Origin of the sequence: Kitasatospora sp. SUK 42 (assembly GCF_015776785.2) — a bacterium.
Taxonomy (GTDB): domain Bacteria; phylum Actinomycetota; class Actinomycetes; order Streptomycetales; family Streptomycetaceae; genus Kitasatospora.
Genome location: NZ_LFMD02000003.1, coordinates 738,094 through 793,287, shown reverse-complemented (window position 1 = coordinate 793,287; position 55,194 = coordinate 738,094). Strand labels below are relative to the sequence as shown.

At 73.5% G+C, this 55,194-nt stretch carries 56 protein-coding genes and 1 riboswitch (1 of these 57 only partly in view); of the genes, 26 read left to right on the top strand and 30 right to left on the bottom strand.

Annotated elements, in window-relative coordinates:
* Positions 1-29 precede the first annotated feature (29 nt).
* From RZ50_RS13245 to RZ50_RS13235, 3 genes are all read right to left on the bottom strand, one after another.
* Positions 30-917: a metallophosphoesterase gene (locus tag RZ50_RS13245; protein WP_308271621.1), complete on the bottom strand. Its 888-nt coding sequence runs from the start codon at positions 915-917 to the stop codon at positions 30-32.
* A gap of 114 nt (positions 918-1,031) precedes the next feature.
* Positions 1,032-1,295, bottom strand: coding sequence for a DUF4190 domain-containing protein (locus tag RZ50_RS13240; RefSeq protein WP_196952585.1), 264 nt, complete (start codon positions 1,293-1,295; stop codon positions 1,032-1,034).
* Between the two features lie 53 nt (positions 1,296-1,348).
* Complete coding sequence (locus RZ50_RS13235) at positions 1,349-1,504, bottom strand: hypothetical protein (protein WP_196952612.1); 156 nt, start codon at positions 1,502-1,504, stop codon at positions 1,349-1,351.
* Positions 1,505-1,621: 117 nt separating this feature from the next.
* On the opposite strand from RZ50_RS13235, the gene RZ50_RS13230 reads away from it, so the two are divergent.
* From RZ50_RS13230 to RZ50_RS13205, 6 genes are all read left to right on the top strand, one after another.
* Entirely contained in the window at positions 1,622-2,251 is a 630-nt protein-coding gene (locus RZ50_RS13230; protein WP_196952584.1) for a TetR family transcriptional regulator, read from the top strand.
* A gap of 141 nt (positions 2,252-2,392) precedes the next feature.
* Positions 2,393-3,325 (top strand): serine protease, encoded by a 933-nt coding sequence (locus tag RZ50_RS13225; RefSeq protein WP_196952583.1) that lies wholly within the window; start codon positions 2,393-2,395, stop codon positions 3,323-3,325.
* 271 nt (positions 3,326-3,596) lie between these two features.
* Positions 3,597-5,078 (top strand): S28 family serine protease, encoded by a 1,482-nt coding sequence (locus RZ50_RS13220; protein ID WP_196952582.1) that lies wholly within the window; start codon positions 3,597-3,599, stop codon positions 5,076-5,078.
* A gap of 123 nt (positions 5,079-5,201) precedes the next feature.
* Entirely contained in the window at positions 5,202-5,900 is a 699-nt protein-coding gene (locus tag RZ50_RS13215; RefSeq protein ID WP_196952581.1) for a TetR/AcrR family transcriptional regulator, read from the top strand.
* Positions 5,884-7,518 (top strand): acyl-CoA dehydrogenase family protein, encoded by a 1,635-nt coding sequence (locus RZ50_RS13210; protein WP_196952580.1) that lies wholly within the window; start codon positions 5,884-5,886, stop codon positions 7,516-7,518. The genes RZ50_RS13215 and RZ50_RS13210 overlap by 17 nt, the downstream gene beginning before the upstream one ends.
* Positions 7,519-7,601: 83 nt before the next feature.
* Positions 7,602-8,459, top strand: coding sequence for an amidohydrolase family protein (locus tag RZ50_RS13205; RefSeq protein ID WP_308271620.1), 858 nt, complete (start codon positions 7,602-7,604; stop codon positions 8,457-8,459).
* A gap of 82 nt (positions 8,460-8,541) precedes the next feature.
* On the opposite strand, the gene RZ50_RS13200 is transcribed toward RZ50_RS13205, so the two are convergent.
* Entirely contained in the window at positions 8,542-9,405 is an 864-nt protein-coding gene (locus tag RZ50_RS13200) for an inositol monophosphatase family protein (RefSeq protein ID WP_254802473.1), read from the bottom strand.
* Between the two features lie 120 nt (positions 9,406-9,525).
* Here RZ50_RS13200 and RZ50_RS13195 point away from each other — a divergent pair, with 120 nt between their 5' ends.
* Positions 9,526-10,515: an Lrp/AsnC family transcriptional regulator gene (locus RZ50_RS13195; RefSeq protein ID WP_196952579.1), complete on the top strand. Its 990-nt coding sequence runs from the start codon at positions 9,526-9,528 to the stop codon at positions 10,513-10,515.
* Positions 10,516-10,633: 118 nt separating this feature from the next.
* Positions 10,634-11,077, top strand: coding sequence for a hypothetical protein (locus RZ50_RS13190; RefSeq protein WP_196952578.1), 444 nt, complete (start codon positions 10,634-10,636; stop codon positions 11,075-11,077).
* Here the strand turns inward: RZ50_RS13190 and RZ50_RS13185 are convergent.
* The 3 genes from RZ50_RS13185 to RZ50_RS13175 form a co-directional block, all read right to left on the bottom strand.
* Positions 11,074-11,898 (bottom strand): helix-turn-helix domain-containing protein, encoded by an 825-nt coding sequence (locus RZ50_RS13185; RefSeq protein WP_196952577.1) that lies wholly within the window; start codon positions 11,896-11,898, stop codon positions 11,074-11,076. The genes RZ50_RS13190 and RZ50_RS13185 overlap by 4 nt on opposite strands.
* 79 nt (positions 11,899-11,977) lie before the next feature.
* Positions 11,978-12,460, bottom strand: a complete 483-nt coding sequence (locus tag RZ50_RS13180) for a DUF2269 family protein (RefSeq protein ID WP_196952576.1) — start codon at positions 12,458-12,460, stop codon at positions 11,978-11,980.
* A gap of 140 nt (positions 12,461-12,600) precedes the next feature.
* Positions 12,601-13,308, bottom strand: a complete 708-nt coding sequence (locus tag RZ50_RS13175; RefSeq protein WP_196952575.1) for a 4'-phosphopantetheinyl transferase superfamily protein — start codon at positions 13,306-13,308, stop codon at positions 12,601-12,603.
* Positions 13,309-13,541: 233 nt separating this feature from the next.
* Here RZ50_RS13175 and RZ50_RS13170 point away from each other — a divergent pair, with 233 nt between their 5' ends.
* Positions 13,542-15,218, top strand: coding sequence for a choice-of-anchor A family protein (locus tag RZ50_RS13170; protein WP_196952574.1), 1,677 nt, complete (start codon positions 13,542-13,544; stop codon positions 15,216-15,218).
* 73 nt (positions 15,219-15,291) lie between these two features.
* Here the strand turns inward: RZ50_RS13170 and RZ50_RS13165 are convergent, their stop codons facing one another.
* The 5 genes from RZ50_RS13165 to RZ50_RS13145 all read right to left on the bottom strand — a co-directional run bounded on the left by RZ50_RS13165 (position 15,292) and on the right by RZ50_RS13145 (position 19,543).
* Entirely contained in the window at positions 15,292-15,789 is a 498-nt protein-coding gene (locus RZ50_RS13165) for a hypothetical protein (protein WP_308271619.1), read from the bottom strand.
* Positions 15,790-15,951: 162 nt separating this feature from the next.
* Positions 15,952-16,716: a glucose 1-dehydrogenase gene (locus RZ50_RS13160; protein ID WP_196952573.1), complete on the bottom strand. Its 765-nt coding sequence runs from the start codon at positions 16,714-16,716 to the stop codon at positions 15,952-15,954.
* On the bottom strand, positions 16,713-17,348 hold the full coding sequence (locus tag RZ50_RS13155) for a TetR/AcrR family transcriptional regulator (RefSeq protein ID WP_196952572.1): 636 nt from the start codon (positions 17,346-17,348) through the stop codon (positions 16,713-16,715). Before RZ50_RS13155 ends, RZ50_RS13160 begins: the two co-directional genes overlap by 4 nt.
* 90 nt (positions 17,349-17,438) lie before the next feature.
* On the bottom strand, positions 17,439-18,671 hold the full coding sequence (gene kynU / locus RZ50_RS13150) for a kynureninase (protein ID WP_196952571.1): 1,233 nt from the start codon (positions 18,669-18,671) through the stop codon (positions 17,439-17,441).
* Between the two features lie 41 nt (positions 18,672-18,712).
* On the bottom strand, positions 18,713-19,543 hold the full coding sequence (locus RZ50_RS13145) for a tryptophan 2,3-dioxygenase (protein ID WP_196952570.1): 831 nt from the start codon (positions 19,541-19,543) through the stop codon (positions 18,713-18,715).
* Positions 19,544-19,795: 252 nt separating this feature from the next.
* Here RZ50_RS13145 and RZ50_RS13140 point away from each other — a divergent pair, with 252 nt between their 5' ends.
* Both RZ50_RS13140 and RZ50_RS13135 read left to right on the top strand, forming a co-directional pair.
* Positions 19,796-20,227, top strand: coding sequence for an Lrp/AsnC family transcriptional regulator (locus RZ50_RS13140; protein WP_196952569.1), 432 nt, complete (start codon positions 19,796-19,798; stop codon positions 20,225-20,227).
* A gap of 51 nt (positions 20,228-20,278) precedes the next feature.
* Entirely contained in the window at positions 20,279-20,818 is a 540-nt protein-coding gene (locus RZ50_RS13135; RefSeq protein ID WP_196952568.1) for an NADPH-dependent FMN reductase, read from the top strand.
* 15 nt (positions 20,819-20,833) lie between these two features.
* On the opposite strand, the gene RZ50_RS13130 is transcribed toward RZ50_RS13135, so the two are convergent.
* Complete coding sequence (locus RZ50_RS13130; RefSeq protein ID WP_196952567.1) at positions 20,834-21,466, bottom strand: MarC family protein; 633 nt, start codon at positions 21,464-21,466, stop codon at positions 20,834-20,836.
* 202 nt (positions 21,467-21,668) lie between these two features.
* Here RZ50_RS13130 and RZ50_RS13125 point away from each other — a divergent pair, with 202 nt between their 5' ends.
* The 3 genes from RZ50_RS13125 to RZ50_RS13115 all read left to right on the top strand — a co-directional run bounded on the left by RZ50_RS13125 (position 21,669) and on the right by RZ50_RS13115 (position 25,224).
* Positions 21,669-22,229, top strand: coding sequence for a DoxX family protein (locus RZ50_RS13125; RefSeq protein WP_196952566.1), 561 nt, complete (start codon positions 21,669-21,671; stop codon positions 22,227-22,229).
* A 196-nt stretch (positions 22,230-22,425) separates the two neighbouring features.
* Positions 22,426-23,082 (top strand): hypothetical protein, encoded by a 657-nt coding sequence (locus RZ50_RS13120; protein WP_254802472.1) that lies wholly within the window; start codon positions 22,426-22,428, stop codon positions 23,080-23,082.
* A 315-nt stretch (positions 23,083-23,397) separates the two neighbouring features.
* Positions 23,398-25,224: a glycosyl hydrolase family 18 protein gene (locus RZ50_RS13115; RefSeq protein WP_196952565.1), complete on the top strand. Its 1,827-nt coding sequence runs from the start codon at positions 23,398-23,400 to the stop codon at positions 25,222-25,224.
* A gap of 128 nt (positions 25,225-25,352) precedes the next feature.
* On the opposite strand, the gene RZ50_RS13110 is transcribed toward RZ50_RS13115, so the two are convergent.
* The gene (locus RZ50_RS13110) at positions 25,353-25,937 is read right to left on the bottom strand and encodes a MarR family winged helix-turn-helix transcriptional regulator (protein WP_196952564.1); all 585 of its coding nucleotides are present in this window, start codon (positions 25,935-25,937) and stop codon (positions 25,353-25,355) included.
* A 143-nt stretch (positions 25,938-26,080) separates the two neighbouring features.
* Here RZ50_RS13110 and RZ50_RS13105 point away from each other — a divergent pair, with 143 nt between their 5' ends.
* The 4 genes from RZ50_RS13105 (at position 26,081) to RZ50_RS13090 (ending at position 30,821) form a co-directional block, all read left to right on the top strand.
* Positions 26,081-27,385: an MFS transporter gene (locus tag RZ50_RS13105; RefSeq protein WP_308271618.1), complete on the top strand. Its 1,305-nt coding sequence runs from the start codon at positions 26,081-26,083 to the stop codon at positions 27,383-27,385.
* 187 nt (positions 27,386-27,572) lie between these two features.
* Positions 27,573-29,186, top strand: coding sequence for a phospholipid carrier-dependent glycosyltransferase (locus tag RZ50_RS13100; protein ID WP_196952562.1), 1,614 nt, complete (start codon positions 27,573-27,575; stop codon positions 29,184-29,186).
* A 71-nt stretch (positions 29,187-29,257) separates the two neighbouring features.
* On the top strand, positions 29,258-30,043 hold the full coding sequence (locus RZ50_RS13095) for an ABC transporter permease (RefSeq protein ID WP_254802471.1): 786 nt from the start codon (positions 29,258-29,260) through the stop codon (positions 30,041-30,043).
* A gap of 193 nt (positions 30,044-30,236) precedes the next feature.
* On the top strand, positions 30,237-30,821 hold the full coding sequence (locus RZ50_RS13090) for a TMEM165/GDT1 family protein (protein WP_196952560.1): 585 nt from the start codon (positions 30,237-30,239) through the stop codon (positions 30,819-30,821).
* 90 nt (positions 30,822-30,911) lie between these two features.
* On the opposite strand, the gene RZ50_RS13085 is transcribed toward RZ50_RS13090, so the two are convergent.
* Entirely contained in the window at positions 30,912-32,048 is a 1,137-nt protein-coding gene (locus tag RZ50_RS13085) for a peptidoglycan-binding protein (protein WP_217680527.1), read from the bottom strand.
* 308 nt (positions 32,049-32,356) lie between these two features.
* Here RZ50_RS13085 and RZ50_RS13080 point away from each other — a divergent pair, with 308 nt between their 5' ends.
* On the top strand, positions 32,357-34,429 hold the full coding sequence (locus RZ50_RS13080) for an MFS transporter (protein WP_196947008.1): 2,073 nt from the start codon (positions 32,357-32,359) through the stop codon (positions 34,427-34,429).
* A 120-nt stretch (positions 34,430-34,549) separates the two neighbouring features.
* Here RZ50_RS13080 and RZ50_RS13075 read toward each other — a convergent pair whose 3' ends face one another.
* Positions 34,550-34,726: a hypothetical protein gene (locus RZ50_RS13075; protein WP_196947009.1), complete on the bottom strand. Its 177-nt coding sequence runs from the start codon at positions 34,724-34,726 to the stop codon at positions 34,550-34,552.
* 207 nt (positions 34,727-34,933) lie between these two features.
* Between RZ50_RS13075 and RZ50_RS13070 the strand changes: the two genes are divergently transcribed.
* Positions 34,934-35,257, top strand: coding sequence for an antibiotic biosynthesis monooxygenase (locus RZ50_RS13070; RefSeq protein WP_196947010.1), 324 nt, complete (start codon positions 34,934-34,936; stop codon positions 35,255-35,257).
* A gap of 75 nt (positions 35,258-35,332) precedes the next feature.
* Here RZ50_RS13070 and RZ50_RS13065 read toward each other — a convergent pair whose 3' ends face one another.
* Positions 35,333-36,211, bottom strand: a complete 879-nt coding sequence (locus RZ50_RS13065) for a LysR family transcriptional regulator (RefSeq protein ID WP_196947011.1) — start codon at positions 36,209-36,211, stop codon at positions 35,333-35,335.
* A gap of 178 nt (positions 36,212-36,389) precedes the next feature.
* On the opposite strand from RZ50_RS13065, the gene RZ50_RS13060 reads away from it, so the two are divergent.
* On the top strand, positions 36,390-36,968 hold the full coding sequence (locus RZ50_RS13060; protein WP_196947012.1) for a GNAT family N-acetyltransferase: 579 nt from the start codon (positions 36,390-36,392) through the stop codon (positions 36,966-36,968).
* Positions 36,969-37,089: 121 nt separating this feature from the next.
* Positions 37,090-37,527: an SRPBCC domain-containing protein gene (locus RZ50_RS13055; protein ID WP_196947013.1), complete on the top strand. Its 438-nt coding sequence runs from the start codon at positions 37,090-37,092 to the stop codon at positions 37,525-37,527.
* 77 nt (positions 37,528-37,604) lie between these two features.
* On the opposite strand, the gene galE is transcribed toward RZ50_RS13055, so the two are convergent.
* The 8 genes from galE to RZ50_RS13015 form a co-directional block, all read right to left on the bottom strand.
* Positions 37,605-38,600, bottom strand: a complete 996-nt coding sequence (gene galE / locus RZ50_RS13050) for a UDP-glucose 4-epimerase GalE (RefSeq protein ID WP_308271616.1) — start codon at positions 38,598-38,600, stop codon at positions 37,605-37,607.
* A gap of 243 nt (positions 38,601-38,843) precedes the next feature.
* Positions 38,844-39,635, bottom strand: a complete 792-nt coding sequence (locus RZ50_RS13045) for a hypothetical protein (protein WP_196947015.1) — start codon at positions 39,633-39,635, stop codon at positions 38,844-38,846.
* Between the two features lie 435 nt (positions 39,636-40,070).
* A complete protein-coding gene (locus RZ50_RS13040; RefSeq protein WP_196947016.1) occupies positions 40,071-40,910 on the bottom strand; it encodes an ECF transporter S component in 840 nt (279 codons plus the stop codon).
* Entirely contained in the window at positions 40,907-42,523 is a 1,617-nt protein-coding gene (locus RZ50_RS13035; RefSeq protein ID WP_196947017.1) for an ABC transporter ATP-binding protein, read from the bottom strand. The genes RZ50_RS13040 and RZ50_RS13035 overlap by 4 nt, the downstream gene beginning before the upstream one ends.
* A complete protein-coding gene (locus RZ50_RS13030) occupies positions 42,520-43,626 on the bottom strand; it encodes an energy-coupling factor transporter transmembrane component T (protein ID WP_308271615.1) in 1,107 nt (368 codons plus the stop codon). Before RZ50_RS13030 ends, RZ50_RS13035 begins: the two co-directional genes overlap by 4 nt.
* A gap of 20 nt (positions 43,627-43,646) precedes the next feature.
* Positions 43,647-44,399, bottom strand: coding sequence for an SCO2322 family protein (locus tag RZ50_RS13025; RefSeq protein ID WP_308271614.1), 753 nt, complete (start codon positions 44,397-44,399; stop codon positions 43,647-43,649).
* Positions 44,400-44,422: 23 nt separating this feature from the next.
* A complete protein-coding gene (locus tag RZ50_RS13020; protein WP_196947018.1) occupies positions 44,423-45,658 on the bottom strand; it encodes a prenyltransferase/squalene oxidase repeat-containing protein in 1,236 nt (411 codons plus the stop codon).
* Positions 45,659-45,762: 104 nt separating this feature from the next.
* A riboswitch (cobalamin riboswitch) is annotated at positions 45,763-45,841 on the bottom strand.
* Between the two features lie 123 nt (positions 45,842-45,964).
* Complete coding sequence (locus tag RZ50_RS13015; protein WP_254802469.1) at positions 45,965-46,585, bottom strand: TetR family transcriptional regulator; 621 nt, start codon at positions 46,583-46,585, stop codon at positions 45,965-45,967.
* Positions 46,586-46,829: 244 nt separating this feature from the next.
* Between RZ50_RS13015 and RZ50_RS13010 the strand changes: the two genes are divergently transcribed.
* The 3 genes from RZ50_RS13010 to RZ50_RS13000 all read left to right on the top strand — a co-directional run bounded on the left by RZ50_RS13010 (position 46,830) and on the right by RZ50_RS13000 (position 50,030).
* Positions 46,830-48,140, top strand: a complete 1,311-nt coding sequence (locus tag RZ50_RS13010; RefSeq protein ID WP_196947020.1) for a glycosyltransferase family 4 protein — start codon at positions 46,830-46,832, stop codon at positions 48,138-48,140.
* Between the two features lie 97 nt (positions 48,141-48,237).
* On the top strand, positions 48,238-48,972 hold the full coding sequence (locus tag RZ50_RS13005) for a class I SAM-dependent methyltransferase (RefSeq protein WP_196947021.1): 735 nt from the start codon (positions 48,238-48,240) through the stop codon (positions 48,970-48,972).
* Positions 48,969-50,030: a prenyltransferase gene (locus tag RZ50_RS13000; protein WP_196947022.1), complete on the top strand. Its 1,062-nt coding sequence runs from the start codon at positions 48,969-48,971 to the stop codon at positions 50,028-50,030. The genes RZ50_RS13005 and RZ50_RS13000 overlap by 4 nt, the downstream gene beginning before the upstream one ends.
* Before the next feature lie 67 nt (positions 50,031-50,097).
* On the opposite strand, the gene RZ50_RS12995 is transcribed toward RZ50_RS13000, so the two are convergent.
* From RZ50_RS12995 to RZ50_RS12975, 5 genes are all read right to left on the bottom strand, one after another.
* The gene (locus RZ50_RS12995; protein WP_196947023.1) at positions 50,098-51,033 is read right to left on the bottom strand and encodes a hypothetical protein; all 936 of its coding nucleotides are present in this window, start codon (positions 51,031-51,033) and stop codon (positions 50,098-50,100) included.
* Positions 51,034-51,265: 232 nt separating this feature from the next.
* Complete coding sequence (locus RZ50_RS12990) at positions 51,266-52,276, bottom strand: N-acetylmuramoyl-L-alanine amidase (RefSeq protein WP_196947024.1); 1,011 nt, start codon at positions 52,274-52,276, stop codon at positions 51,266-51,268.
* A gap of 7 nt (positions 52,277-52,283) precedes the next feature.
* Positions 52,284-53,540 (bottom strand): hypothetical protein, encoded by a 1,257-nt coding sequence (locus RZ50_RS12985; RefSeq protein ID WP_217680526.1) that lies wholly within the window; start codon positions 53,538-53,540, stop codon positions 52,284-52,286.
* 142 nt (positions 53,541-53,682) lie between these two features.
* Entirely contained in the window at positions 53,683-54,354 is a 672-nt protein-coding gene (locus RZ50_RS12980) for a class I SAM-dependent methyltransferase (RefSeq protein ID WP_196950425.1), read from the bottom strand.
* A 112-nt stretch (positions 54,355-54,466) separates the two neighbouring features.
* On the bottom strand, positions 54,467-54,763 hold the full coding sequence (locus RZ50_RS12975) for a hypothetical protein (RefSeq protein WP_217680525.1): 297 nt from the start codon (positions 54,761-54,763) through the stop codon (positions 54,467-54,469).
* On the opposite strand from RZ50_RS12975, the gene RZ50_RS12970 reads away from it, so the two are divergent.
* A protein-coding gene (locus RZ50_RS12970) for an alcohol dehydrogenase catalytic domain-containing protein (RefSeq protein ID WP_196950424.1) crosses the window boundary here: on the top strand, positions 54,762-55,194 show its beginning. The gene runs 677 nt beyond the window's last position; only the first 433 of its 1,110 coding nucleotides appear in the window; it begins with the start codon at positions 54,762-54,764; the stop codon falls past the right edge of the window. The genes RZ50_RS12975 and RZ50_RS12970 overlap by 2 nt on opposite strands.

Genomic DNA, 55,194 nt, shown 5'->3' with positions numbered 1-55,194 from the left:
GTGTGGAGAGGGGAAGGGGGTGGGGCCGGTCAGCCCGCGGCCTGCGGGAGCACCTCCCGCAGGAGCGGGTCCGGCAGCCCGCGCTTGCGCCACTCGCGCGGGTAGCCGAGCGAGACCTCCTCGAACGGGACGCCGTCGTAGCTGGTCTTGCGCGGGATGTGCAGGTGGCCGTAGATCATCGCGGCGGTGTTGAAGCGGCGGTGCCAGTCGGCGGTGAGCTCGGTGCCGCACCACTGGGCGAACTCGGGGTACCAGAGGACCTCGGTGGGGTGGCGGACCAGCGGGTAGTGGTTGACCAGGACCAGCGGGACGTCCGGGTCGCAGGCCGCGAGCCGCTCCTCGGTCAGCCGGACGCGCTCGCGGCACCAGGAGTCGAGGTCCGGGAACGGCTCCGGGTGGATCATCCGCTCGTCCGCACAGACGATGCCGCTCGCGTAGGCGGCCGCCAGGGACTCCTCCTTGGTGGTCGTGCCCGGCGCACGGAAGGAGTAGTCGTACAGGAGAAAGAGTGGAGCGATGCGGACGGGGCCGCCGGCCCCCTGCCAGACCGGGTACGGGTCCTCGGGGGTGATGACGCCGAGGTTGCGGCACAGCTCCACCAGGTGGTCGTAGCGGGCCACGCCGCGGAGCTGGACCGGGTCGTCGGGGTGGGTCCACAGCTCGTGGTTGCCGGGCGCCCACACCACGCGGGCGAAGCGTTCGGAGAGCAGGCCGAGCGCCCACTCGATGCTGGTGGTGAGCTCGGCGACGTCCCCGGCGACGAGCAGCCAGTCGTCGGGGTGGGTGGGTTCGAGCTTCTGCACCAGCTCGCGGTTCTCCTGGTAGGAGATGTGCAGGTCGCTCACCGCGAGCAGCCGGCCGCCCGTTCCGGTGGCCGGAGGCGCCTGCTGTGCGTCGCTGCGGATCTCGGTACCCACTCCTGCCCCCTGTGCTCACCTGGCCGATGTGGCCACCCTACGTGGCGGGGCGGGGCCGCGGGCCGGGTTGACGGCATCAGCCGTTCGGTAGGAGGTACGGGAGTTGACCTCGGTTCAGGAGCCGATGTCGATGAGCACGCCGTGGGAGGTGGCGGTGGTGACGGCGAGGATTGCCAGCGAGGCGATGCCGAGTGCCAGGCCGAGGAAGGCGCGGCCTCGGCGGCCGGTGCCGCGGACCAGGGCGAGCGTGGCGAGGGTGATGGCGATCGGGCCCAGGACGATGTTGAAGAGCAGCAGGCCCGGGAGGCCGAGGAGGAAGGAGGCGACGGCCATGTTGTCGGCCTCGGCGGTGTCCTGACGTTCGGTGACGGTGCTCATGGCGGTGGGGTCCTCTCGATGGGAGGGACGGGCGGGTCGGCCTGCGGCTGCGGTCAGCGGTGCCGCAGGCGGGCGATGCCCTCGCGGGCGCCGAAGGCGAGCAGCCAGGCGGTGATGGCCGCGGCGGCGGTCAGGAAGACCGGGAGGGAGGTGTGCGCGGCGGCGCCGATCAGGACACCCATGGCGACGAGGGCGGAGAGGAGGATCACGGCCGGCTCCTTCGCGTTTGAGACTGCGTCGATTTCGGTTGACAAATGTTCACCGAGTTCGGTGCTCACTGTACGCCCGGCTGGCCAAGTTCGGCAAACGACTGTTTACTGAATGGCGTGAGTCACACCGTAGGGGCCAGACAGGCCCAGAAGCAGCAGAGTCGGCGGGCCTTGCTGGACGCGGGCCTGCACCTGCTGGCCGATCAGAACCTGGCCAGCCTGGGCGTCCGCGAGGTCACCCGGGAGGCCGGGCTGTCCCCGGCCGCCTTCTACCGGCACTTCCCGGACCTCGCCGCGCTCGGTGTCGCGCTGGTCGAGGAGTCGCTGGCCAGCCTGCACGTCATGATCCGCTCGGTGCTCGCCGAGGCCGGCGACGCCGAGGAGCTGATCGACCGTGCGGTGGACGTGATCCGGCGGCACGTCCGCGAGCACCGGCCGCACGTGCGCTTCCTGGCGCGCGAGCGGCACGGCGGGGTCCGGCGGGTGCGCGAGGCGATCGACGCCGAACTCGGCCGATTCGCCGCCGAGGTGGGCGCCGCCCTGGCGCTCCAGCCGGTCTCGCGGGGGTGGAGCGAGCAGGACCTGCGGATGCTCGCCGAGTTGTACGTGGACCACATGGTGTCGACGGCCTCCGCCTTCCTGGAGGCCCAGGAGGCCGACCCGGACCGGGAGCGGCGGATCGCCGCCACGGCACGGCTTCAGCTGCGCCTGATCAGCCTCGGTCGGCGCCACTGGCGGGGGAACTGAGCGCTCGCGACGCTAGCGGGCGCGGCGGAGGGTGGGGGTGTGCCGTCGCGAGCAGGGGTGTTCTCTTGGGCTGGTTTTGACTCTTGACAGTGGGTCATGTCCGCGACAGCTTTGGTGGACCCCCACACCGAGAGGTCTCTCATGAAGAAGCCGCTCATAGGCATGCTCGCCACGCTCCTGGTCGCCGGGGCCACCGCCCTCGCCGGCGCCCTCCCGGCCCAGGCCGCCGCCCCGACGGCCCCCGCCGGGGCCCGGGGCGTCCAGGCCCGAAGCGTCCAGGCCCAGCCCGTCGACGCCCAGGCCGCCGACAACCCCTCGGCCCTCAAGGCGGCCCCCCGAGTCACCGTCAACTTCGCCGGGACGGTGGCGCTCAGCAACTGCTCCGGCTCGCTGGTGCGGGTGCCCGGCTCGGCCGCTAGCGACCCGGCCCTCGTCCTCTCCAACGGCCACTGCCTGGAGTCCGGCATGCCCGGCCCCGGCGAGGTGGTGCTCAACCAGCCCTCCAGCCGCACCTTCACCCTGCTGAGCGCCAGTGGCAGCGGCCTCGCCACGCTGCGCGCCACCAAGGTGGTCTACGGCGCCATGACCGACACCGATGTGTCGATCTACCAGCTGAACACCAGCTACGCCTCGATCAAGTCCCGGTACGGGATATCCCCGCTGACCATCTCCGACACCCACCCCACCCAGGGCGCGGACATCCGGGTCGTCTCCGGTTACTGGAAGAAGATCTACTCCTGCTCGATCGACGGCTTCGCCTATCAGTTGAACGAGGCCGACTGGACCTTCAAGGACTCGGTCCGCTACACCTCCGGCTGCAACGTGATCGGCGGAACCTCCGGCTCGCCGGTGGTCGACACCTCGACCGGTCTGCTGGTCGCCGTGAACAACACCATCAACGAGAACGGCGAGTCCTGCACCCTCGACAACCCGTGCGAGGTCGACCAGAACGGCACGGTCACGGTGCACCAGGGCATCGGCTACGCCCAGGAGACCTACGGCATCCCCGCCTGCTTCGCCCCCGGCAACCGCTTCGACCTCACCCTGCCGGGCTGCACCCTGGCCCGCCCGTAACGCCGAGCCGGTGACGCCGAGCCCGTAACGCCGAGCCGGTGACGCAGGGCCGGTGACGCCGGGCCCGTGACGCCGGGCCCGTAACGCGCACCCGTCAGTCGACGGAACCGAGTCCGACCCCCCCCCACTGACCAGCGCCCTTCCCCGATGGGCCACCCGCGACCAGGCGAGTGGCCCATTCGGTCGTCCACCGGGCGGCCTCCGCACCACCCGCACCACAGAGCCGTGCCGACGAGTCGGCCGTCATGTCCGTTGACCAGATGGAGAGTTGATGACCACCAAGCTGAGAAGGCTGCTGGTTTCCGTCCTGCTGATACCGATGTTCGCGATCGGCGGCCTGGCCGTCCCGGCGTCGGCTGCACCCGCTCCGGCCGGGGCCTCCCACGGCCGGAGCCCCGCGGACGACCCGAACGCCGACATCAAGGACCGTCTGGCCGCGATCCCCGGGGTGACCATCACCGAGGAGAAGCCGACCACCACCGGCCACCGCTACTTCCTCGCCACCTACACCCAGCCGATCGACCACTTCCGCCCCTGGCTGGGCACCTTCCAGCAGCGCTTCAGCCTGCTGCACCGCGGCTACGACCGCCCGACCGTCTTCTACACCAACGGCTACACCCTGGGCACCACTCCGTCCCGCACCGAGCCGGCCCGGCTGGTGGACGGCAACCAGGTGTCCATCGAGTACCGGTTCTTCACCCCGTCGCGCCCCGACCCGGCCGACTGGTCCAAGGCCGGCATCCGCCAGGGGGCCGCCGACTCGCACGCCCTGGTGACCGCGCTCAAGCGGATCTACCAGCAGGAGTGGCTCTCCACCGGCGCCAGCAAGGGCGGCATGTCCTCGACCTTCTACCGCCGCTTCTACCCGGACGACGTGGCGGGCACGATCGCCTACGTCGCGCCGAACAACACCGACCGCTACGACTACTCGGCCTACACCGAGTTCTTCCGCACCGTCGGCACCCCCGAGTGCCGGGCCCGGCTGAACGCCGCCCAGCGCGAGCTGCTGGTGCGCCGCGACCGCCTGGAGCCCCGCTTCATCGCGGACAACAAGGCGGCCGGTTCGACCTTCAACACCCTCGGCACCCCGGACCGCGCCTACGAGGCAGGCGCGCTCGACGTGATCTGGGCGTTCTGGCAGTACAGCCTGGAGTCGGACTGCGCCAAGGTCCCGGTGGCCGCCACCGCGACCGACGACGAGCTGTACGCCTGGTACGACTCGCAGTCCGGCATCACCGGCAACAGCGACCAGTCGCTGGCGAAGTACACCGCGTACTACTACCAGGCCGCCACCGAGCTGGGCGCGCCGTACTTCGACGTCTCGTACCTGCGGGACCAGCTGCACTACGACTACCTGGAGCTCTACTCGGCCCGCTCCTACGTGCCGAAGGAGATCCCGACCGTCTTCAACCGGTCCGCGATGCCCGAGATCGACCGCTGGGTGAAGCGCGAGGGCGAGCGGCTCATGTACGTCTACGGCGGCAACGACCCGTGGGGCGCCAAGCCGTTCCACCTCGGCCGGGGCAGTGAGGACAGCTACGTCTACACCGTGCCCGGCGGCAACCACGGCTCCAACATCGGCAAGCTGCCCGCCGAGCAGTCGGCGGAGGCCACCGCCAAGGTGCTGGAGTGGGCCGGCCTGGGAGACCAGGGCACCGCCCGCTCGCTCGCCAAGTCGCAGCAGTCGATCCCGCCCTTCGGCCCGCTCGACGCCGAGGGTCAGCGGCTGGAGCAGGAGCGCCGCCCGCTGTAGCACCCGGCAGCAACCCACGATGAGGAGGCCGCCCCGCCCGGGGCGGCCTCCGCGCGTTCGGAGCGGCGAGGCCGGCGGCGCCACCCCCTCCCCGAAGCGGTGAATCAGTGCTTCAATGCTTCCATGGCCTACCGACGCACCGCCGCCGTACAAGCCCGCCTGGACGCCCAGCGCGAGGCGGTGCTGGAGTCGGCGGTCGGCCTGCTCGCCGAGCGCGGCTACGGCGGCTGCACCATGGCCGCCGTGGCGGACCGTGCCGGGATCGCCACCGGCAGCCTCTACCAGCACTTCGCCAACAAGGCCGAGCTCTCGGTGCAGCTGTTCCGCCGGGTGGTCACCCATGAGATCGACGCGGTGAACGCCGCCGTCGCCCGCCGGGAGACCCCGCAGCAGCGGATCGCGGCCGTGGTCGAGACCTTCGCCGCCCGCGCCCTGCGCGCGCCCCGGCTGGCGTACGCGCTGCTGGTCGAGCCGGCCGACGCGGTCGTGGACGGCGAACGCCTGGTGTTCCGGCGGGCGTTCCGGGACGTGATCGCCACCGAGATCGCCGCCGCCGTGGCGAAGGGCGAACTCCCCGAGCAGGACCCGGTGCTGACCGCCGCCGCCCTGGTCGGCGCGGTCGGCGAGGCCCTGGCCGGACCGCTCGCGGCCGCGCCCGGAAGCAACGTCCACGGAAGCAGCGCACCCGGAAGCGGCGCACCCGGAAGCAGTGCACCCGGGAGCAGCGCACCCGAAAGCGAGGGGGCCACCGCTGCGGTGGTCCCCGCCCTGGTCTCCTTCACCCTGCGTGCCCTGGGAGGACGCGATGACAGCGACGCATGAGGTCACCAACCAGGTGCCCCTGCCGTACGGACACGACACCGCCGCCGACCCCGCCCTGCTCGCCGCCCTGCACCGGGCCGACGCCGGCTGGGCCGAGCCCGAACTGCGTGAACTCGGCCGACTGGCCGGGTCCGAGCAGGCCGCCGAGTGGGGCCGGCTCGCCAACGAGCACCCGCCCGTGCTGCGCACCCACGACCGCTTCGGCCACCGGATCGACGAGGTCGAGTTCCACCCGTACTGGCACGAGCTCATGCGCACCGCCGTCTCGCACGGCCTGCACGCCGCGCCCTGGCGGGACGACCGGCCCGGCGCCCACTCCGCCCGCGCCGCCAAGTTCTTCGTCTGGGGCCAGGTCGAGGCCGGCCACACCTGCCCGATCTCGATGACCTACGCCGCCGTCCCGGCGCTGCGCGCGAACCCCGCCCTGGCCGGGGAGCTGGAGCCGTTGCTGGCCTCGACGGAGTACGACTACGGGCTGCGCGAGCCGCGCACCAAGCGCGGGCTGATCGCCGGCATGTCGATGACCGAGAAGCAGGGCGGCTCGGACGTCCGCACCAACACCACCTCCGCGAGCCCGCAGCCGGACGGCACCTACCGGCTCACCGGCCACAAGTGGTTCACCTCGGCCCCGATGTCCGACCTCTTCCTGACGCTCGCCCAGGCCCCCGGCGGGCTCAGCTGTTTCGTGCTGCCGCGCGTCCTCCCGGACGGCGGCCGCAACCGGCTGCACCTGATGCGGCTCAAGGACAAGCTCGGCAACAAGTCCAACGCCTCCGCCGAGCTGGAGTACGACGGCGCGGTCGGCTGGCTGGTCGGCGAGGAGGGCCGCGGGGTGCAGACCATCATCGAGATGGTCAACATGACCCGCCTCGACTGCACCATCGGCGCCGCCTCCGGCATGCGCTACGGCACCACCCGGGCGGTCCACCACGCCCTGCACCGGCGGGCGTTCGGCAAGGCGCTGGTCGACCAGCCGCTGATGCGCAACGTGCTGGCCGACCTGACGGTGGAGTCCGAGGCCGCCACCCTCGTCGCGATGCGCCTCGCCCAGACCACCGACCGCGCCCTGGCCGGTGACGAGACCGAGGCGCTGGTGCGGCGGCTGGGCCTGGCGGTGGCCAAGTACTGGGTGTGCAAGCGCGGTCCGGCGCACGCCGCCGAGGCGCTGGAGTGCCTGGGCGGCAACGGCTACGTCGAGGAGTCCGGGATGCCCCGGCTCTACCGCGAGGCGCCGCTGGTGTCGATCTGGGAGGGCTCCGGCAACGTCGCGGCCCTGGACGCGCTGCGCGCCATGGCCAAGCGCCCGGACACCGTCGAGGCCTTCCTCGGCGAACTCGACGCCGCCGCCGGCGCGGACCGCCGACTGGACGCGGCCGTCGCCGAACTGCGCAAGCAGCTCGGCGACGTGACCGACCTGGAGTACCGCACCCGCCGGCTGGTCGAGTCGATGGCGCTGGCCTTCCAGGGCTCGCTGCTGGTCCGGTACGGCAGCCCGGCGGTGGCCGACGCCTTCTGCGCCACCCGCCTGGGCGGGGACCACGGCGCCGCCTTCGGCACCCTGCCCTCCGGCGTCGACACCGCCGCGATCATCGACCGAGCCCGCCCGGTGCCCGTGTGAACGCCCAGGACGCCCAGGACGCCCAGGATGTTCAAGACGCCCAAGACACCCCGGACGCTCAAAACGCTCAGGAGACGGCGGACGTGAGGAGCTTCTGGCAGGCCCTGGGCCTGCCGGGGCTGATCGACGTGCACACCCACTTCATGCCGCAGAACGTCCTCGACAAGGTGTGGGCGTACTTCGACGCGGCCGGCCCGCTGGTGAACCGCCCCTGGCCGATCACCTACCGGGAGGCCGAGGAGCAACGCGTGCGGCGGCTGCGGGAGTTCGGCGTCCGCGCGTTCACCTCGATGCTCTACCCGCACAAGCCCGGCATGGCCGCCTGGCTGAACGCCTGGGCCGCCGACTTCGCCGCCCGCACCCCGGACTGCCTGCACACCGCGACCTTCTTCCCCGAGCCCGGCGCGGCCGGTTACGTGGCGCGGGCGGTCGAGGACGGCGCCCGGGTGTTCAAGGCGCACCTCCAGGTCGGCGGCTACGACCCGACGGACCGGGCACTGGACGAGGTCTGGGGGTTGCTCGCCGAGACCGGCACCCCGGTCGTCACCCACTGCGGATCCGGGCCGGTGCCGGGCGAGTTCACCGGTCCCGGCCCGATCGGCGAGGTGCTCAAGCGGCACCCCGGCCTGGTCCTGGTGGTCGCCCACCTCGGCATGTCCGAGTACGGAGACTTCCTCGACCTGGCCGAGCGCCACCCGGCCGTCCGGCTGGACACCACCATGGCGTTCACCGACTTCGCCGAGGCCGACGCGCCGTTCCCGCGCGAGGAGCTGCCGCGGCTGCGCGGGCTGCGGGAGCGGGTGCTGCTCGGCAGCGACTTCCCCAACATCCCCTACCGGTACGTCCACCAGCTGGAGGCGCTGGCCGGGCTGGGGCTGGGGGAGGAGTGGCTGCGGGCGGTCTGTCACGACAACGCGGCGGCCTTGTTCAACCTCACCTGACGTCAACCTCACCTGACGTCAACCTCACCTGACGTCACCCTCACCTGAGTTCAGCCCCAACTGATTTCAACCCCAGCCGGGTTCAACCCCGGCTGACCGCCCGCAGGACCTCCACCGCGTCCGCGTGCAGCCCGGGTGCGGCGGCGAGGAAGCTGTCGGAGGCGGCCGTCCAGGCCGCCCCGGCGGCGTCCGTCACCGCCGCGCCCGCCTCGCTCGCGATCAGCGCGCCGGGCAGCAGGTTGCCCGCGTCCGGGCCGTACTCCCAGAACAGCGCCAGGTGCCCGGAGCCGACCTGGGCCACCTGTAGTGCGGTCGGGCCGAGGTTGCGCACCGCCAAGGCCGCGCCCGCCATCGCGGACAGCGACTCGCCGGCCCGGCGCAGCGCCACCGGGTCGGAGGCCACCAGCGGCGGTTGGCTGGTGGCGGCGACGGCGGCCCTCAACTCGCGCTCCGGCGGCGCGATCGGCCGCCCGTCCAGTCGGGCCCCGCCGCCCAGCACCGCCCGGTAGGTGCGGCCCGCGCCGAACAGCTCCGGGGCGTGCACCACGGCCAGCACGGCCGCGCCGTCCCGCACCAGTGCCGCCGTCACCGCCCAGTGCGGCTGCCCGAGCAGGTACTGCACCGCGCCGTCGGTCGCGTCGCACATCCACCACTCGCCCTCGGCGGGCACCGAGCCGTCCAGCTCCTCCGGTACCCACCCGGCCTGCGGGTACAGCGCGGTCAGTCGTTCGCGCAGTTCGGCGGCGGCCGGGCCGTCCAGCTCGGTGAAACGCGCCAGCGCCTCCTCGGCGGTCCGGGCCGGGACGGGATCGACCGGACGCCGGGCCGCCAGCCCCGCGCCGACCGCGCGCACCGCGGCCTCCACCCCCTCCGCCAGCGCCCACAGCTCCGTCACGTCCATCACGTGCATCACGTCCATCACGTCCGTCGTGTTCATCGTGCTCATCGCGGTGACTCCCTCTCGGCTCCCGGGCCGGAACGCCGTCCGGCCGCGCACGACAAGGAGTACCGTCGGCGCTGCCGAACAGGACGCACAAGCATCGCCAAGTGACGGAGATCGGACACCATGGATCTTGCGACGACCGATCCGGACACCGTCCTGGACACCCTCGACCGCCGCCTGGTCTGCGCGCTGCAGGTGGACGGACGGGCCGAGCCCGGCCGGATCGCCGAGGTGCTGGGCGTCTCCGCCCGGACGGTCACCCGCCGTCTCGGCCGGATGCGGGAGGCCGGGGTGCTACGGGTGGTCCGGATGCCCGACGTCGAGGACGCCGCCGTGGGCGCCCTGCTGCTGCGGGTCCGGGTGCTGAGCGGCCGGGCGGACGCCATCGCCCGGGCGATGGCCGATCGCCCCGACGTGCCCTTCGTCGACGTGATGCTCGGCGGGCACGAGGTCGGCGCCGTCATGCTGAGCGACACCGGGGCCCGCGACCGCCTGCTGTACGGGCAGTTGCCCGCGACCGGAGCCGTCACCGAGACCACCACCCACGCCGTGCTGCACGCCTTCTCCGACGCCGGGCAGTGGCAGGCCGGCTACCTGACCGGGCCGGAGGCCGCCGCGCTCGCCCGGCCCGTCGTCCCGCGCCGCGCCGCACCCCCGCCGCTGGACGGCCTCGACCGCGCGCTGCTGGACCGGCTGGAGGAGGACGCCCGGCAGTCCCACGCCGTGCTGGCCGGAGCGGTCGGCGCGCCCGAGTCGACGGTGCGGCGCCGCCTGCACCGGCTGGACGAGGCCGGACTGCTGCGCACCCACGCCACCGTGGACCCGAGGCTGCTCGGCATGGCCGTGGACGCCAACCTCTGGCTGGACGTGCCGCCCGGCCGGCTCGCGGAGGTCGGTGCCGCGCTGGCCCGCCACCCGCAGGTGCACGGGGTGTTCGCCACCAGCGGCCCGACCAACCTGCTGGCCACGCTGTTCTGCCCGGACCACGACGGCCTCTACCGCTTCCTGACCGACACCCTCGGCCCGCTCGGGGTCGCCCGCGCCGAGACCACGATCACCGCCCGCGCGGTGAAGCGGGCGGGCGTGCTGCTCCGGCAGCCGCGCAGGCCGTGAGCCGAAGGCCCTTACCTGCGAGGTAATCGACGCCGGCCGACCGGCCGGGCAGGGTGGAGGCACCCGGTCGGCGCCGCGGCCGCCGGGATCCCCGACCCCGTCAGGAGGCCGATCCGCCATGTCCGCCGGTACGCGTCACGCCAGCACCCGCACGCCCGTCGCCTCCACACTGTCGCCGTGGAGCGTGCGCGGCGCCCTCGGCCTGGACGCCCTCGTGACCGGTGGCAACGGCCTGGCCTATGTGGTTTTCCCCGGCCCGCTCGGCGAACTGCTCGGCATCGGCCGCACCGCCCTGCTGGGCCTCGGACTCTTCCTCGTCGGCTACGCCCTGGCGGTCGGCGTGCTGGCCGCTCGCCGGAGCCCGCACCGGTTGGCCGTCCTGACCGTGGCCGGCCTCAACATCGTCTGGACGGTGCTCAGCCTGGTCGCGCTCACCGTCGGGCCGGAGCCGACCGTGGCGGGCACCGTCTGGATCCCGGCCCAGGCCGCCGTGGTGGCCCTGTTCGCCGTCCTGCAGCTCACCGCCCTGCGCCGGAACGGCAACCGGACCGAGGTTCCCTAGCCTTCCGGGCCCACCACGGACTGCAGGAAGCGGACCGTCTCGGCGTCGGCCGGCAGGAAGGTCTCCATCGCCAGCTCGGAGACGGTCACGTCCAGCGGGGTGTTGAAGGTCGCGATGGTGGACAGGAAGGAGAGCACCCGCCCGTCGTGCCGGATCCGCAGCGGCAGCGCGAACGGGGAGTTGCCCTCGGCGGCGTCCTCGGTCGGGTCGTCGGCCGGCTCGGGATAGCCGCGGACCTCCTCGTACAGCTGCCGCAGCGGCTCGGCGCGGACCAGTTCCAGCTGCTGCTCCATCCGTTCCAGCAGGTGCCGCCGCCACTGCCGGTGGTTGACGATGCGCGGCGCCAGCCCGTCCGGGTGGAGGGTGACCCGGATCGCGTTGAACGGCGGCTGGAGCAGGTGCGGGGCGACGCCGTCCAGCAGCAGGGCCAGCGAGCGGTTGGTCGCGAGCACCCGGAAGGCTCCGTCGACGACCACCGCCGGGTACGGGTCGTGGGCGGCGAGCAGCCGCTCGATGCCGCCGCGCAACGCGTCCATCGACGGGTCGTCCAGCGGCGTCTCGGAGTACTGCGGGGCGTAGCCGGCCGCGAGCAGCAGGGTGTTGCGCTCGCGCACCGGGACGTTCAGCTGCTCGGCCAGCCGCAGCAGCAGCTCCCGGCTCGGGCGGGCGCGGCCGTTCTCGACGAAGCTGAGGTGCCGGGCCGAGGAGTCCGCCCGCAGTGCCAGTTGCAGCTGGCTGAGCTGTCGTCGCTCCCGCCAGCCGCGCAGCAGCGGGCCGACGCCGGTCCCCGTGGGGCTGCCCATGCCCGCCATGATCGTCATGGCCAAGGACGGTACTCGAACCAACCCGGTCGGCGGGAGGGGGAGGAGAGGAGGGGAAGCGAGGGGAGGGGGAGGCGGCTCAGGCGCCGGTGGTCGACCCCGGGCGGACGATCATCAGCACCACGACCACGGCCCACAGCAGGTTGAACACCCCGGCGGTCATCGGCAGCAGCCGCAGGCCGTTGACGGCCTTGGTGCGCTGCTCGTCCTGGGCTTCGAGGCCGAGCGCGTCCACGGCGGCCTGCTGGCCGGGCAGGACGAACAGCAGCAGGGAGAGCGCGGCGATGGCGGTGAGCACCATGGAGGCGATCATCCAGGACTGCCCGAGCACGTCCATCACCTGCGCCAGTCCGATGCCCAGCACCGGTACGGCGACGCCCAGCAGCGCGTAGACCTGGGTGATCCGGTGCAGGACGCGCAGCACACCCGCGTCCGAGGCCTGGTCCGGCCCGCCGGCCAGCGCGGCCTTCGCGCGGCGCGGGAACATGCTGACGGCCACCGCGACCGGGCCTATGAACAGGACCGACGCGAGGACGTGCAGGCTCAGCAGGAACTTGGCCATGGCGGGGCACCCTTTGATCCGGTGGGCAGCTGGGTCGGCGGGCATGCGCCGTCGGCGCGCCCACGACCAGGCACGCTAACACCGCTTATCCGCAGGCCCCGTGCTCGGGTGCCCGCTCACCCCACCGCGACCGGCCCGGTTCAGCCCGCCGTGGTCAGCCGTACGACGCGCGGCGGGGCGGTGCTGACCGCCGCGACGACGGCGCCGTGCTCCGGGTCGGTCCAGTCGAGCAGGTGCAGGTCCTCGAACCGGCTGCGCAGCGGGGCGCCGGGCGGGACGTCCAGCGGCAGGGCGGCGAGGTCGACCTGTCCGAGGGTGTCCAGGGTGGTTCGGCCGATCTTGATCAGCGACTCCTTGCGCACCCACTGCCGCAGGAACGCCTGGTCCGGCTCGGGGGCCGCCTCGACCAGGGCGAGCTCGGCGGGGGTGAGCACCCGGCGGGCGACCGCGCGCAGCGATCCGCCCCGCGCGGACAGCTCGACGTCCACGCCGACCGGCTGGTACCCGGCCCCGGCCGCGACCACGCCCCGGGTGTGGGACAGGCTCACGTGCACCCCCGGGTGGTCCGGCAGGTAGGGCTTGCCGTGGTCGGCGAGCCCGCAGTCCGGGCACCGCTGGGCCAGGACGAGTTCCGCCGCCGGGACGCCGAGCAGCCGGGCGGCGCAGAGCCGGACCAGCACGTGTCCGGCGGTGAAGTCGATCCGCCCGGACTCCTGCCGGAAGCGCGCGGCGCGCTCCTGTTCGAGTGCGGTGAGCAGGTGCTCGCCCGCCTCGGGGTGCCGCAGCACGTCGTCGGCGGACGCGACGGCGACGAGCGGCGCGCTCTGGTCCTGGGCCTCGGTGGTCATGCCCTCCAACCTAGCCCGTTCGGCCGTCGCCCGACCGTCGACCGGGGGTTTGGAGTGGGTGGGGAGCCGTCGTTGGTCCGATCAGCTGATTTCCATATCAGAACTGAGGCTCTGTAGGGTGTAAAAGTCCGATTTAGTGTTGGATGTCCCGGATCTGCGTGTTCGACAGCAGATCACACAGAACCTGGCAGGTCGTCGGGACCTGTCCGTTGCCACGCGCGGAGGAATTGTCGATGGCTCAGACCACCGGCTCGCCGAGACACAGGGCGGCCACCACGAGAAGAAGAACCACCGGCCGTCGCCGGGCCGTCCGGATCGCCGCGGCGACCGTCGTCACCGCGGTTCCGCTGGCCGCCGTGCTGACGGTCGGTTCGGCCGCCCCGCTGGCCCCGCCCCTGGGCGCCTGCTCCGGGCCCGACTGCCCCGCGACCTGGCCGCCGGTGCACAACGGCGACTTCCCCGGGCGGGACGCCACGATCAACGTCTTCACCGGCGGCGACTACACGGTGAACGGCCGCGCGGCCGAGGCCGAGGGCAAGGTCGTCGCGCTGGGGAACCTGACCATCGACAAGGACGGCGGCGGCGCCTACAACATGGGCGTCGTGGGCGTCGGCTCGCGCGTCGTCCCGCCGAACGGCAGCGACTTCGTCACCACCGGCGGCAACGTCGACGTGCGGCCCGCCAACCAGATCCTGATCGGCGGCATCGACTCCAGCGGCACGGCCTTCGGCAACCTGCGCCACGCGGGCAGCGCCACCGGCACCATCAACATCGACCCCACCGGCGAGTTGATCCAGGACTCGAACGCGGCCGCGCCGTACCGGGAGGTGCTGACCCAGATCGAGGAGGTCTCCGCCTGCGTCGGGCGGACCGCCGCGACCGGCACCGTCGACATATCCGCCAGCGAGGCGACCTTCACCGGTGACGGGACCAGCATGAAGCAGGTCTTCAACGTCACTCGGAACCTCGCCTCGCCGAGCGGCGGGCAGATCGGCCTGGTCTTCAACAACATCCCGGCCGGGGCCACCGTCGTGGTGAACATGCTCGGGGACAGCCCGGTCATCAACACCTACACGGGCACCGGGCTGGCGGGGGACCAGACCACCGAGATGCGCTCGAAGCTGATGTACAACTTCCCGACCGCGACCTCGGCCCAGATCCTCGGCAGCGCCCAGTTCCAGGGGTCCGTCCTGGCCGGCAACCCGGCCGGCACCACGACCATCTCCGAGCCCGGCATGAACGGCCGGGTGTACCTCGCGGGCAACCTGATCCACACCGGCTCCGGCGGCTACGAGCTCCACAGCTACCCGTTCGACGGGGACCTGCCGGACTGCCAGGCGACGCCGAGCCCGACGCCGACGCCGACGGGTACGCCGACTTCGTCGACGCCGACGCCGACGGATACGCCGACTTCGCCGACGCCGACGCCTACGGATACGCCGACCTCTCCGACGCCGACGCCGACGGATACGCCGACTTCGCCGACGCCGACGCCGACGGGCACGCCGACTTCGCCGACGCCGACGCCGACGGGCACGCCGACTTCGCCGACGCCGACGCCTACGGGCACGCCGACCTCTCCGACGCCGACGCCCACGAACACGCCGACCTCCCCGGGGCCGACCTCTCCGGCGCCGACGTCCCCGGCGCCGACCTCGCCGACGTCCCCGACCGCGAGCGCGACCACGTCGAGCGCGGCCCCCGCCCCGACCGGGGACCGCCCGACTGAGAACCCGGGCAGCGAGTACCCGGCCGGGCAGCCTGGTGGCGACCACCCTGGTGGCGGCGGTCAGCTGCCCTCGACCGGCGCGGGCAACACCCCGGTGGTCTTCGGGCTGGCCGGTGCCGGCCTGCTCGGACTCGGTGGTCTCGCCGTCCTGGCCGCCCGCCGTCGCGGCCGCCACGGCTGACGGCACCCGTAGCGGCGAAGGCCGCCCGCGTCGATCCGACCGGGCGGCCTTCGCCGTGCCAGGGGGTTCGCCCTCAGGGGGCTTCGAAGAAGCGGTCCACCGTGCGCCGTTCGGCGGCGATCGCGTGGACCGGCTCGCCGACCACCCGGCCGGCCAGGGTGACGGCCAGTTCGCCGACGTCCTGCCGGAGCCGGTCGGACGCCTCGGCCCGGTCGGCGGTGATCCGGGCGTGCCCGGCGGCGAGGAACCGGTCGCGGTCCCGGGTGCCCTCGGCGCGGGCGAGGGCGATCGCGGCCGCGCCCCGCTCGGCGTACTCCTGCCGGATCCGGGCCGCCTCGTGGCGGGCGTCGGCGAGTTCCCGCAGGCCGGCGTCCTTGGTGGCCTCGGCCTCGGTGCGGACGGCCTCCGCGTGTTCGGTGCGGCCCTCGGTCGCGTCGCGCCGCTCGGCCAGCACTCGCTCGATGCGCGGGAACACGTGGCCGCCGAGCATCCACAGCATCAGGAAGAACAGTGCCAGGCCGAGGGCCAGCGCGAACGGTTCGGGCCTGAGCGGGCCGAGATCGATGTTCACGCAAACCTCCCCTTGGTCTGATGGACAGTCAAGGTGGAGGCTTCCCTGGTGTGATGGCGGTCGAACTTTTACCTGACCATGACTTGCGTCACGTCGCGTACTCCGTCATGTCACACGCGTTCATCTGCCGTACGGGCCGTTCGCGTCGCGTACGCCGGGGCGTCACTGGCCCATGACGTACTTGACGGTCGGCCCGGTGGTCCAGCCACCGTCCACCGCCAGTTCGGCACCGGTGACGTAGGAGGAGTCGTCGGAGAGCAGGTAGACCACGGCGGTGGCGATCTCGGGCGCCTCGCCGACCCGGCCCATCGGGGTGTTGGGGTAGTTGCCCTCGCCGCGCTGGATGCCGACCGAGGCGGTCATCGGGGTGTAGGTCATGCCCGGGTGCACCGAGTTGACCCGGATCCGCTCGTTGCCCAGCTCGACCGCGCCGATCTTGCTGAGGCCGCGCACGCCCCACTTGGAGGCGCCGTAGCCCGCGGTCAGCGCCAGGCCCATCAGTCCGGCCGCCGAGGAGATGTTGACGATCGAGCCGCCGCCGGCCGCCCGCATCGCCGGGACGACGGTCTTCATGCCGATGAACACGCCGGTCAGGTTGATGTCCAGGACCCTGCGGAAGTGCTCGACGCTCTCGTCCGCGAGCAGCGTGCCGGTGGAGATCCCGGCGTTGTTGACCAGGCCGTGCACCCCGCCGAACTCCGTCACCGCGAAGTCCGCCACGCGCTGCCAGTCCTCCTCCGAGGTCACGTCGTGCCGCACGAACCGCGCCCGCTCGCCGAGTTCGGCGGCGGTGGCCCTGCCGTCGTCCTCCAGGACGTCGGTGATCACCACGTTGGCGCCGGCCGCGACGGCGAGCCGGGCGGCCTCGGCGCCGAGGCCGCGCGCGCCGCCGGTGATGATGACGGTCTTGCCGGTGAGGTCGTTCATGACGGGTTCCTTCGGGGGGTGGGGGCGGAGAGCATGGCGGCGGACATCGCCGTCAGGTCGGCGAGGAAGGTCTCCTCGTCCGTCAGGGGGGTGGCCCCGGTGAGGTACTGCTGCGCCCGGTCGGCCAGCGCCGCGCCGATCAGGGTGAGGACCAGGTCGATCCGCTCCAGCCGGATCGGCTCCGGCAGTCCGGAGATCCGCTCCTCGATCAGTTCGATCAGCCGCCAGTAGCCGCCGCCCGCCAGGGTGGGGTGCGGGGTCCGGGTGCGGACTCCGCTGTTGTGGCTGATCTGGGCGGAGATTCGCAGGCAGTGCCGGCCCTGCCCGGTGCGCAGCTCGGTGGCCTCGGCGGCGACCAGGGCGCCGAGCAGTCCGGGCAGGTCCGCGTCCGCGAGTGCGGGCAGGCGCGGCGCGAGGGCCCGCTCGGTGCGCTCCTGGCGGCCGGCCATGATCGCGTCGAGCAGGCCCTCGCGGGAGCCGAAGTGGTACTGCACGGCGGACGGGTTGCTCTGTCCGGCCAGCCGGGTGATGTCCCTGGTCAGGGCGGCTTCCACGCCCCGGGTGGCGAAGAGTTCCTCCGCCGCCCGCAGCAGCCTCTCGCGGGTCTCGTGGCCCGCCGATGTCCTTGCCATGCACCCGAGATTAATACTGTGCATTATTAATGGCAACGGCGACGGGCCCGGCCCCTCCGGCTGAGGCCCTTCCGGGCCCGATCCCTCCGGTTACGTCACCTCGCCCCGGCGGGAGAAGCGCTCCTCCCGCCACTCGCCGCTCGCCAGCACCTCGGCCAACTGCCGGGCCGCGTCCCAGACCTCGGTGTACGAGAGGTAGAGCGGCGTGAAGCCGAAGCGCATCAGGTCCGGCGCGCGGAAGTCCCCGATCACCCCGCGGGCGATCAGCGCCTGCACCACCGGGTACCCGTCGGCGTGCCGCACCGCGACCTGGCTGCCCCGTCGGGCGTGCTCGCGCGGGGTCACCACCTCGACCCCGTTCAGGCCCTCGACCAGTGAGATGAACAGGTCGGTCAGTGCCAGGCTCTTGGCCCGTACGGCCGCCAGGTCGGCCCGCTCCCAGATGTCCAGCGAGGCTTCGAGCGCGGCCTGGCCGAGCAGTGAGGGCGAGCTGGTCAGGAAGCGGCCGATGCCCGGCTTCGGGTCGTACCCGGGCTCGAAGGCGAACGGGCGGGCGTGCCCGAACCAGCCGCTCAGCGGCTGTCGCGGGCCGGCCGCCAGGTGCCGCTCGGCGACGTACAGGAAGGCCGGCGAGCCGGGGCCGCCGTTCAGGTACTTGTAGGTGCAGCCGATCGCGAAGTCCGCGTTGGCAGCGCCGAGTTCGACCGGCAGCGCGCCCGTCGAGTGGCACACGTCCCAGATCATCAGGGCGCCCGAGGCCTGCACCCTGGCGGTGATCCCGGGCATGTCGAGCAGCTCGCCGGTGCGGTAGTCCACGTGCGACAGGACCACCGCGGCGACGTCGCCGTCCAGGTGCCGGTCCAGCTCCTCCGGGCGGATCAGCAGGCTGCGCCCGCCCTCGACCAGGCCGGTCACGCCCTCGGCGATGTACAGGTCGGTCGGGAAGGCCTCGGCGTCGCCGAGCACCGTGCGCCGGCCCGGGCGCAGCGCGATCGCCGCCGAGAGCACCTTGAACAGGTTCACCGAGGTGGTGTCGCAGACGACCACCTCCGCCGGACCGGCCCCGATCAGCGGCGCGATCCGCCGCCCCAGCCGGTAGGGCTGCTCGAACCAGCCGGCGTCGTTCCAGCTGCGGATCAGCTCCCGGCCCCACTCCCGCTCGACCACCTGCCGCACCCGCTCCGGCGTGCGCACCGGCAGCGCGCCCAGCGAGTTTCCGTCCAGGTAGACCACGCCGTCCGGCAGGGCGAACTCCTCCCGGAAGGCCGCCAGCGGGTCGGCGGCGTCCAGTGCGGCGCACTCCTCGCGCGTGATCATGCTCATCCCCTCGCTCCTCCGGTTCCCCATGTCCGTGGTCGTGCCCGTCACAGCACGTCCCGGATCGTCCACAGCTCCGGGAACACGTCCTGTTCGGCCGACTTGCGCAGCCAGGTCAGCCCGCTGGAGCCGCCGGAGCCGGGCTTGGCGCCCATGGTCCGCTTCACCGTGGACAGGTGGCGCTGGCGCCAGCGGGTGACCCGCTCCGCGACGTCCAGCAGTGCCTCGCCCAGCGGCCGGAGGTCGGCGGACTCCGGCTCGGTGTACACCCGCCGCCAGGCCGCCGCGACCTCCTCGGACGGGCGGTAGCGCTGCTCCGAGGGCTCCGGGTGCGGGGCCAGGCCGCGCCGGGCCAGCAGGGCCAGCGCCTCGTCGTACAGGCCGGGGGAGCGCAGCGCCTCGGTCAGCTCGGCCACCGTCCCGGGCATCCCGTCGTACATCGTCAGCAGCGCGGCGTTCTTGTTGCCCAGCAGGAACTCCAGCTGGAGGAAGGCCGAGGACTGGAAGCCGGAGGCCTCGCCGAACAGCGCGCGGAAGGAGTTGAACTCCTGCGGCGTCATGGTGGCCAGCAGGTCCCAGGACTCCACCAGCACGTCCTGCACGTGGGTGCCCCGGCGCAGCGCGGCCAGCGCGGCGGGCAGGTCGTCCTCGCGCAGCGCCTCCCGGGCGATCGTCCACTCGTGCCGCAGCAGGCCGAAGAGCAGTTCCATCACCTGCGTGGTGACGATGAACGACAGCTCGGCCGGCTCCTCGCTGCGCGGGTGCTGCAGGCCGTGCAGCTCCTCCAGCCGCACGTACTGCGCGTACGGGGTGCCCCGACCCGGCCGGCCGCCCCGACCGAACGACAGGTTGGGTGTCTCCACCGTGTCGTGCCCCATCCCGATCCCTCCTGGTCCGTCCGGGCCTGGTCGCCCGGGGCCGGTGGAGCGGACGGAGGTCCTGGCTTCACCGGGGAGCCCATTGTGCGGCGGTGCCGCCCCCGGTTTGAATGGTCGACGAGCACCGCAACCGCGCTCGGGGCTGTCGTTCGCGAGGTGTTCGGAAGATCTGCTTTACGAACGACAACCCGCTGGAAAACCGTCCGGAATCCGTCGGAAAACCGACGGTCCCCAACCGCTCCGGGAGCCGTCATGGATGCCGTCGACCGCCGTCTGCTGGCCGAGCTCCAGGCCGATGCCCGGCTCTCGTACAACGAACTCTCCCGCCGGGTGAGCCTGTCCGCACCCGCGGTGGCCGAACGGGTCCGCCGCCTGGAGGCCGACGGGGTGATCAGCGGCTACCACGCCCACGTCGACCTCGCCCGGGCCGGACTGCCGATCACCGCGCTGGTCCAGGTGCAGTGCTACGGCCCGCGCTGCGTCCTGCGCGATCCCGAGGTGGCGACCTGGCCCGAGGTGCTCCAGCTGCACCGGGTCACCGGCGGGGCCTGCTGCGTGCTGCTGGTCGCGGTGCCCACGATGGCCGAGTTCGAGGCGCTCTGCGACCGCCTCGGCGGCTACGGCCCGCCGGCCAGCTCGATGATCCTCTCCAGCCCGGTGCCCTGGCGGCCCGTGGTGCCGTAGCGGCCCGGGCGCCTGGCCCTGACGCGGACGTGAAGGAGTAGCTTCCTCGGCATGCCGAACGAGCGCCACATCCTGCTGCTGCCCGGGAGCCTGCGGGCCGGCTCCTCCAACGAGACCGTGCTGCGCACGGCCGCCGCCGTGGCCGCCGCCGCGCCGGGCCTGCGGACCACGTACTACGCCGGGCTGGCCGGGCTGCCGCACTTCAACCCGGACCACGACACCGACCCGCTGCCGGAGCCGGTGGCCGGGCTGCGGGCCGCGATCGAGGCCGCCGACGCGCTGCTGGTCTGCACCCCCGAGTACGCGGGGACGCTGCCGGGCTCCTTCAAGAACCTGCTGGACTGGACGGTCGGCGGGGTGGAGATCTCGGACAAGCCCACCGGCTGGATCAACTGCGCCGCGCCGGGCCGGGGCCAGGGCGCCGAGGCCACCCTCCGGACCGTCCTCGGCTACACCGGCGTGGCCGTGCTGGACGAGGCCTGCGTCCGGATCCCGCTGGAGCGCGGGGCGGTCGGCCCGGACGGGCTGATCGCCGACCCGCTGGTGCGCGAGCGGATCGGCGGGGTGCTGGCCCGGCTGGTGGCGGGCTGATCGCCGGGATCCGACTCAGTACCCGGCCGGCAGGTTCACCCCGAGCCCGGACAGGCCCTCCAGGAACAGTTCGACGCCGACCGCCGCGAGCAGCAGCCCGAGCAGCCGGGACAGCACCTCCAGCGAGGTGCGGTGGGTGCGGCGCATCAGCGGTGCGAGCACGGCCACGCACAGGTAGTTGAACACCACGACGGCCACGTAGGCGCCGGAGACGGAGGCCTTCCAGCCCCAGTCGCCGCGGTTGAGTGAGGCGACCAGGACGGCGGTGATGGCGAGCGGGCTGGCGATGTACGGCAGCAGCAGTTCGCGGATGCCGTCCGCCAGCGGGTTCGTCAGGTGTTCGTCGTCGTCGCCGTCCGTGCCGAGGTGGATGCCGAAGACCAGTGCGACCGCGTAGACGAAGAAGATCGCTCCGCCCGCGAGCCGGAGCGACTGGTCGCTGATGTGGAACAGCGTGGTGACCTCGTCCGCCCCGAAGCCGAGCACCAGGCCGATCAACGCGGAGATGAGCGTGCTCCACGCCGCCAGCCGCCGCAGCTCCCGGTTGCTGCGGGTGGCGGCCAGCCGGGTGAAGGCCAGCAGGGTCTTCGGCGGGCCGACCACGGCGAAGAAGGTGATGAACGCGCTGCTCAGGTTGAAGACGAACATGGGCCCAGCATGACCGCGGGCCCCCGGGCGGCCGGTTCGCCACGCCCCGGGGTCGGGCGTGGCGTGAATCTCCCGGCGGCGCGGTTCATTCCGGCCCGGCGGCGAATTCGCCCGGATGGCGGCCCCGACTCGAACGGGTGCGCGCTCTCGGGTGCCATGGAGGTAGGTAGGACCACCCCTCCGCCGGAAACGAGGAAGCGACATGTGCCTGAACCGTAAGGACCTGGGCCTGCTGGCCCTGCGCGGCGCGGTCGGCGGGGTGCTGATCGCGCACGGCACCCAGAAGCTGTTCGGCTGGTTCGGCGGCGGCGGCCTGGAGGGCACCACCCAGGCTATGGAGCACATGGGTTTCCACCCGGCCCGGGAGAGCGCGATCGCGGCGGGCGTCGGCGAGGCGGGCGGCGGCGCGCTGCTGGTGGCCGGGCTGGCCACCCCGGCCGCCGGCGCGGTGGTGGCCGGGACGATGGCGGGCGCGGTGGCGGTGCACGCCCCGGCCGGCTTCTTCGCGACCTCCGGCGGCTACGAGTACCCGGCCTTCCTCGGGGCGGCCGGGCTGGCGCTCGGCCTGGCGGGCGCCGGGCGGTACTCACTGGACCACCTGACCGGGCACGTCTTCGACCGGGCGTGGGTCGGCCTGGCGTCCTTCGTGGCGAGTGCCGCGGGGGCGTACGGCGTGGTCGCCCGGCGGCGGCACGAGGTGCGGCTGCGCGAGGAGCGGGCGGCGGTGGAGGCGGACGCGCAGGAGGGTTCGGGGCTGTCCTGACGGCCTCGTCGCCCGCTCCGGCGCGCACCCCGGCGCCCGTCCTGTCGCCCGCCCGGCACGCACCCTCGGAACGCGCCCCGGCGCCCGTCCCGTCACCCGGAGGAAGCACCCCTGCTGGCGGGGGCGGTGGGCGGCTCGGAGGGTGGGCGGGGAGACGTGCCGGGCAGCCCGGTACCGGGAAGGAACGAGGGACCGCATGGACCGCCAGCCGCTCACCCGGGCCGGCTCGAAGCCCCCGGCCAGGGCCACCGTGCAGGACTCGTCGGCCCCGCTGATGAGCCGTCGGAACGGCTTGGTGGCCCTGGTGTTGATCTCCGCACTGATCGGTGCGGCGGCGCTGGCCGGGTGCTCCTCCGAGAAGGGTGCGAGCAGCTCCGCGAGCTCGGCGGCGGGCGCGGTGCGGCAGGCGGCGAGCGCCGCCGCCTCCGCCGCCTCCGCCGCGTCGGCACTCGCCTCGGCGATCGGCGGGGCGATCGGTGGGGCGGCCGGTGGAGCCGCCTCGGCGCTCGCCTCGATCGAGGCCCGGGCCTCGGAGGCGGCCTCCGCCGCTTCCTCGGCGGTGGCCGGGATCAAGGGCGGGCTGGACGCCAAGGCGGACGTGGCCGTCGGGGCGGTGACCACCGGCTCGGACGGCAGGGCGCAGGCGCAACTGACCGTCACCAACCACGGGCAGCAGTCGTACCGGTACGTGATCCAGGTGAACTTCACCGACGGCTCCGGCGGCGTGCTGGACGCGGTCGCGGTGACCGTCCAGGACGTGGCCGTCGGGCACAGCGTCCAGGCCACCGCGCGCAGCAACCGGAGCCTCCCGGGCGGGACCGGGGCCGAGGTGGCGAACGCCGTCCGCTACTGATTCCCGGCCGGTCGGGCCTCGGCCCGCACCCCTGCTCCGACCAGGGGTGGAACCTTAAGCGCGACTCAAGTGCCAACAGGACCCCTTGACGGGGGAGTTGGTCTAGTCCATTTTTATTGCCCAGGTGCAGGGAGCCCCTGAACCGGCGTCACCGGCTTCGGCCGGGGGCGCCGGTTCGGCACATCCCGGTGTCCGTCAAGGCCTGATCCCGCTCGATTCCCCACCCTGACCTGTCATGTCCCGGTCGTCCGGCCCCACCCCGGACGTGCACGCCCCCGGGGCGACGGAACCCCCACAACCAGGAGTCACGCACCCATGCTGCGCTCACGTATCGAAAGGGCCGGGACGCCGGCTCCGGACGGCGCCCGCCGACGCCGTCCGAAGAGCCTGGCCGCCATCGCGGCCGGCACCACCGCCTCCCTGCTGCTCGGCGCGGGCCTCGCGCTGACCGGCGGCGCCTCGGCCAACGCCGCGACCACCAACTCCACCGGCGCGCCCGCCACCAGCGGCGGCATCAAGGTCGCGTACTACGACCAGTGGTCGGTCTACGCGAACGCGTACTACCCCAAGACGATCCAGGACACCGGCGTCGCCGGGAAGCTGGACTACCTGATCTACGACTTCGCCAACATCAGCCCGACCGACCTGGGCTGTTTCGAGGCCACCAAGGCCGCGGACACGAACGACAACAACCCCAACGCGGGTGACGGCGCCGCCGACGCGTTCGCCGACTACCAGAAGAGCTTCGGCGCGGACATCTCGGTCGACGGCGTCGGCGACGTCTGGAACCAGCCGATCGCGGGCAACTTCAACCAGCTGAAGAAGCTGAAGGCGAAGAACCCGAACCTCAAGGTCCTGCTCTCGATCGGTGGCTGGACCTACTCCAAGTACTTCTCGTCGGCCTCGGCCACGGACGCCTCGCGCAAGCACCTGGTGTCGTCCTGCATCGACATGTTCATCAAGGGCAACCTGCCCAGCGACGCCGGCTTCGGCGGCCCGGGCTCGGGGGCCGGTGTCTTCGACGGCATCGACATCGACTGGGAGTACCCGGGCGGCGGCGGCCACACCGGCAACATCTCCAGCCCGGCCGACAAGCAGAACTTCACCCTGCTGCTGCAGGAGTTCCGCAACCAGCTGGACGCGCAGGGCAAGGCCGACAACAAGACCTACGCCCTGTCGGCGGCGGTCGGGGCCGGCCAGGACAAGATCGCGAACGTCGAGACCGACAAGATCGGTCAGTACCTGACCTTCCTCGACGTCATGACCTATGACATGCACGGCGGTTGGGACGCGCAGGGCCCGACCAACCACCAGGCCGCGCTCTACGCGGGCCCGAACGACCCGTCGACCCCGGTCAAGCCGGGCAACGGCAAGTACTCGATCGACAACGCCATCAAGGCGTGGACGGTCGGCGACTCGCAGTACGGCATCCCCGGCGGCTTCCCCGCCAACAAGATCAACATGGGTGTGCCGTTCTACTACCGCGGCTGGACCGGCGTGAAGGACAACGGCCAGCACGGCCTGTTCCAGCCCGCCACCGCCCCGGCGACCGGCGCGGCGATGTCCGGCAACGTCGCGGGCATCCAGATGTACAAGGAGCTCACGGGCTTCGTCGACAACCCCTCCAAGACCTTCTGGGACGACGCGGCGCAGGCCACGTACTTCTACGACGGCAACACCTTCTGGAGCGGTGAGGACGCCCGGTCCATCCAGGCCAAGCTCGACTACGCGCACTGCAACGGCCTCGGCGGCTCCTTCGCCTTCTCGCTGTACGACCTGGGCACCAACACCACCCTGTTCGACAAGATGGTGAGCGCCACCAACGGCTCCGCGTCCGCCTGCCCGGCCCCGCCGGCGCCGACCGGTTCGGCGACCCCGACCCCGACCCCGACCGGCACGGTGACCCCGACTCCGACCCCGACCGGCACGGTGACCCCGACCCCGACCCCGACCAACACCCAGACCACGCCTCCGCCGGTCTGCTCGGCCGCCCCGAGCTGGGACCCGAACACCACCTACGCGGCCGGCGGCACCAAGGTCTCGTGGAAGGGCCACTACTACACCAACAAGTGGTGGACCAAGGGCGACGACCCGAGCCTCAGCGGCCAGTGGGGCGTCTGGACCGACAACGGTCCCTGCTGAGCGGCTGACCGCCTGAGGGCCTGACGGACCCTCGCCGCACCTGAACGGAACGAGTCCGGCCCGCCGGGGGAGCACCCCCGGCGGGCCGGACTTCGTCGTTCACCGGCCGGGCCGGCCGTCGTCCCGGCTCACTCGGCCAGGTCGGCGGTGCGCCCGAGCGCGTCCGGCTGGCTCTCCTCGATCCGCCGCAGCATCCGGGCCAGCAGGCCGGAGAGCGCCGAGCGCTCCTCGCCCGCGAGGTCCTGCAGCAGCTCCTCCTCGAACACCGCGGCCATCCGCATCGACTCCAGCCACTTGTCGCGGCCGTTCTCGGTCAGCTCGATGATCACCCGAACCCGGTTGGACTCGTCCCGCTCCCGGGTGACCAGGTCCTCGGCCACCATCCGGTCGATCCGGTGCGTCATCGCGGCCGGGGTGAGCCCGAGCCGCTTGGCCAGCTCGCCCGGCCCCAGCCGGTACGGGCTGCCGGACACCACCAGCGCCTTGAGCACCTCCCACTCGGCGGACGTGATTCCGAGCACGGTCAGCTGCCGGTCGTACGCCACGCCCATCCGCCGGGAGACCCGGTTGAGGGTCTGCACGATCGTCTCCACCTGGGGGTCCACGGTGGGGAACTCCCGCTGGTAGAGCGCCACCTGCTCGGCGATGCCGAACTCCAGGGGGGTGGCCGGCGCGGGCTTGTCGGCAGCCGGCGACGGCTTGTCCGTAGTCATGCGGACCAGTGTCGCACGGAAGTGCACCTCTTAAGCCTTTGACTCCGCAGTCTTCTGGTGCTAAGACTTTATCCCGACAGAGTTTAGGTCTGAAATCTTCTGGGCTTAAGAGTTCCAGGAGAAACCAGGAAGGGATGTGCACGGTGACCGGCACGGTGAAGCAGCAGAGGCAGCAGCGACGCGGGGCGGGCGGCCCGCTGCGCCGCGTCCAGATCGGCAACGCGCTCAGTGCGTTCGGCAGCGGGTTCACGATGCCGTACATGTTCGTGTACGTGGACCAGGTGCGCGGGCTGGGCTCGCTGGCGGCCGGGATGGTGTTCACCGTCTTCGCGCTGGCGGCACTCGCCGTCCTCCCGTTCACCGGGCGCGGCATCGACAGGTACGGTCCCCGGCCGGTGCTGCTGGCGGGTACGGCGCTCGCCGCCACCGGTGCGTTCGCCTTCGGTCACGCCACCGGCACCCCGGCCCTGCTGGTCTCCTCCTTCCTGTTCGGCGCGGGTGTCACCACCTGCCAGCCGGCGCTCGCCACGATGATCGTCCGCTGCTCGACGGCGGCGACGCGCTCGCACGCCTTCGCGCTCCAGTTCACCCTGGTCAACCTGGGCATGGGCATCGGTGCGCTGGTCGGCGGGCAGATCGTGAACGTGGCCGACCCGGCCAGCCTCACCCGGCTGTTCACCATCGAGGCGGCGACGTTCCTCGGCCTGGCCCTGGTCACCGGCACCGCCCGGATGCCCAAGGTCCAGCTGAGCGCCGTCCACGAGCGGACCGACGGCCCGACCGGCCTGCGGGCCCTGCTCGCGGACAAGGCGATGGTGCGGCTCAGCATCCTCGCCGGGCTGATCTTCTTCACCTGCTACGGCCAGTTCGAGTCCGGTGTCGCGGCCTTCGCCACCGACACCGTCGGCACCGCGCCCTCCACCCTGGGCTTCGCGATCGGTGCCAACGCGCTGACCATCGTGGTCCTGCAGATGTTCATGGTGCGGATCACCGCGCGCCGCCGCCGCACCACCGCGATGGCCGCGGCCGGCGTGGTCTGGCTCGGCGCCTGGGCGATGGCCCTGGTGGCCGGTCTGATCCGGACCGAGACCATGGCCGCCACGGTCGCCATCGTCTCGATATACGCCCTCTTCGGCGTCGGCGAGTCGCTGCTCGCGCCCACCATGGGCCCGATCGTCGCGGACCTCGCCCCGGCCCGGCTGCTCGGCACCTACAACGCCGGGTACGCCCTGGTGAAGCAGATCGCGATCGCGGTCGGCCCGGCCGTCGGCGTGCTGCTGGTCGGCTCCGGCACCTGGCCGCTCTACCTGGCGGCCATGGCGGGCTCGACGCTGCTGATCGTCGCCCTGGCGCTGCGGCTGCGGCCGTACCTCACGCCGGAGCAGGACAACGCGGCCCCGGCCGTGGTCCACACCGTCCAGGTCCGGGAGCTCCAGACCGCCGCGTGACAACAGGCACGCAAGGGTGTTCGAGCGGGTCCCGGCCAGGTCACCTGGCCGGGGCCCGTCGCGCTTGGCTTCCCGGGCACCGCCACATAGTGTCAGTGGCTGTTGACCGCCCGGCCCCGGCCGGGGCAGCAGACCCGGGCCCGGCACAACACCCGCGGGCCCCGCAGACAGGCGAATCGGCGAGGCAATGACGCAAGCGGCGCTCACGCACCCCCCGGCGGCCCCGGCCCCCGCCGACCCTGCACCAGAGGCCCCGCGCGGGCTGCTGCGCAGGGTGACCGACCACTCCGGCTGGCTCGGCCCGATCGCCGTGGCGCTCTTCGCCGGCCTGCTGCGGTTCTGGAACCTCGGCTACCCCAATGCCTTCGTCTTCGACGAGACGTACTACCCCAAGGACGCCTGGTCCCTGCTCCAGCAGGGCTACGAGGGCACCTGGCCCGACCACGCCAACGCCGACATCCTGGCCGTCCCGCAGACCGTCCCGCTCGGCTCCGCGCCCGAGTTCATCGCCCACCCGCCACTCGGCAAGTGGGTGATGACGATCGGCGAGCAGCTGTTCGGACTGCACCCCTTCGGCTGGCGGTTCATGACCGCACTGCTCGGCACCGTCACCGTGCTGATGCTGGCCAGGATCGGCCGCCGGCTCTTCGGCTCCACCCTGATCGGCTGCACCGCCGCCCTGCTGATGTCCGTCGACGGCCTGCAACTGGTGATGAGCCGGGTCGGCCTGCTCGACGGCATCCAGATGTTCTTCGTGCTCGCCTCCTTCGGCGCCCTGCTGATCGACCGCGACCACGCCCGCGCCCGCCTCGCCGGGGCGACCGACGGCGACCTCGTCCGGCTCGGGCCGCGCCCCTGGCGGATCGCCGCCGGGGTGCTCATCGGAGCGGCCTGCGCGGTCAAGTGGAACGGCGCCGTGATCCTGGCCGCCTTCGGCATCCTGACCGTCCTGTGGGACCAGTCCGGCCGCCGCGGCGCCGGAGCCCGCCGCCCCTGGCGGTCCATGCTGCGCCGGGACGCGGTACCCGCCTTCCTCTCCATGGTCGGCTCCGCCGTGGTGGTGTACGTCGGCTCCTGGAGCGGCTGGCTGGCCACCGGCGGCAACGGTGGCGGCGGCTACGACCGGCACTGGGCGGACGGCCGCGCCGGGCTCTCCCCGGACCACGTGCTCGGCATCCCGCTGCCGCAGGTCTCGATGAGCTGGGTGCCCGCGCCGCTGCGCAGCCTGTGGCACTACCACTCGCAGATGTACGACTTCAACACCGGTCTGAGCACCCCGCACACCTACCAGTCCAACCCCTTCGCCTGGCTGGTCGACGGCCGCCCGGTGTCGATGTACTGGGAGCAGGTCCCGAACGGGACGCGCGGCTGCACCTCCTCCGGCGGCTGCGCGGCGCAGATCCTGGGCCTGGGCACCCCGCTGCTGTGGTGGGCCGCCTGCTTCGCGCTGGTCTACCTGCTGTGGCGCTGGTTCTTCCGCCGGGACTGGCGCTCGGGCGCCGTGCTGTGCGCGGTGGCCGCGATCTACCTGCCCTGGTTCCAGTACCAGGAGCGGACGATCTTCTCCTTCTACATGGTCGTGCTGGTGCCCTTCCTGTGCCTGGCCGTCGCCCAGATGCTCGGTGCGATGCTCGGCCCGGCCGGTTGCACCGCCGAGCGCCGCCGCTACGGTGCGATCGGGGCCGGGCTGATCGTGCTGGCGATCGTCGGCTGCTTCGCCTTCTTCTACCCGCTGTACACGGCGGAGGTGATCCCGATGTCGTCCTGGCAGGACCGGATGTGGTTCACCAGCTGGATCTGATGGCTTCCTCGGCGGCATCGGTGTTCTCAGCGTTCCCGGCGTTCCCGGCGTCCCCGGTGCCCTCTGCGTCCTTGGCGGCTTCGGGTGGCCAGCTGCTGCCCGTCACCCCGGTGCTCGGGGTGGTCACCGCGCTGCTGCTGCTGGCCGGCGTGGCGGTGGCCGGCTGGGGGCTGCTGGGCCACGGTCGGGCGGTGGCCCGGGCCGGGCTGCGCGCGGTGGTGCAGCTGGCCGCCGTCGCCGCGGTGATCGCCTGGGTGGTGGGTTCGCTCTGGTGGTCCGCGCTGTTCGTGCTGCTGATGTTCACGGTCGCGGTGCGCACCGCCGGGCGGCGGATGACCCCGGGCCCCGGCTGGGTCTGGGCGGCCGCCCCGATCGCCGCCGGGGTGCTGCCGGTGCTGGCCCTGCTGCTGGGCGTCGGGCTGCTGCCGCTCAAGGGCCTGTCGCTGATCCCGGTCGCGGGCATCCTGATCGGCGGCGCGCTCACCGCCACCTCGCTGGCCGGGCGGCGCGCCCTGGACGAGCTGCGGCAGCGGCGCGGCGAGGTGGAGGCGGCGCTGGCGCTCGGCTTCGAGGAGCGGGACGCGCGGCTGGAGATCTGCCGTACGGCGGCCGCGACCTCGCTGGTTCCGGCGCTGGACCAGACCCGTACGGTCGGGCTGGTCACCCTGCCCGGGGCCTTCGTCGGCATGCTGCTCGGTGGTGCCTCGCCCGTCCAGGCGGGGGCGGTGCAGCTGTTCGTGCTGGTCGGGCTGCTGGCGGTGGAGTCGGTGGCGATCGTGGTGGTGCTGGAGCTGGTCGGGCGGGGGCTGGTGACGGCGGGGGAGCCGGGCGCGGTCGGGTATCCTGGGGCGCGTTGAAGGGGAGTAGCCCTCCACCGGACCGTCGACATACTGGCCCTCACGGGCCCGGCGCCCGGGGCACCCGATCCGATCGGACGGTGCCGGCGAGACCTTCGGCCGCAGTGCTGTGATCATGACCAGTGCTGCCGGTCCGAAGCGTCCCCTGACGGAGCCGCGGCGCACCGGCGGCCCGACCGAGGGACCCCACACGATGAGTTTGACCGTTGCCGCGCTGACGTTCGGCATCATCTTCCTGGCCGAACTGCCGGACAAGACCGCGCTGGCCAGCCTGGTGCTCGGCACCAGGTACCGCGCGAGCTACGTCTTCGCGGGCATCGCCGCCGCCTTCGCGCTCCAGGTGGGCCTCGCGCTGGTCGCCGGGCACCTGCTCTCGCTGCTGCCGCACCGCTGGGTGGAGGGCGTCACCGGCGCGCTCTTCCTGGTCGGCGCGGGGATGCTGCTGTTCCACGGCGGCGGGGACGAGGACGAGCACGCCGCCAAGGAGCCGTCCTCGAACAGCTTCTGGAAGGTGGCCGGGGCCAGCTTCGTGGTCGTCGCGATCGCCGAGTTCGGCGACCTGACCCAGATCATGACCGCCAACCTGGCCGCCAAGTACGCGGACCCGCTGGCCGTCGGCCTCGGCTCCTGGCTGGCGCTCTGCGCGGTCGGCGGGATCGCCATCGTGGGCGGGCAGAAGCTGCTCAAGCACGTGCCGATGAAGCTGATCATCCGGGTGGCGGCGGCGATCATGGTGGTGCTGGCCGGGATCAGCATCTTCGGGGCGATCACCGGCTGACGGCTGGGCCGGAACGGGCCGGGCGGGAACAGGCCGGGCCGGAACGGGCAGAGCGGGAACGGGTAGGGCCGGGGCGTCGTCCGGCCCCGGTCAGCAGCCCTGGTCGGAGGTGAGGGCGGCCTGGGTCTTGGGGCCGTAGACGCCGTTCTCGCCCCTGATCCGGTTGTCGCGCTGGTAGCCGCTGAGCACCGACTGGGTCCAGTAGTCGAAGGTGCCGGAGACGATCGACTTGTCGACGAATCCGCATTCGGCCGCGTAGAGCCGCTGCTGCATGTCCTTGACGTCGGGGCCGCTCATCCCGAGTTGGAGGAGGCGCGGGGTGGGGGTGGGCGTCGGTGTGGGGGTCGGAGTGGGGGTGGGGGTCGGCGTCGGGGTCGGCGTGGGGGTGGGCGTCGGCGTGGGGGTCGGAGTAAGCGTGGGGGTGGGCGTCGGGGTGGGCGTCCGGGCCGGGGTCGGCCGGTGGGTGGGCGTCGGCGCCGGGCTCGGCGGCTGGCTGGTCGGCGGGGCGCTCGGGACGGGCACCGCCTCGGTGGACGGGTCCGCCGGGGCGGGCGCCAGCGTGACGGCCGGCAGCGTCGGCTCCTGCTTGGCGGTCGGGGTGGAGGACGGCGTCACCGCGTACGCGACGCCGATGACGAGCGCCACCAGGGCGGCGCCGACCCCGCCGATCAGCACCTTGTGCTGGGCGAGCGGGCTGCGCTCGGCCTGCTCGGCCGCCCGCCGCGCGGCCCGTCCGCCGACGGGCTCGGGCCCGGCCGGGGTCAGCTCGAACGGGCCGTCCTCGGCCGGGGGCGGCGGCGCCGCCGCGGGCGGGTACCCGCCCGGGCCGGTCGGCGGTGCGGGCGGAGACATGAACGGCGACATGGGCGGCAGCACAGTGGTGGCGTACGCGTCGGCGTCCGGCCCGAGCGGCGGCTGCACCGGGGGCAGCACGGTGGTGGCGTAGGCGTCCGCGTCCGGCCCGAGCGGCGGTTGTGCGGGCGGAGGCAGCGGCGGCTGCCCGGGGGCGACCGGTGGCAGGACGGTGGTCGCGAACGGGTCGACCGGCGGGGCCTGCGTCGGCGGCTGGTCGGCGACCTGGTCGGGCGACTGCGGCACGTACGGGCGGACCAGTGGCGGGCCCTCGACGTGCGGGAGGACGGCGGTCTCGGCGAGGCTCGGGTCCGGGACGCAGCCGCACCCGGTCGAGCGTGCGGTGCCGCACGTCGGGCAGTGCTGGTCCGGCATCGGCCGGCCTCCTCGGTGTCGCGGTCGGGTCGCGGTGGCTCCCGGGCCGGTCCCGGGCGCACGATCGCGCCTGATTATGCAGGACGGTCCTGGGGGTGGACAGGGGCGTCCGGACCCCGGCGGGGGTGTTGTGCCGGTTGGTGGCGGTTGGCTCCCGATGAACAGCCGGGGTGCGGCGGATGTCCCGGTTGCTTACGTTCGGCTCAACCGGGCGGCGCGAACCGGGACATATCTGCCAGCATGGTGAGCTGGGAGTGATCATCCGCACGGGCCCCGGTGATGGCGGCCCGCGACCCTACGGAGACGTCATGACGGACCCGCTCGCCGCGTCCGACCGGAGCCCGGCGAACCCTCCCGGCCCGCCGGAGGTCACCGTTCCCAACCTCTGGGTGCCCATCGGCGCCCTGCTGCTGGCGATGCTGCTCGCCGCCCTCGACCAGACCATCGTCTCCACCGCGCTGCCCACCATCGTCAGCGACCTCGGCGGGCTGGAGCACCTGTCCTGGGTGGTCACCGCCTACCTGCTGGCCTCCACCGCCGCCACCCCGCTGTGGGGCAAGCTCGGCGACATGTACGGCCGGAAGCGCTTCTTCCAGGCCTCCATCGTGATCTTCCTGCTCGGCTCGGTGCTGTGCGGAATCGCCCAGAACATGGGCGAGTTGATCGCCTTCCGCGCTCTCCAGGGCCTCGGGGGCGGCGGCCTGCTGGTGCTCTCCCAGGCGATCGTCGGCGACCTCGTCTCGCCCCGGGACCGCGGCAAGTACCAGGGCCTCTTCGGCGCCGTCTTCGGCGTCACCAGCGTGCTCGGGCCGCTGCTGGGCGGGCTGTTCGTCGACCACCTCAGCTGGCGCTGGGTCTTCTACATCAACCTGCCGATCGGCGTCGTCGCCCTGGTGGTGATCGCCGCCGTGCTGCACGGCCTGGAGGTCCGGCGCGAGCACCGGATCGACTACCTGGGCACCGCGCTGATCGCGGCCGTCGCCACCTGCCTGGTCCTGATGACCTCGCTCGGCGGCGTCACCTGGGCCTGGAACTCCTGGCAGATCGTCGGCCTGGGCGTTCTCGGGCTGGTGCTGCTGCTCGCCTTCGTCCTGGTCGAGCGCGCGGCCGTGGAACCCGTCCTGCCGCTGCGGCTGTTCCGCTCGCAGACCTTCAGCCTGGTCGCGGTGATCTCCTTCGTGGTCGGCTTCGCGATGTTCGGCGCGCTCACCTACCTGCCGACCTTCCTCCAGGTCGTCCAGCAGGTCTCGCCCACCACGTCCGGCATCCACATGCTGCCGATGGTGCTCGGCATGCTGTTCACCTCGATCGGCTCCGGTCAGATCGTCGCCAGGACCGGTCGCTACCGGATCTTCCCGATCGTCGGCACGGCCGTCACCACCGTCGGGCTGCTGCTGCTCTCCCGGCTGGACGAGCACACCGGCACGGCCGAGATGAGCCTCTACTTCCTGGTCTTCGGCCTCGGACTGGGCCTGGTGATGCAGGTGCTGGTGCTGATCGTGCAGAACTCGGTCGACTACCAGGACCTCGGTGTCGCCACCGCCGGCGCCACCTTCTTCCGCTCCATCGGGGCCTCCTTCGGCGTCTCCATCTTCGGGACGGTCTTCGCCGGCGGACTGCGCGGGCGACTGGCCGAAGCACTGGCCGGACTGCCGCTGCCGCCGGGCTTCCGGCCGGAGTCGATCACCTCCGACCCCCGGCTGATCGCCCGGCTCCCGGCCGCCGCCCGGGCCGGGGTCTACCACGCCTACGCCGAATCGATCACCCGGGTGTTCCTGTACGCCGTGCCCGTCGCGCTGCTCGCCTTCGTCCTGTCCCTGTTCCTGCGCGAGCAGAAACTGCGCTCCACGGTGACGGCTCCCGACCTCAGCGAGTCCATCGGCCTCAACCCGGTGCAGCGCACCTCGCTGGACGAGATCGCCCGCGCGCTCTCGGTCCTGAGCACCCGGGAGGCCCGGCGCGACCTCTTCCGGCGGATCACCGCCACCGCCGGGCTCGACCTGCTGCCCGCCTCCAGCTGGCTGCTGCTCCAGATCCACCACCACGGCTCGGCGGAGCCGGCCGAACTCGCCGAGCGGCGGATCATCCCGTTCGCGGTCATCGAGGAGGCGGTGCGGGAGGTGGAGGGCCGGGGCCTGGCCGCCCGGACCGGCGGCCTGCCGCTGCGGCTCACCGAACCGGGGAAGGAGGCGGCGCTGCGCCTGGTCGAGGCCCGGCGCACCCAGCTCGCCGCGCTGCTGGGGGACTGGGACGAGCGGCAGCACACCGAGCTCGCCGACCTGCTCACCCGGCTCAGCTCCACCCTCTGCGCCGACCTGCGGGACCGGCCGGACCCGACCGGGCCCGAGCCGCCGTACCGGGGGGAGGGGCGGTCGTTCTAGCCGCTCCTGCAAGGCACCTGCTCCGACAGCCGGTTGACGGCCGCGGTGAGCGCCGGACCGGTGATGAACGTCGCGACGGCCGAGGGCTCGCCCTCGGCCGTCGCCGCTCGGTGTGCTCGGCTACTGCTGGTCCTCGATGTCGTCCTGCAGATCGTCCAGGTTCTGCTGGCCCTGCTGCTTGGCCTGGGCGGCCTTCTGCTGGGCCTCGTCCTGCTGCGGTTGCTGCCGGCCGAGACGCTGCTTGGCCTCCTCCTCCGCCTGCTGCGCCTTGTCCCTGAACTTGTCACCGATACCCATGACCGCTCCTACGTTCCTCGGGTTTGGGTCTGAATCCAGGCTTGCACTCCCGCTCCCGCCCTGCACGTCGACCATCCGCCACCGACCGTGACCGGCTCGCCGTGGATCACCCGAGCCGCCAGGTGTGAGGTGTAGGAGACTGCTGCCCGTACGCAACAACCGGGCCGGCGGCCGCACCCGCGACCCCGGCGGAGCAGAAGGAGCGGCATGTCCGTCGTCAAGATCAACGTGCTGACGGTCCCGGCCGAGCAGCGCGAGGTGCTGGAGAAGCGCTTCGCCTCGCGTGCCGGCGCGGTGGAGAACTCGGACGGCTTCGAGTGGTTCGAGCTGCTCCGCCCGGTCGAGGGGACCGACCAATACCTCGTCTACACCCGCTGGCGCAGCGACGAGGACTTCCAGGCCTGGATGGAGGGCCCGATGAAGGCGGCCCACCAGCACGGCGGCGAGGGCGAGGCCCCCAAGCGCCCGGCCGCCTCCGGCTCCACGCTGTGGTCCTTCGAGGTCGTCCAGTCGGCGGGCCCGAAGGCCTGACGGTCAGGCAGGGCGAGCGGCGCGTCCCGGGTTCACCGGGGCGCGCCGTTCGTCGTCGTGCGGGGCCGTCAGTCGTCAGGCGGAGGCGGCGTGGAGGACTTCGCGCAGGCCCGGGACGGTTTCGCGCTCGGCGCGCCAGACGAGGCGGAGGTGGAGGGGCGGGGTTTCGAGGGGGAGGCGGATGAGGGTGCCGGCGGTGAGGTGGTCCTGGACGGCGAACTCGGGGAGGAGGGCGATGCCGAGGCCCTGCTCGGCGCAGGCGCGGGTGACGGCGACGCCGCCGGTACGGATGCGTTCGACGTCGTGGCCGAGCAGGCGTTCGCCGGCGAGCCAGAAGGAGCAGGCGGGGCTGTTGACCAGGAGGCGCTGGCCGCGCAGGTCCTCACGGGTGAGCGTGGTGGCGCGGGCGAGGGGGTGGGCCGGGGAGGCGACCAGGGCGAGCGGGACGTCCCGGAGGTCGAGGTGGTCGAGCGGGGCGGGCGGGAGGTAGAAGCCGAGTTCGCCGAGCGGGCCGGCGGTGTCCAGGATCAGCGCGGCCTCCAGCGCCCCGGCGGCGACTCCGCCGAGCAGACCGTCCCGGGCGGTGTCGGTGTGCAGGGAGACGTCGAGGTCCGGGCGGCGTTCGGCGAGCCGGGCGAGGACGGCCGGCACGTGGGTGGCGGCGATGGTCTCCAGGGCGCCGAGGCGCAGCCGGGCGCGGGCGGAGACCACCTCCCGGCGCGCCTGGTCGGCCTGGTCGAGCAGCTTGCGGGACCACGGCAGCAGCCGTTCGCCGGCCGGGGTGAGGGCCATCCCGCGCGGCGCCCGGTCGAACAGGTCGGTACCCAGGCTGCGTTCGAGGGTGCGGATCTGCTCGGAGACGGAGGACGGTGCGAGGCCGAGCGCCACGGCCGCGGCGGTGACGGTGCGGTGGGCGACGACGGCCTCGAAGACGCGCAACTGACGAAGTTCCACCGGTTTCCCCGACTCTCCGACTCCCTGAAGCGCCCATGCTCCCAGTGCTGCGGGACAGCGTACGGGGGCGTTCGGTGAGTCCGAACGGTTCGTCAGGGATTGCCGCAGCCGGGTGGCGGCGGTCACGCTCCCGAAAACGGATGGACAGGACGGCCGACGCCGATGAGATCATCACGCGATGAGCACCACCATCATCATCAGACGGGTACGGACCGAGGACTGGGCGCGGGTCAGGGAGATCCGGCTGGACGCGTTGCAGGACCCGGTCGCGGCCATCGCCTTCCTGGAGACGTACGAGCAGGCGGCCGCCGAGCCCGACGAGTTCTGGCAGGACCGCGCCGCGAGGGCCGCCGAGAGCCTCTCCGTGGGCCAGTTCATCGCCGAGGCCGCCGACGGGCGCTGGCTCGGTTCGATGACCGCGCTGGTCGAGCGGCCCGGCGGGGAGGGGGCCCTCGAAGGCGACGTCATCGACGTCCCGCAGACGCACATCGTCGGTGTCTACGTCCGCCCCGAGGCGCGGGGCACCGGGCTGGCGCACGACCTCATCCGGGCCGCCCAGGAGTGGTCGTGGTCGCTCACCGAGCCCCGGATCGAGCGCGTCCGGCTGTTCGTCCACGAGGACAACGCCCGCGCCCGGGCGATGTACGTCAGGGCGGGCTTCGAGCCCTCCGGCGTGGCACTGCCCGTCCCCGGCCACGGCACGGGCCGCGAGATCGAGCTGGCGGTGCTCCGGGGCGAGTCGCAGCCCACGGGTTAGTCGGCGAGCGTCGGCTCCGGGAAACCCGCCGAAAAAACTTTCGCGAACAGCGATGAGTTCTCGACGCGGCCCCGGTCTACCCCTGTGAAAGCGACACCGCAACGACGGAGGAGACACCGAGATGACCGAGAACCTGGGCGAGCTGACCATCACCCGCGAGCTGCCGGGCACCCCCGCCGCCGCGTTCCAGGCGTACATCGACCCGGAACAGTTCGTCCGCTTCTGGGGCCCGGCCGGCACCCATGTCCCGCTGGACACCGTGACCATCGAGCCGAAGGTCGGCGGGCGCTACGACAGCACCATGGTCGTCGATGCCACCGGCGACCGGTACCCGCTGAAGGCCGAGATCACCGACCTCCGGCCCGGCGAGTTCTTCGCGATGCTGGTGGAGGGCACGGGCATGCGCTCCACCCTCACCTTCACCGACCTCGGCGACGGCCGCACGCGGGTGGTGCTGCACCAGACCGAGGTGCCGGCGATGTTCCGCGGCCCGGAGGCCGAAGCTGGCCTCAACTCCAGCTTCGACCGTCTGGTCGAGCACCTCGCCGACCGGCCCTGACCCCCGGCGTCGTACCGGAGAGCGCGGCCGTGTGCGGGCCAAGTCCCGCACGCCCCTTGGAGCGCCGGCGGGCGCCGTCACTCCTCTGCGAGGATCGTGTGGCGGGCCTTGTCCCAGACGAGGGCGGCGGCGATGCCGTCCTGGAGGGTGTGGGCCGGGGCCCAGCCCAGCAGGGTCCGGGCGCGGTCGATGACGGGGTAGGCGCCGGCGTTGTCGCCGGGGCGGGCGTCGGCGAGGTGGTGGGGGAGCGGCTCGCCGGTGACGTCCTCGAACGCCCTGATCAGTTCGAAGACGGTGGTGCCGTTGCCGGAGCCGAGGTTGATCGGCAGGTAGCGGGGGCCGGTCCCGGGCACGACGGTGTCGAAGCGGCGCACCGCGGCGATGTGGGCCGCGGCCAGGTCCCAGACGTGGACGTAGTCGCGGATGCCGGAGCCGTCGCGGGTGGGCCAGTTCGTGCCGGTGACCGGGAACGGCTCACCGGCACGGTAGCGGTTGATCATGACGCCGAGGGCATGGGTCGGTTTGGTGGTCTGGAGACCGGTGCGGAGCTTGGGATCGGCGCCGATCGGATTGAAGTACCGCAGGGTGATGGCCCGCAGGTCGGTACCGCCGGTGACGTCCTCCAGCGCGCCCTCGAAGGCCGCCTTGGTACGCGCGTACGGGGACAGCGGCTTGAACGGAGCGTCCTCGGTGATGGCCTGGCCGGCGTCGTAGACCGAGGCCGAACCGGAGAAGACGAGCCGGTGGCAGCCGTTGCGCAGCAGGTGGGTGACCAGGGCCAGGCCCTTGGTGACGTTGGCGTGGTAGTAGCCGAGCGGGTCGGCCACCGATTCGGGGACGACGATCCGGGCGGCACAGCCGATGGTGGCGTGGATGTCCGGGTGGTCGCGGAAGACGCGGTCGACCAGGTCGCCGTCGGCGATGTCGCCCCGGTAGAAGGTGCGGCCGGCGACGAACTCGGGGCGCCCGGTGGACAGGTCGTCCAGGATCACGGGCTCGATGCCCTCGTCCAGACAGGCGCTGGCGATGGTGGACCCGATGAACCCGGCACCGCCGGTGATGAGAACCTTCACGGCCTCCCCCAAATCGGTTGATCTTCCGACGAGTTGGAATGTGGCGCGCAGCGTAGCAGCGATCGGCACCGGCGGTCGCATTCGCCCTGGGTGGCCTGCGTGTCATGGGTGGCAGGCCGGTGGAGACGGCGGATCGGGGACCTTGTGCGTGCTCGGCGGGCCCGACCGCCCACCGGCCCGGCGCGATCGGCCGGGTCGGCGGGCGGCGTCCCGTGGTTCGGGAGGTCCGTGCCGGGGATGGGATCAGTTGCGCATGAGGAGCGAGCCTCCCAGGCCGCTGCAGTATTCCTTGCTGTAGTAGGTGGTGTGGAAGCCGGCCGGAACGGGCTGGTACGGGCACATCCACAGGCCCTGTTTGGCCAGCACCGTGTACCAGGCTCCGATGCCGCCGTTGCACATGGTGTCGCTGTGGTAGATGTTGACGTACCCGGGCTGGAACGGTGAGCCCGCGCAGGTCCAGATGCCGTCCTTGACCTTCTGCATGTACCAGGCGTCGATGTTGTCGCAGCCCATGCCGTTGGGGTAGTGCTGGGTGAGCACGTACCCGGGCGGCTGCGGCGAGGTGCCGCAGGTCCACAGGCCGTCGATGGGCAGCCGCATGTACCAGGAGTCCATGCCGTCGCAGCTGTTGCGCGTGTGGCCGGAGAGCACGTAGCCGGGCGGGATCGGCGAGGTGGCGCAGGTCCAGATGCCGTCCTTCACGGGTGTCTGGAGCCACATGCCGGCTCCGTTGCACCCGGCCATGTGCGCGACGAGGACCCAGCCGGGAGGGACGGGCGTCCCGTTGCAGATCCACCCGACCACCGGCCCGGCGCTGGGGGCGGCTGCGGCGGCGGGGTCGGATACGGCGCTGGGGTCGGATATGGCGGCGGGCGCGGTGGCGGGTGCGGTGGCGGGTGCGGCACTGGCGGTGCCGGCGGCGGTGCCGGTGAGGACGGCCGCCAGCAGGGCGACCACCCCCACCAGGGCGGCGAGCCGACCCCGGAGGGGCGCGAACGAGGGACGGTCCAGCAGTCGGTGATGCCTTCTGATCACTTCACACCAGTCCAATCGGAAGGTCCGTACGACCCCGAACGATCATGGTCGCATGGGGCCGGGTTGTGGAGCTGGTGTGAGCGTAGACATACTTGGAACGCTCCAAAAGACTGCGTCATGGACACACCGACAATTTGGCCGGAAATATCCGTAGTGCGCCGCCAATCCCCTTTGTCCGCGCCCCAGTTGACGGCGTCCCGATGGGATTCCGCCCTGGTTCGCCTCGGAGTGCTACGGCCGAGCTTCCCGGGCGCTCGGTGGTGACTCCGTTCCTCGCACAGGGCCGCGCCCCGGGCTCGCGGAGCCTGGGGCACGCGGTCTTGTGCGCGTTCGCGCCGCCCTAATGGGTGGTGTGAGTTGGAGATTGACGGTCAGTTACGGCGTTACGGCGTGTGGCCGGCCCGTGGCCTTCGCCGGGCAGGTGTGTTCGGGCTGCTAGCGCTCCGGCGGCGGCCGGAAGTCGACCGGGGCGTCGAAGGCGGCACGGCGCGTCGTACGGCGTAGGGCGCGCAGGACGGGGGTGCCGAGGGTGAAGCAGAGGACCACGGTCAGCGCGGCGCGCGGCAGGTCCCAACCGAGCGACGTGGTCAGGCAGTAGGCGGCGAAGCGGACCAGGTTGGCGGGTAGCGGATCACCGGGGACGAAGGAGACCGAGCCGGCCATGCCGCCGATGTACGGCCAGCCCTGGAGGTTCATGATCGTGCCGTACAGGACGGACGACAGTGCGCCGTAGGCGGCGAGCAGAGCGAGTTCGCGGCGGCCGCGCAATGTGGAAGCGCCGGGCAGCAGGCCGGCGCCGAGGCAGACCCAGCCCATGGCGAGCATCTGGAACGGCAGCCACGGCCCGACCCCGCCCGTGAGCAGCGCGGAGGCGAACATCGACAGCGAGCCGAGCACGAAGCCGAAGCCGGGGCCGAGCACCCGTCCCGCCAGGACCATCAGGAAGAACATCGGGTCCAGGCCCGCCGTCCCCGCGCCGAGCGGGCGCAGGGCGGCACCGGCGGCGGCCAGGACGCCCAGCAGGGCCACGGACTTGGCGTCCAGCCCCGGCGCCCCGCCGCCCGCCGAGCGGCCCTCGGAGATCTGGGCGATGACGACGGCGAGGAGGAGGGGCAGGAGCAGGGCGAACAGCCAGGGGGCGTCCACGGAGTGGCCGACCAGGGCCGACTTGGTGGAGGCGAGCAGGGGCCAGCCGAAGGCCGTCACGCCGACGGCCGAAACGAGGAGGAGCGCCATGATCGAGCGGCGCCCCAGCGGTACGGGACGGTTGCTCATACGCCCAGCGCCTCCGCGCCCAGCGCCTCCGCGACCTGCCCGACGGTGAGCCACGGCCCCGGCGCGAGCACCTTGGCGACCTGTGGGGCGAACGTCGGCGAGGAGACGACGACCTCCGCCGTCGGGCCGTCCGCGACGATCTCGCCCTCGGCGAGGATCACCGTGCGGTGGGCGAGTTCGGCGGCGAGCTCGACGTCGTGGGTGGCCAGCAGCACGGCGTGGCCCTCGGCCGCCAACGCGCGCAGGATCTCCACCAGCCGGGCCTTGGCCGCGTAGTCCAGGCCGCGGGTCGGCTCGTCGAGGAGCAGCAGCGGGGGCCGGGCGGTGAGCACGACGGCGAGCGCCAGGGTGAGCCGCTGGCCTTCGGAGAGGTCGCGAGGGTGGGTGTCGTCGGCGATGCCGGGTAGCAGACGTTCGACCAGGGCGCGGCAGGTGCCGGGAGCAGCCTTGGCGTCCGCGTCCGCCGAGGCGCATTCGGCGGCGACCGATTCGCCGTACAGCAGGTCGCGCGGGTCCTGCGGGACGAGGCCGACCTGGCGGATCAGCTCGGCGGGGCGGGTGCGGTGCGGGGTGCGGCCGCCGACGGTGACGCTGCCGGAGGCGGGGGCGTGCAGGCCGACGAGGCCGCCGAGCAGGGTGGACTTGCCGGCACCGTTGCGGCCCATCAGGGCGGTGATCTCGCCGGGGTGGAGCGCGAGGTCCACCCCGCGCAGGGCCTGGACCGGGCCGCGCCGGACGGCGAGGCGGTCGGAAACGGCGATCGGGGCGCCGTCCGGAGCCGAGGCGGCAGCGGGCACCCGGCCGTCCAGCGACGCACGCAGCGGCGCCGCCTTGCGCCGGGCGTCGCGGACGGACAGCGGCAGCGGCCGCCACCCCGCGAGCCGCCCGAGGCCGACCACCGGCGGGTGCACCGGCGAGTGGGCCATCACCTCGGCCGGTTCGCCGAGCACGGGTGCCGCGCCGGGGGTGAGCAGCAGCACCTGGTCGGCGTACTGGACGACCCGCTCCAGCCGGTGCTCGGCCAGCAGCACGGTGGTGCCGAGGTCGTGCACCAGCCGCTGGAGCACGGCCAGCACCTCCTCGGCCGCGCCCGGGTCGAGTGCCGAGGTGGGTTCGTCGAGCACCAGCACGCGCGGGTGCACGGTGAGCACCGAGCCGATGGCGACGCGCTGCTGCTGGCCGCCGGAGAGGGAGTTCAACGAACGGTCGCGCAGGTCGGCGAGGCCGAGCAGGTCGAGGGTCTCCTCGACCCGGCGGCGCATGACGTCGCCGGGCAGGCCCAGGGACTCCATGCCGTAGGCGAGTTCGTCCTCCACGGTGTCGGTGACGAACTGGGCCAGTGGGTCCTGGCCCACCGTGCCGACCAGGTCGGCGAGTTCGCGCGGCCGGTGTTCGCGGGTGTCCCGGCCGCCGACGGTGACCCGGCCGTGCAGCACGCCGCCGGTGAAGTGTGGCACCAGGCCGCTGACCGTCCCCAGCAGGGTGGACTTGCCGGAGCCCGACGGGCCCACCAACAGGCAGAGTTCGCCCTCGGGGACGGTGAGGTCGACGCCGCTGAGCGCGGGCGCGGCGGAGTCCGCGTACCGTACGGAGACCTGCTCGAAGGTGATCACGATGCCCTCCGGGGCGGGGTCGGGGCGGCGAACGCCGGTACCAGGCCGAGGAGTACGGTCAGCACGGCGGCCAGTGGCAGCACGGGGACGGTCGGCGGGACGACGGTGGGGGCGAAGGCCGCCGGGTCGCTGCCGGAGAGGTGGATGGTGAGCCCGGCCACGGCGGCGCCGGAGCCGGCGGTCAGCCATTCGGGCAGCGCCCAGGGGTCGGGCCGGTAACGGGTCCTGACGGATCGTCGGCTGCCGAGCAGCAGTCCGGCGAAGGCGGCGGCCAGCCCGATCAGCAGGACGGGCAGCGCCCAGCCGGCGCCCCCGGCGGTCAGTAGCCCGTACGCGGCCAGGCAGACCCCGAGCAGCCCGGCCAGGGTGAGCGCGGCGGTCGCCCGGGCGAGCGGGCGCGGGACGTCGGCGGTGCGGCCGAAGCCCCGGGTGTCCATCGCCGCCGCCAGCGCGATGGACCGCTCCAACGCGCCCTCCAGCACGGGCAGTCCGACGCTCAGCACGGCGGCGATGCCCTTGTCGGTGCGGCCGCGCAGGCGGCGTGCGGCGCGCAGCCGGCGGACGTCGGCGACCAGGTTCGGCGCGAAGGTCATCGCCACCACCACGGCCACGCCCGCCTCGTAGAGCGCGCCCGGCAGGGCGCGCAGCAGCCGGGCCGGGCTGGCGAGGGAGTTGGCGGCGCCGACGCAGATCAGCAGGGTGGCCAGCCGCAGCCCGTCGTACAGCGCCGCCAGCAGGCCCTCGGCGGTGACCCGCCCGCCGATCCGCACGCCCTGCGCCCAGGCGGGGAGCGGGACTTCGGGCAGCGTGAACAGCACATGGGTGCCGGGGATCGGCGAGCCGAGCAGCACGGCGAAGACCAGCCGGATGCCGAGCACCAGCAGCCCCAGGCGCAGGAACGCCCCGTACGACCGGGACCAGGGCGCGTCGCCGCGCCGGGCCGCGACCACGTACCCGGCGGTCGCGACGAGCAGCAGCAGGATGGCCGGGTTGGTGGTGCGGGTGGCCGCCGCGCCCAGCCCGAGCGCCCACAACCACCAGGCCCCGGGGTGCAGTTGGCGGGGGCCGGTGGGCGGTCGGGTGCTACGGGCGGTGCTGCTCACGGATCTGTCCTGGGTGGGGGTCAGGGGTTGCGGCGGCGGCGGGCCTGCCAGACGGCGCCGCCGGCGAGGACGGCGACCAGCGCGCCACCGGCGATCAGGCCGACGTTCGGGCCGCCGTCGTGCCCGGCGGACCCGGACGCGGTGCCGGACCCGGACCCGGATCCGGACCCGGTGCCGGTGCCGGTGCCGGTGTCAGGCTGAGCGGCTGCGCCGAGCTGGTCGGCGCAGCCCGCCTTGGGGTAGCCGGCGATGGCGCACAGCACGCCGTTGGTGTCGTACCGCAGCGGCGGGGCGACGGCGGCCAGCACCTCGGCGGAGGTGGCGCGCGGTGTGACGCTGGCGCAGGCCGTCCGCTGCTCGGGCGGCTGCGCGGCGGACGCCCCGGCGTCCTCGGCGGTCCCGAAGTCCAGCAGGACGGCCACTCGCTTGTGCCCGTCCTGCGCGGGCGTGTCCGCGCAGATCACGTCGAAGCGCGCCTCCGCACGGGGCTTCGCGGCGTCCTGTCCGCCGTCGGGGCTGACCGCGAACCGCCAGCCGTCCACCGCGCCGTCCGGCGGCACGGCGACCGCGGGGCCCTGCTGCTGGTACGCCCAGCTCCCGCCCTCGGCCCCGCGCCAGAACGACCAGTACCGGTACCCGGCCGCCTGCGCGGGCGAGGCGGCGCACAGCAGCAGCACCGCGCCGAGCAGGGGGAGGAGCAGCGTGAGGGGCCCCCGCCGCGAGCGGAGCCGGGAGACGGGGGAGGGCACCGAGGGCGAGGACGCCGAGGGCACCGAAGGGAAGGACGCGGGTCGCATCAGAGGTTGGGGTTGCGCTTGCGCTGGAGGCTGAGCAGCAGTCCGCCGCCGACGCCTATCAGCAGCCCGACGATGATCATCCAGTACTGGCCGAAGCCGTCCTTCTTCTTCTCCGCCGGCTGCGCCTCCTCCGACGCGGCGGCGGTGGCCTTCGGGGCCGGGCCGAGGGCGGTGAGCTGGTGGGTCAGGTCGGTGGTGTCGCGCTGGGCGGCCTGGGTGACCAGCAGGAGGTTGGCGGTGGCGGCGGCGTCGGTGCCGTTCTTGGTCCAGGCGGAGCCCTGCTGCTCCAGCCACGCGACGGCGCCGGAGGCCTGGTCGGGGTGGCCGCTCTGGGTGAGGGCGAGGGCGGCCCAGGCGGTGGCGGTGAAGTCGGGCTTCGGCTCGGCGCCCGGGGTGGTGAGGGTGAGGTGCTGGTCGCCCGACGCGAGCTGGCCGGTGAGGTAGTCGCCGACGGCCTCGCCCGCCTCGGCGTGCGGGACGGTGGCGGGCGCGGAGCCGTCGGAGCAGGCGAGGGGGTTGGGCTTCGCGTCGGCCCGCACCGTGGTGGCGACCGGCAGGTGCCCGCCCGCCGCGGCGAGGGCGGCTTGGGCGCTGGCCAGGGCGTTGGGGGCGAGGGCACCGCCGGCGTCCGGCTGGTAGGCGAAGGCGCCGCGCTGGTCGGCGGGGGCGGCGCAGCCGAGCTGGAAGCGGGCGAGGCCGTCGAAGGCGTTCTTCCCGCCCGAGGGCTTGGCGACGCTCGCCGGGTCGGTCCTGGCGGCGAACAGCGCGTTGACGGCGAGCCCGGTGGAGTTGGCGTCGCCCGGGTTGCCGGGGTTGTAGGCCCAGCTGCCGTCGGCGTTCTGGTTGGCCTTGAGCCACTGCACGCCCTTGTCGACGGCGTTCTGGTGCCCGCCGAGGGCGACCAGGGCCTGGATGGCGACGGCGGTGGCGTTGCTGTCCTCGAACTTGGCGTCGCAGGCCGCGCCCGCGGCCCGGTAGGAGGGCCAGCCGCCGTCCTCGCACTGCTGCCCGGTGAGCCACGCGACCGCGGAGTCGGCCGGGGTGATCTTGGCCGCCGTCAGCGCGGTGAGCGCCAGGGACTGCCGCCAGACGCCGTCGTACGTCGGGTCGCTCTTGCCGTACAGGCCGTCCGGGATGGTGGGCGGGGGGACGTCGGCGAGGGCCGGTCCGGCGGCGACGCCGGCGAGCAGCGCGGCGGACAGGGCGGCGGCGCCCAGGCGGGCGGCGGTGAGCATGGTGCGGGTGTGCCTTTCGGTGAGCGGTGTGGCCCGGGCGGGGCCCTTCCGTAGTCCTCGACGGTGCCGGGCGCGGGGCCCGGACTGGCCGCTCGCCCTTCCCCGGGTGCTCCGACTCACCCGGGCCGGGGTCGGCCGGGCTCACGGCTGCGGGGTCAGCGCCGGATTCGCACCGGCTTTCCCCGGGGGAGGAGCGGGATGGAGTTGTGCTGCCCGTCGACTCTAGCCGCCGGACCGTGCCCGGCGGGCCCGGCGGAGCAGGAACAGGTTCCAGTCACAGCGGGCCGACGACGGGCCGGTGCACGGTCAGGGCAGGGAGAGCAGTCGGGCCGCGGTGTGCAGGTCGGCCCGGACCTCGGCGATCGAGGCGCGCCCGGAGAGCCAGGCGACCAGGGCCGAGTGCCAGGTGTGCTCGATCACCCGGACGGCCGCCCGCTGGCTCTCGCTGGGCGGGCCGGACTGGCCGATCGCGTCCAGGATGAGTTGTCCGGTGGCCACGCTGACCCGGTCCACCTCGGCGCCGACCGAGCGGTCCGCGAAGCTGAGCGCCCGCACCATCGCCTCGGCCAGCAGCGGCTCGCGCTGGAGGGCGTGGAAGGCCCGGGTGAGCGCGTCGGCGACCCGCAGGGCCGGCTCCCGGTCGGTCGGCGGGTGCCGCCGGATGTGCTCCCGGAGCCCCTGGAGCTGCTCCAGCATCACCGCGACCAGCAGGTGCACCTTGGACGGGAAGTACCGGTACAGCGTCCCGAGGGCGACCTGCGCGCTCTCCGCGACCTCCCGCATCTGCACCGCCTCGTACCCGCCGCGGGCGGCCAGCGCGGTGGCGGCCCGCAGGATCCGCCGTCGTCGCTCGGCCTGGCGCGCGGTCAGCGGCGGCTCGCCCGGCGGCGGGGAGGTGGGGCTCACGGACGGGGTCGGCGAGGGCAAGGGGGCTCCCGGGGGCGGATGGGCGGCGGAGTGCTCCACAAGGTCGACACGCCGTCGACGGGGTCGGCGTGGCGGGAATCACCAACCCTGGCTCCTGACGGAAAGCTACGGGCCGGTATCTTCGAGGTCTCTCATTGTTCACATGGCCGATGACGAGTTCCACAGCCACTGAAACCTGATCTACTTTAGCGACCGGTGCAGCACGACCGGCAGCACAGCCAGCAGCCAGAGATGAGGGCCGAGGATGACCGCGCAGTCGCTGCGGATTGCCCTGCTGTCGTACCGCGGGGACCCGTTCTGCGGCGGTCAGGGCGTGTACGTACGGCACCTCTCCCGTGAGCTGGCCAGGCTCGGTCACCACGTGGACGTGATCGGCGCCCAGCCGTACCCGGTGCTGGACGAGGTCGACGGCCCCGGCTCGGTGCGCCTGGTCGAGCTGCCCAGCCTGGACCTCTACCGCGCCGACGACCCGTTCCGCACCCCCGCCCGCGACGAGTTCCGCGGCCCGGTGGACGTGCTGGAGTTCGCGACCATGCGCACCGGCGGCTTCCCCGAGCCGCTCACCTTCTCGCTGCGCGCCCGGCAGTACCTGGCCCGGCACAAGGGCCGCTACGACGTGGTGCACGACAACCAGACCCTCGGCTACGGCCTGCTGGGCCTGGCCCGGCACGGCTTCCCGCTGGTCACCACGATCCATCACCCGATCACCGTGGACCGCCGCCTGGAGCTGGACGCGGCCGCCACCCGGCTCAAGCGGCTCTCGCTGCGCCGCTGGTACGCCTTCACCCGGATGCAGCGACGGGTCGCCGCCCGGCTGGACCACGTGATCACCGTCTCCGGCACCTCGCAGCGCGAGATCGCCGAGCACCTGGGCGCCGCGCCCGGCGCGATCTCGGTGGTCCCGATCGGCGCCGACACCCGGCTGTGGTCCCCCTCGGCGCAGATCGCGCGCGTTCCCGGCCGGATCGTCACCACCTCCAGCGCGGACGTGCCGCTCAAGGGGCTGGTGTTCCTGGTCGAGGCGCTGGCCAAGGTCCGGACCGAGCGGGACGCGCACCTGGTGGTGGTCGGCAAGCCGCAGAAGGAGGACGGGCCGGTGGCCGAGGCGGTGCGCCGCTTCGGGCTGGCGGAGCACATCGAGTTCCGCACCGGCCTGACCGACCGGGAGCTGGTCGACCTGTACCGCTCGGCCGAGGTGGCCTGCGTCCCCTCGCTGTACGAGGGCTTCTCGCTGCCCGCCGCCGAGGCGATGGCTACCGGCACCCCGCTGGTCGCCACCACCGGCGGGGCGATCCCCGAGGTGGCCGGGCCGGACGGCGAGACCTGCCTGGCCGTTCCGCCGGGGGAGGCGGACGCGCTGGCCGGCGCGCTCGGCCGGCTGCTGGACGACCCGGCGCTGCGCGCCGGGCTCGGCGCGGCCGGACGCGAGCGGGTGCTGGCCCGGTTCACCTGGGAACGGGCCGCCGAGCTGACCGCCGAGGCGTACCGCGCGGCGATCGCCACCGGCGCCGGCGCGAGGGCCCGCTCCGGGCCGGGCTGGCGCTACGTGCCCTGAGTGACGTGCTCTTGAGCGGCACGCCCCGGGTGACCGGACGCGTGGCCTGACGAAGCGTCAAGAGCGCTTGGTAGCAATAGGAATGGGAGCCCTGCAAGTGCTGACCGTCGATTTCTCGCGCTTCCCGCTCGCCCCCGGCGACCGGGTGCTCGACCTGGGCTGCGGCGGGGGCCGGCACGCGTTCGAGTGCTACCGCCGCGGTGCCGAGGTGATCGCCCTGGACCAGAACGCCGAGGAGATCGCCGAGGTCAAGAAGTGGTTCGCCGCCATGGAGCAGGCCGGCGAGGCCCCCGAGGGCGCGTCGGCGGTCGCGATGGAGGGCAACGCGCTGGCGCTGCCGTTCGAGGACGAGTACTTCGACAAGATCATCATCTCTGAGGTGATGGAGCACATACCGGACGACCGGGGCGTGCTCAAGGAGATGTTCCGCGTCCTCAAGCCGGGCGGCCTGCTCGCCGTCACCGTGCCGCGCTGGCTGCCCGAGAAGATCTGCTGGGCGCTGTCCGACGAGTACCACGAGGTCGAGGGCGGCCACATCCGGATCTACCGGGGCGACGAACTGCTCGGCAAGCTCAAGGACGCCGGCCTGGAGCCGTACGGCACCCACCACGCGCACGCGCTGCACTCGCCGTACTGGTGGATCAAGTGCGCCGTCGGCGTGAACAACGACAAGGCACTGCCGGTCAAGGCCTACCACCAGCTGCTGGTCTGGGACATCGTCGGCACCCCGGTGATCAGCACCCTCACGAAGGCCGCCGAGAAGGCGCTCAACCCGGTCATCGGCAAGAGCTTCGTGGCGTACGCCTCGAAGCCGCGGCGGGCGGGCGCATGACCGCCGCCGTCCCCGAGGTGCTGCTGCTCGACGGGGTGCTGGACGCCGAGCAGGCGGCCGGCACCGTCCGCAGCATCCTGATGGAGCAGCGCCCCGACGGCGCCATACCGTGGTTCGCCGGGCACCACCTCGACCCCTGGGACCACACCGAGGCCGCCATGGCCCTCGACACCGCCGGCGAGCACGCCGCCGCCGAGGCCGCCTACCGCTGGCTCGCCGCCCGGCAGAACCCGGACGGCTCCTGGTACGCCGCCTACACCGACGGCGCGGTCACCGACCGGGCCAAGGAGAGCAACTTCTGCGCGTACATCGCGGTCGGGGTCTGGCACCACCACCTCAGCACCGGCGACGACGCCTTCCTGGAGTGGATCTGGCCGGTGGTCCGGCGGGCGCTGGACTTCATCGTCTCGCTGCGGCTGCCCGGCGGCCCGATCGCCTGGCGGGTCGACGAGGACGGCGCCGCCACCGAGGAGGCGCTGCTCACCGGCTCGTCCAGCATCCTGCACGCGCTGCGCTGCGGCCTGGCGATCGCCGACTACCTGGAGGAGCCGCAGCCCGACTGGGAACTCGCGGCCGGCCGGCTGCGGCACGCCATCGCCCACCACCCCGAGCGGTTCCTCGACAAGGACCGCTACTCGATGGACTGGTACTACCCGGTGCTCGGCACGGGCCTGCGCGGCGAGGCCGCGGTGGCGCGGATCGAACGGGACTGGGACCGCTTCGTCGTGCCCGGCCTCGGCGTGCGCTGCGTCAGCGACCGGCCCTGGGTGACCGGCGGCGAGAGCGCCGAACTGGCCCTCGCGCTCTGGGCGATCGGACAGTCCGACCGCGCGGTGGACATCCTGCGCTGGATCCAGAAGCACCTGCGGCACGAGGACGGCGCGTACTGGACCGGGTACGTCTTCGAGGACGACGCGATCTGGCCCGAGGAGCGCACCACCTGGACGGCCGGGGCGCTGCTGCTCGCGGTGGCCGCGCTCGGCGGGGACCCGGCCACGGTCGCGGTCTTCGGCGGGGAGCACCTGCCCGCCGGGCTGGTGGTCCAGGACTGCTGCTGACGGACCGGCATGCGGAAGGGGCGGGACCGGTGATCCGGTCCCGCCCCTTCGACGATCCCTCAGGCCGTCAGCCGCGCTGGATGCCCGAGGCGTCGGCCAGCACGCCCTGGGTGCCGTCCGGCAGCTGGGCGACCAGCGCGGTGCCGCGCTGCTCGACGGCCAGGTACCAGGTGCCCGGCACGACCTCGCCGACCGGGGCGCCGGCCGGGTTGTCCTTCGGGGCCAGCTGGCGCGGGGCGGGGACGGCGAACCAGAACGGCTGGAAGTCCGCCGCCGGGGCGGCCGGCTGCGGCTGCGGCTGCTGGGCGACCGGGGCCGGGGCCGGGGCGGCGGCGTCCTGCACCGGACCGGGCTGGAGCGGCTGACCGGGCTGCGGCTGACCGGCGGCCGGGTAGCCGTAGCCGCCGGCCGGCTGGGCGCCGAACGCCGGGTCCTGGCCCTGGGCCGGGTAGCCGTAGCCGGGCTGGGCGGGAGCGCCCGGGTGGCCGGGCTGGCCCGGCACCGGGTAGCCGCCCTGGTACGGGACGGCCGCGGGGCGGTCGGTGACCAGCGGAGCCTTCAGCGCGGGCAGCAGTGGGCTCGCGGCGGCCGCACCGGCCAGCACGAGCAGCGCGATGAAGCCGAGCCAGGCGCCGAAGCCGTGGCTGATGCCCAGGTCGCTGAGGCCGCTCGCGCCGCCGCCCAGCGACCAGACCGAGGTCCACAGCGCCGTGACGGAGAAGGCGATGCCCCACTGGTCCAGCCGCAGGCCGAGCACCTGGCGGTTGGCCGCGGCCGCGCCCTGGAAGCGCTGCACCAGGATCAGGACGGCGGCGGCGATGCCCAGCAGGTAGATGGAGGGCAGGATGGGGAACAGCTGGGTGCTCCACGCGTTCTGCGAGCTGTTCGGGCCGCCGCAGTACCGTCCGGAACAGCTCCAGTACGGAAGGAAGGAGGCGATGAAGAGCAGGACGGCCGCGCCTGCGACGGCGGCGTCTCCCCTGGTGAGAGCGCGCAGATTCACTTACGTTCCCCTCGTTGACGTGTGGTGGACGGCGGTTCGCTCGGTCGGGCCGACCGGCCGAAACCCCCGAACGGACCAGAAGCCTAGGCCCAACGGTCCCGCCGGTGCACGGCGGGACCGGGAATGGGTCGAAGTCGTTGCAAACCGTGCGGGCCGGGTGGGGTTCCGTCCCCCCCGGCCTGCGGGTTTCAACTCCCGTGCCGCGTCCCGTTCCAGGCGTGGGGCCAGGGCCTCAGCGCGTGGTCAGGAACGCGGTCAGCGCGTCGGCGATCCCCTGGGCGGCCTGCTGGCGCCACTGAGGGTCCGTCATCCGTCGGGCGTCCGCGGAGTTGCGCATGTTACCGCACTCGATGAACACCTTGGGGACGGCCGAGAGGTTGAGTCCGCCCAGGTCGGAGCGGACGTCCAGGCCGTCCTTCGCGGTGTAGTCCGCATACGGCTCGCCGGTCGCGGCCTGGAAGCGCTCGCGCAGCAGCAGGCCGAGCCGGTGCGAGGGTTCGACGATCGCGGAGTTGTCCGCCTTACCGGCGACCACCTTGGCGGGCATGATCACGTGGAAGCCGCTGCCGCTCGCCGGGCCGCCGTCGCCGTGCACCGAGAGCGCGACGTCGGCGTGCGCGTCGGCGCCCGCCCGGGCGCGCTCGTCGATGCACGGGCCCCAGGGGCGGTCGCCGTCCTGCACCAGCACCACCTTGGCGCCCCGGGCGGTCAGCAGGGCGCGGGCCCGGCGGGAGACGTCCAGGGTGTAGTCGGCCTCGGTGTAGCCGGCGTTGGTCTCGGTGCCGGTGGTGTCGCACTCCTTGCGGGCGTTTCCGATGTCCACCTGACGGTTGATCTCGGTGGGGTGGGCGACGTTGCCGGGGTTGTGGCCCGGGTCGAGCACGATGGTCCGGCCGGCGAGGTCGGCGCCGCCCGCCGGGACGGACGCCGGGTCGGTCGGGGTGCCGGACGGGGGCGCGGCCGGCGTCGCGGTCGGCGCGCCGGTGGGCGTGCCGTCGGCCGGCGGGGCGGCCTGGACGGGCGGGGTGAGCGGTGCCCCCGGGGTGGCCGGGGACTGGGTGGCGGCCTGGGCGCCGGCCTGTGCGGTGCCGTTCGACGACGCCGAGGCGCCCGCCGGTCCGGAGCCGTCCAGGGCCTGCCAGCCCAGCCAGCCCGCCGTGCAGAGCGGAACGGCCGCGGCCACGACGGTGGTGACGCGCAGCAGGGTGGAGCGGCGGGGCGGTCGGGAGGTCGGGCCGGTCACGGGTGGCTCAGATCCTGTCCTGGGTCCGGGTGGCGAGGCCGTAGCCGCTCGCGATCGGGTTCCACTTGGTCATGAAGTCCGACTTGGCCTGGGTGGCCTGCGGGTTGAGCTCGTCCGCGTGCTTCTTGTCCGCGGTGGCCGGGGCCTTGCCGGAGCAGCCCTGGGCGGCGACGGCGCGCGCCCAGCTCGCGTACGCGCGGTCGATGTCGGCGGACAGCTGCCAGGCGGACTTCAGCGAGTTCACCGCGTCCGCGCCGCCCGGCACGTCCGTGACGCTCAGCTTGGCGAGCTCGGCGAGCAGCCCCTGGCGCTGGGCGGCACCGTTGTCGAAGACCTGCGCCGTGCTCTCGATGTCGGCCTTCGACGGGCAGCTGTTCACCTTGGCGACGGCGCTGCCGATCGGGGCCTTGGCGTTCTCGCCCTTGGTGAGCAGGCCGTCCAGCGCCTGCGCCTGGGCCTTGGCGTTGGGGCCGGCGGTGGTCGCGGTCGGGGACGGCGTGTCGGTGGGTGCGGCCGGGGTGCCGGTGGCGGCGCCCGGCGCGGCGTCCGTACCGGCGGGTGCCGGGACGGGCTGCGGGTTGCCGGAGCCGGTCGCGGAGGCGGTCGGGGCGGGCGCGGCCTGGTCGGCCTTGCCGCCGCCCTGGCTCGCGTACAGCAGGCCGCCGCCGACCGCCAGCACCAGGAGCAGCGCGAAGCCGATCAGCAGCGGGGCCCTGCGGTTGTTCGGGCGGTCCTCGTCGTCCTCGTCCTCGACCGGGTGGGCGGTCGGATAGTCGGGCCGGTTTCCGTACGGGGGCTGCTCGTACGGGAACTGCTGCGGCGGGCCGGCCGGGGGCGGCGGCGGGTAGACGTAGCCGGGGCCGGGGAGCGGGCCGCCCTGGGGGCCGCGCTCCTGCGGGGTCGCGTGGGCGGGGAACGGCGCGGCCGCGGGCGGGGCCGGCGTCGGGGGGACGCGGGGGATGGCGGTGGTGGCCGCCTCGGGGGCGGAGGCGTCCCAGGGCGGTGGCGGCGGGCCGAAGCCGGGGGCGGTGGACAGGTACGGGCGGGCGCCCAGCGGCGGGTCCTCGTCGTCGGCCTCGGCCCGGGCCGGGGGTGCCGGCGGGCGCGGGGCCGGGGGTGCCGGGGGGCGCGGGGCCGGGGGCGTCGGCGGTGCGGCGGGCGTGGACTCGGCGTCCGGCCGCTGCGGGTTGCGGACCCAGCCGCCCGCGCCGCCACGCGCGGTGGGGTCCCAGACCGCAGGAGCGGTGTTGTGCTGGTCCGTCATGTGCCGCTGGCCCCCACCGTCCGCTGATGCTCTGCCTGGTGCTGCTGCCGGGTACTGCGCGGACACCGTACCGTTCGAATCCATGCCCGACAGCCCCGGCACGACGTTAGAGCATCCGCCCGGGGCTGTGGGGAAGTTCCGATCAGGCCTCGGCCTCCCCAGGGGCCGCCGCCCGGCGCAGGACGCGCAGCGAACCGGTCACCGAGACCTCCTCGAAGCCCTCGGCGAGCGCCCGCAGGTACACCCGGTACGGGGCCTGGCCGCCGTCCGCCGGGTCCGGGAACACGTCGTGCACCACCAGCAGGCCCTCCGGCGCCAGGTGCGGCACCCAGCCCTCGTAGTCGCCGGTGGCGTGCTCGTCGGTGTGCCCGCCGTCGATGAACACCAGGCCCAGCGGACGCCCCCACAGCGCGGCGATCCGCGGCGAGCGGCCGACCAGCGCGACCACGTGCTCCTCCAGCCCGGCGGCGTGCAGGGTGCGGCGGAAGCTGGGCAGGGTGTCCATCAGCCCGACCTCCTGGTCCACCAGCGTCGGGTCGTGGTACTCCCAGCCGGGCTGCTGCTCCTCCGAGCCCCGGTGGTGGTCCACGGTCAGCGCGACCGTCCCGGTCTCGCGGGCCGCCGCGGCCAGCAGGACCGCCGAGCGGCCGCAGTAGGTGCCGATCTCCAGCACCGGCAGCCCGGTGCGCCGGGCCGTCGCCACCGCCGCCGCGTACAGCGCGAGGCCCTCGTCCACCGGCATGAACCCGGTGGCCGCCTCGAACGCCGCCAGCACCTCGGGCGCCGGGCGGGCGCTCTCCAGCAGGTCGGACATGCGGTGCTCCTCGGGTCGGGACGGCGGACGGACGTGCTCGGACCCTACTCGACGGTAGGGGGGACGGCGGCGGCCGGGGATCGCACTCCGGCACGGCGGAGGCCGGCCGGGATCAGCCCCTGAGGAGGTCCGTCGCGATCCGGGCCCGGTACGGGGCGAGCTCCGCCGCGATCGCCCCGGCCCCGGCGGCGGTGGCGGTGACGGCGGCACCGCAGCGGGGGCACGGCGTGCCGTGGGCGCCGGGAGCGGGCTGCCGGTCGGCCGGGCTGGAACGGGTTCTAGTCGGCGTGCGGCGGCCGTGCCAGAATCGGGCCGACCGTCCGTCCTCGGCGCTCAGGGTGCCGGGCACCCGGCGTGCGGGGCGTACGAAGCACGCGAAGTACACGAGGCACACCGGGAGCAGCACCATGCGCGCAGCCGTCCTGCACAAGACCGGCCAGGACACCCTCGACGTCCGGGCGGACGTGACGGCGGTCGGCTTCGGCCCGGGCGCCGTACGGGTCCGGATGCGCGCCGCCAGTCTGTGCCACTCGGACCTCTCCGCGATGAGCGGCGTACTGCCGCAGCCCGCGCCGTTCGTCCCCGGGCACGAGGGCGCCGGAGACGTCGTGGAGGTCGGCGAGGGCGTCACCGGCGTCGAGCCCGGCGACCGCGTGGTGCTCTGCTGGATGGCCCCCTGCGGCCGCTGCGCCCACTGCGAGCACGGCCGCGGCCACCTGTGCGTCGCCAGCCTGGGCCGCCTCGGCGCCCCCGGCTTCCGGCTGGCGGGCGGGGGCGACGGCGGCGACGGCGGCGACGGCGTCGAGGCCTCCGGCTTCTACGGCACCGGGGCGTTCGCCG

What these genes read in the sequence shown, in the direction of transcription:
- RZ50_RS12975 (WP_217680525.1), bottom strand. Translation starts at nt 54,763, where the DNA reads ATGGTGCTGCTCCCGGTGTGCCTCGTGTACTTCGCGTGCTTCGTACGC.
- RZ50_RS13125 (WP_196952566.1), top strand. Translation starts at nt 21,669, where the DNA reads ATGTGCCTGAACCGTAAGGACCTGGGCCTGCTGGCCCTGCGCGGCGCG.
- RZ50_RS13185 (WP_196952577.1), bottom strand. Translation starts at nt 11,898, where the DNA reads ATGACGATCATGGCGGGCATGGGCAGCCCCACGGGGACCGGCGTCGGC.
- RZ50_RS13215 (WP_196952581.1), top strand. Translation starts at nt 5,202, where the DNA reads ATGGCCTACCGACGCACCGCCGCCGTACAAGCCCGCCTGGACGCCCAG.
- RZ50_RS13240 (WP_196952585.1), bottom strand. Translation starts at nt 1,295, where the DNA reads ATGAGCACCGTCACCGAACGTCAGGACACCGCCGAGGCCGACAACATG.
- RZ50_RS13155 (WP_196952572.1), bottom strand. Translation starts at nt 17,348, where the DNA reads ATGGCAAGGACATCGGCGGGCCACGAGACCCGCGAGAGGCTGCTGCGG.
- RZ50_RS13040 (WP_196947016.1), bottom strand. Translation starts at nt 40,910, where the DNA reads ATGAGCAACCGTCCCGTACCGCTGGGGCGCCGCTCGATCATGGCGCTC.
- RZ50_RS13100 (WP_196952562.1), top strand. Translation starts at nt 27,573, where the DNA reads ATGACGCAAGCGGCGCTCACGCACCCCCCGGCGGCCCCGGCCCCCGCC.
- RZ50_RS12980 (WP_196950425.1), bottom strand. Translation starts at nt 54,354, where the DNA reads ATGTCCGACCTGCTGGAGAGCGCCCGCCCGGCGCCCGAGGTGCTGGCG.
- RZ50_RS13180 (WP_196952576.1), bottom strand. Translation starts at nt 12,460, where the DNA reads ATGGCCAAGTTCCTGCTGAGCCTGCACGTCCTCGCGTCGGTCCTGTTC.
- RZ50_RS13220 (WP_196952582.1), top strand. Translation starts at nt 3,597, where the DNA reads ATGACCACCAAGCTGAGAAGGCTGCTGGTTTCCGTCCTGCTGATACCG.
- RZ50_RS13060 (WP_196947012.1), top strand. Translation starts at nt 36,390, where the DNA reads ATGAGCACCACCATCATCATCAGACGGGTACGGACCGAGGACTGGGCG.
- RZ50_RS13210 (WP_196952580.1), top strand. Translation starts at nt 5,884, where the DNA reads ATGACAGCGACGCATGAGGTCACCAACCAGGTGCCCCTGCCGTACGGA.
- RZ50_RS13070 (WP_196947010.1), top strand. Translation starts at nt 34,934, where the DNA reads ATGTCCGTCGTCAAGATCAACGTGCTGACGGTCCCGGCCGAGCAGCGC.
- RZ50_RS13175 (WP_196952575.1), bottom strand. Translation starts at nt 13,308, where the DNA reads ATGACCACCGAGGCCCAGGACCAGAGCGCGCCGCTCGTCGCCGTCGCG.
- RZ50_RS13160 (WP_196952573.1), bottom strand. Translation starts at nt 16,716, where the DNA reads ATGAACGACCTCACCGGCAAGACCGTCATCATCACCGGCGGCGCGCGC.
- kynU (WP_196952571.1), bottom strand. Translation starts at nt 18,671, where the DNA reads ATGAGCATGATCACGCGCGAGGAGTGCGCCGCACTGGACGCCGCCGAC.
- RZ50_RS13120 (WP_254802472.1), top strand. Translation starts at nt 22,426, where the DNA reads ATGGACCGCCAGCCGCTCACCCGGGCCGGCTCGAAGCCCCCGGCCAGG.
- RZ50_RS13140 (WP_196952569.1), top strand. Translation starts at nt 19,796, where the DNA reads ATGGATGCCGTCGACCGCCGTCTGCTGGCCGAGCTCCAGGCCGATGCC.
- RZ50_RS13000 (WP_196947022.1), top strand. Translation starts at nt 48,969, where the DNA reads ATGACCGCCGCCGTCCCCGAGGTGCTGCTGCTCGACGGGGTGCTGGAC.
- RZ50_RS13020 (WP_196947018.1), bottom strand. Translation starts at nt 45,658, where the DNA reads ATGCTCACCGCCGCCCGCCTGGGCGCCGCCGCCCTGTCCGCCGCGCTG.
- RZ50_RS13130 (WP_196952567.1), bottom strand. Translation starts at nt 21,466, where the DNA reads ATGTTCGTCTTCAACCTGAGCAGCGCGTTCATCACCTTCTTCGCCGTG.
- RZ50_RS13135 (WP_196952568.1), top strand. Translation starts at nt 20,279, where the DNA reads ATGCCGAACGAGCGCCACATCCTGCTGCTGCCCGGGAGCCTGCGGGCC.
- RZ50_RS13195 (WP_196952579.1), top strand. Translation starts at nt 9,526, where the DNA reads ATGGATCTTGCGACGACCGATCCGGACACCGTCCTGGACACCCTCGAC.
- RZ50_RS13170 (WP_196952574.1), top strand. Translation starts at nt 13,542, where the DNA reads ATGGCTCAGACCACCGGCTCGCCGAGACACAGGGCGGCCACCACGAGA.
- RZ50_RS13085 (WP_217680527.1), bottom strand. Translation starts at nt 32,048, where the DNA reads ATGCCGGACCAGCACTGCCCGACGTGCGGCACCGCACGCTCGACCGGG.
- RZ50_RS13080 (WP_196947008.1), top strand. Translation starts at nt 32,357, where the DNA reads ATGACGGACCCGCTCGCCGCGTCCGACCGGAGCCCGGCGAACCCTCCC.
- RZ50_RS13190 (WP_196952578.1), top strand. Translation starts at nt 10,634, where the DNA reads ATGTCCGCCGGTACGCGTCACGCCAGCACCCGCACGCCCGTCGCCTCC.
- RZ50_RS13115 (WP_196952565.1), top strand. Translation starts at nt 23,398, where the DNA reads ATGCTGCGCTCACGTATCGAAAGGGCCGGGACGCCGGCTCCGGACGGC.
- RZ50_RS13075 (WP_196947009.1), bottom strand. Translation starts at nt 34,726, where the DNA reads ATGGGTATCGGTGACAAGTTCAGGGACAAGGCGCAGCAGGCGGAGGAG.
- RZ50_RS13090 (WP_196952560.1), top strand. Translation starts at nt 30,237, where the DNA reads ATGAGTTTGACCGTTGCCGCGCTGACGTTCGGCATCATCTTCCTGGCC.
- RZ50_RS13200 (WP_254802473.1), bottom strand. Translation starts at nt 9,405, where the DNA reads ATGAGCACGATGAACACGACGGACGTGATGGACGTGATGCACGTGATG.
- RZ50_RS13225 (WP_196952583.1), top strand. Translation starts at nt 2,393, where the DNA reads ATGAAGAAGCCGCTCATAGGCATGCTCGCCACGCTCCTGGTCGCCGGG.
- RZ50_RS13110 (WP_196952564.1), bottom strand. Translation starts at nt 25,937, where the DNA reads ATGACTACGGACAAGCCGTCGCCGGCTGCCGACAAGCCCGCGCCGGCC.
- RZ50_RS13010 (WP_196947020.1), top strand. Translation starts at nt 46,830, where the DNA reads ATGACCGCGCAGTCGCTGCGGATTGCCCTGCTGTCGTACCGCGGGGAC.
- RZ50_RS12985 (WP_217680526.1), bottom strand. Translation starts at nt 53,540, where the DNA reads ATGACGGACCAGCACAACACCGCTCCTGCGGTCTGGGACCCCACCGCG.
- RZ50_RS13145 (WP_196952570.1), bottom strand. Translation starts at nt 19,543, where the DNA reads ATGGGGCACGACACGGTGGAGACACCCAACCTGTCGTTCGGTCGGGGC.
- RZ50_RS13055 (WP_196947013.1), top strand. Translation starts at nt 37,090, where the DNA reads ATGACCGAGAACCTGGGCGAGCTGACCATCACCCGCGAGCTGCCGGGC.